The organism is Acetitomaculum ruminis DSM 5522 (assembly GCF_900112085.1).
GTDB classification, from domain to species: Bacteria; Bacillota; Clostridia; order Lachnospirales; family Lachnospiraceae; genus Acetitomaculum; species Acetitomaculum ruminis.
In genome coordinates, this window is the sequence record NZ_FOJY01000007.1 from 99,963 (window position 1) to 157,633 (window position 57,671).

Annotated in this window: 49 protein-coding genes and 1 tRNA gene (1 of these 50 only partly in view); 42 read left to right on the forward strand and 8 right to left on the reverse strand. The window is 33.5% G+C overall.

What is annotated here, in order from left to right; all coding sequences use genetic code 11:
* Positions 1-291: InlB B-repeat-containing protein (locus BM153_RS06100; RefSeq protein WP_177205596.1), on the forward strand; the 291-nt coding region annotated here is incomplete at its 5' end.
* Positions 292-350: 59 nt separating this feature from the next.
* Here the strand turns inward: BM153_RS06100 and BM153_RS06105 are convergent.
* A complete protein-coding gene (locus BM153_RS06105) occupies positions 351-1,634 on the reverse strand; it encodes a diaminopimelate decarboxylase (RefSeq protein ID WP_092871785.1) in 1,284 nt (427 codons plus the stop codon).
* A 42-nt stretch (positions 1,635-1,676) separates the two neighbouring features.
* Positions 1,677-2,375, reverse strand: coding sequence for a TrmB family transcriptional regulator (locus tag BM153_RS06110; protein WP_092871787.1), 699 nt, complete (start codon positions 2,373-2,375; stop codon positions 1,677-1,679).
* A 246-nt stretch (positions 2,376-2,621) separates the two neighbouring features.
* On the opposite strand from BM153_RS06110, the gene BM153_RS06115 reads away from it, so the two are divergent.
* The 6 genes from BM153_RS06115 to BM153_RS06140 all read left to right on the forward strand — a co-directional run bounded on the left by BM153_RS06115 (position 2,622) and on the right by BM153_RS06140 (position 11,575).
* Positions 2,622-3,182 carry a hypothetical protein gene (locus BM153_RS06115; RefSeq protein ID WP_092871789.1) on the forward strand — a complete coding sequence of 187 codons (561 nt, stop codon included), beginning with the start codon at positions 2,622-2,624 and terminating at the stop codon, positions 3,180-3,182.
* A gap of 109 nt (positions 3,183-3,291) precedes the next feature.
* A complete protein-coding gene (gene polA, locus BM153_RS06120; RefSeq protein ID WP_092871791.1) occupies positions 3,292-5,925 on the forward strand; it encodes a DNA polymerase I in 2,634 nt (877 codons plus the stop codon).
* A gap of 12 nt (positions 5,926-5,937) precedes the next feature.
* Positions 5,938-9,099: a dephospho-CoA kinase gene (gene coaE, locus BM153_RS06125; protein ID WP_092871793.1), complete on the forward strand. Its 3,162-nt coding sequence runs from the start codon at positions 5,938-5,940 to the stop codon at positions 9,097-9,099.
* 3 nt (positions 9,100-9,102) lie between these two features.
* Entirely contained in the window at positions 9,103-9,900 is a 798-nt protein-coding gene (locus tag BM153_RS06130) for an MBL fold metallo-hydrolase (RefSeq protein WP_092871795.1), read from the forward strand.
* 14 nt (positions 9,901-9,914) lie between these two features.
* Positions 9,915-10,187, forward strand: a complete 273-nt coding sequence (locus tag BM153_RS06135; protein ID WP_092871797.1) for an ACT domain-containing protein — start codon at positions 9,915-9,917, stop codon at positions 10,185-10,187.
* 23 nt (positions 10,188-10,210) lie between these two features.
* Positions 10,211-11,575 (forward strand): PFL family protein, encoded by a 1,365-nt coding sequence (locus BM153_RS06140; protein ID WP_092871799.1) that lies wholly within the window; start codon positions 10,211-10,213, stop codon positions 11,573-11,575.
* A gap of 51 nt (positions 11,576-11,626) precedes the next feature.
* Here the strand turns inward: BM153_RS06140 and BM153_RS06145 are convergent, their stop codons facing one another.
* Positions 11,627-12,859 carry a nucleotidyltransferase gene (locus BM153_RS06145; RefSeq protein ID WP_092871801.1) on the reverse strand — a complete coding sequence of 411 codons (1,233 nt, stop codon included), beginning with the start codon at positions 12,857-12,859 and terminating at the stop codon, positions 11,627-11,629.
* A 143-nt stretch (positions 12,860-13,002) separates the two neighbouring features.
* On the opposite strand from BM153_RS06145, the gene BM153_RS06150 reads away from it, so the two are divergent.
* From BM153_RS06150 to BM153_RS06160, 3 genes are all read left to right on the forward strand, one after another.
* A complete protein-coding gene (locus BM153_RS06150) occupies positions 13,003-13,194 on the forward strand; it encodes a ferredoxin (protein ID WP_092871803.1) in 192 nt (63 codons plus the stop codon).
* Positions 13,195-13,515: 321 nt separating this feature from the next.
* Entirely contained in the window at positions 13,516-14,604 is a 1,089-nt protein-coding gene (locus BM153_RS06155) for a uroporphyrinogen decarboxylase family protein (protein WP_092871805.1), read from the forward strand.
* Positions 14,605-14,909: 305 nt separating this feature from the next.
* Entirely contained in the window at positions 14,910-15,293 is a 384-nt protein-coding gene (locus BM153_RS06160; RefSeq protein ID WP_092871807.1) for a hypothetical protein, read from the forward strand.
* 125 nt (positions 15,294-15,418) lie between these two features.
* On the opposite strand, the gene BM153_RS06165 is transcribed toward BM153_RS06160, so the two are convergent.
* A tRNA-Glu gene (locus tag BM153_RS06165) sits at positions 15,419-15,490 on the reverse strand.
* Positions 15,491-15,722: 232 nt separating this feature from the next.
* On the opposite strand from BM153_RS06165, the gene galE reads away from it, so the two are divergent.
* The 22 genes from galE to BM153_RS06275 all read left to right on the forward strand — a co-directional run bounded on the left by galE (position 15,723) and on the right by BM153_RS06275 (position 39,847).
* Positions 15,723-16,736, forward strand: a complete 1,014-nt coding sequence (galE, locus tag BM153_RS06170; protein WP_092871810.1) for a UDP-glucose 4-epimerase GalE — start codon at positions 15,723-15,725, stop codon at positions 16,734-16,736.
* Between the two features lie 126 nt (positions 16,737-16,862).
* Complete coding sequence (gene rimP / locus BM153_RS06175; protein WP_092871812.1) at positions 16,863-17,330, forward strand: ribosome maturation factor RimP; 468 nt, start codon at positions 16,863-16,865, stop codon at positions 17,328-17,330.
* 16 nt (positions 17,331-17,346) lie between these two features.
* Positions 17,347-18,510 carry a transcription termination factor NusA gene (nusA, locus tag BM153_RS06180; protein WP_092871814.1) on the forward strand — a complete coding sequence of 388 codons (1,164 nt, stop codon included), beginning with the start codon at positions 17,347-17,349 and terminating at the stop codon, positions 18,508-18,510.
* A 1-nt stretch (position 18,511) separates the two neighbouring features.
* Positions 18,512-18,790: an RNase P modulator RnpM gene (gene rnpM / locus BM153_RS06185; RefSeq protein ID WP_092871816.1), complete on the forward strand. Its 279-nt coding sequence runs from the start codon at positions 18,512-18,514 to the stop codon at positions 18,788-18,790.
* A gap of 10 nt (positions 18,791-18,800) precedes the next feature.
* Positions 18,801-19,088, forward strand: a complete 288-nt coding sequence (locus tag BM153_RS06190; RefSeq protein ID WP_092871923.1) for a L7Ae/L30e/S12e/Gadd45 family ribosomal protein — start codon at positions 18,801-18,803, stop codon at positions 19,086-19,088.
* Positions 19,089-19,105: 17 nt separating this feature from the next.
* Entirely contained in the window at positions 19,106-21,523 is a 2,418-nt protein-coding gene (gene infB, locus BM153_RS06195; protein ID WP_092871818.1) for a translation initiation factor IF-2, read from the forward strand.
* 11 nt (positions 21,524-21,534) lie between these two features.
* The gene (gene rbfA / locus BM153_RS06200) at positions 21,535-21,921 is read left to right on the forward strand and encodes a 30S ribosome-binding factor RbfA (protein WP_092871820.1); all 387 of its coding nucleotides are present in this window, start codon (positions 21,535-21,537) and stop codon (positions 21,919-21,921) included.
* The gene (locus BM153_RS06205; RefSeq protein WP_092871822.1) at positions 21,921-22,874 is read left to right on the forward strand and encodes a DHH family phosphoesterase; all 954 of its coding nucleotides are present in this window, start codon (positions 21,921-21,923) and stop codon (positions 22,872-22,874) included. The genes rbfA and BM153_RS06205 overlap by 1 nt, the downstream gene beginning before the upstream one ends.
* Before the next feature lie 25 nt (positions 22,875-22,899).
* The gene (gene truB / locus BM153_RS06210; protein WP_092871824.1) at positions 22,900-23,793 is read left to right on the forward strand and encodes a tRNA pseudouridine(55) synthase TruB; all 894 of its coding nucleotides are present in this window, start codon (positions 22,900-22,902) and stop codon (positions 23,791-23,793) included.
* Positions 23,794-23,805: 12 nt separating this feature from the next.
* Complete coding sequence (locus BM153_RS06215; protein ID WP_092871826.1) at positions 23,806-24,750, forward strand: bifunctional riboflavin kinase/FAD synthetase; 945 nt, start codon at positions 23,806-23,808, stop codon at positions 24,748-24,750.
* A 259-nt stretch (positions 24,751-25,009) separates the two neighbouring features.
* Positions 25,010-26,041, forward strand: coding sequence for a C40 family peptidase (locus tag BM153_RS06220; protein ID WP_092871828.1), 1,032 nt, complete (start codon positions 25,010-25,012; stop codon positions 26,039-26,041).
* Positions 26,042-26,311: 270 nt separating this feature from the next.
* The gene (locus BM153_RS06225; protein WP_092871830.1) at positions 26,312-28,333 is read left to right on the forward strand and encodes a methyl-accepting chemotaxis protein; all 2,022 of its coding nucleotides are present in this window, start codon (positions 26,312-26,314) and stop codon (positions 28,331-28,333) included.
* Between the two features lie 259 nt (positions 28,334-28,592).
* Positions 28,593-29,954, forward strand: coding sequence for a Trk system potassium transporter TrkA (gene trkA / locus BM153_RS06230; protein WP_092871832.1), 1,362 nt, complete (start codon positions 28,593-28,595; stop codon positions 29,952-29,954).
* A 50-nt stretch (positions 29,955-30,004) separates the two neighbouring features.
* Positions 30,005-31,447, forward strand: coding sequence for a TrkH family potassium uptake protein (locus tag BM153_RS06235; RefSeq protein ID WP_092871834.1), 1,443 nt, complete (start codon positions 30,005-30,007; stop codon positions 31,445-31,447).
* Between the two features lie 135 nt (positions 31,448-31,582).
* The gene (locus BM153_RS06240; RefSeq protein ID WP_092871836.1) at positions 31,583-32,098 is read left to right on the forward strand and encodes a DUF4430 domain-containing protein; all 516 of its coding nucleotides are present in this window, start codon (positions 31,583-31,585) and stop codon (positions 32,096-32,098) included.
* Positions 32,099-32,113: 15 nt separating this feature from the next.
* Entirely contained in the window at positions 32,114-33,049 is a 936-nt protein-coding gene (locus tag BM153_RS06245; RefSeq protein WP_092871838.1) for an energy-coupling factor transporter transmembrane component T, read from the forward strand.
* On the forward strand, positions 33,040-34,782 hold the full coding sequence (locus BM153_RS06250) for an ABC transporter ATP-binding protein (protein ID WP_092871840.1): 1,743 nt from the start codon (positions 33,040-33,042) through the stop codon (positions 34,780-34,782). Before BM153_RS06245 ends, BM153_RS06250 begins: the two co-directional genes overlap by 10 nt.
* Entirely contained in the window at positions 34,761-35,657 is an 897-nt protein-coding gene (locus BM153_RS06255) for an ECF transporter S component (protein WP_242949086.1), read from the forward strand. Before BM153_RS06250 ends, BM153_RS06255 begins: the two co-directional genes overlap by 22 nt.
* Before the next feature lie 195 nt (positions 35,658-35,852).
* Entirely contained in the window at positions 35,853-36,290 is a 438-nt protein-coding gene (locus BM153_RS06260; RefSeq protein WP_092871842.1) for an RrF2 family transcriptional regulator, read from the forward strand.
* Between the two features lie 61 nt (positions 36,291-36,351).
* The gene (locus tag BM153_RS06265; RefSeq protein WP_092871844.1) at positions 36,352-37,059 is read left to right on the forward strand and encodes an adenine nucleotide alpha hydrolase family protein; all 708 of its coding nucleotides are present in this window, start codon (positions 36,352-36,354) and stop codon (positions 37,057-37,059) included.
* A 172-nt stretch (positions 37,060-37,231) separates the two neighbouring features.
* Positions 37,232-37,498, forward strand: a complete 267-nt coding sequence (gene rpsO / locus BM153_RS06270; protein WP_092871846.1) for a 30S ribosomal protein S15 — start codon at positions 37,232-37,234, stop codon at positions 37,496-37,498.
* Positions 37,499-37,747: 249 nt separating this feature from the next.
* Complete coding sequence (locus BM153_RS06275; RefSeq protein ID WP_092871848.1) at positions 37,748-39,847, forward strand: polyribonucleotide nucleotidyltransferase; 2,100 nt, start codon at positions 37,748-37,750, stop codon at positions 39,845-39,847.
* Positions 39,848-40,405: 558 nt separating this feature from the next.
* Here BM153_RS06275 and argS read toward each other — a convergent pair.
* Both argS and dapF read right to left on the reverse strand, forming a co-directional pair.
* Positions 40,406-42,172 carry an arginine--tRNA ligase gene (argS, locus tag BM153_RS06280; protein WP_092871849.1) on the reverse strand — a complete coding sequence of 589 codons (1,767 nt, stop codon included), beginning with the start codon at positions 42,170-42,172 and terminating at the stop codon, positions 40,406-40,408.
* Positions 42,173-42,334: 162 nt separating this feature from the next.
* Positions 42,335-43,186, reverse strand: coding sequence for a diaminopimelate epimerase (gene dapF, locus BM153_RS06285; protein ID WP_092871851.1), 852 nt, complete (start codon positions 43,184-43,186; stop codon positions 42,335-42,337).
* 229 nt (positions 43,187-43,415) lie between these two features.
* Between dapF and BM153_RS06290 the strand changes: the two genes are divergently transcribed.
* Positions 43,416-44,255: an AraC family transcriptional regulator gene (locus BM153_RS06290; protein ID WP_092871853.1), complete on the forward strand. Its 840-nt coding sequence runs from the start codon at positions 43,416-43,418 to the stop codon at positions 44,253-44,255.
* Positions 44,256-44,257: 2 nt separating this feature from the next.
* On the opposite strand, the gene BM153_RS06295 is transcribed toward BM153_RS06290, so the two are convergent.
* Positions 44,258-45,316 carry a DUF5050 domain-containing protein gene (locus tag BM153_RS06295; RefSeq protein ID WP_092871855.1) on the reverse strand — a complete coding sequence of 353 codons (1,059 nt, stop codon included), beginning with the start codon at positions 45,314-45,316 and terminating at the stop codon, positions 44,258-44,260.
* A gap of 165 nt (positions 45,317-45,481) precedes the next feature.
* Between BM153_RS06295 and pheA the strand changes: the two genes are divergently transcribed.
* The 8 genes from pheA (at position 45,482) to folK (ending at position 52,951) form a co-directional block, all read left to right on the forward strand.
* A complete protein-coding gene (pheA, locus tag BM153_RS06300; protein ID WP_092871857.1) occupies positions 45,482-46,636 on the forward strand; it encodes a prephenate dehydratase in 1,155 nt (384 codons plus the stop codon).
* A 2-nt stretch (positions 46,637-46,638) separates the two neighbouring features.
* Complete coding sequence (locus BM153_RS06305; protein WP_092871859.1) at positions 46,639-47,946, forward strand: ATP-binding protein; 1,308 nt, start codon at positions 46,639-46,641, stop codon at positions 47,944-47,946.
* Positions 47,939-48,760 carry a Cof-type HAD-IIB family hydrolase gene (locus BM153_RS06310; protein ID WP_177205597.1) on the forward strand — a complete coding sequence of 274 codons (822 nt, stop codon included), beginning with the start codon at positions 47,939-47,941 and terminating at the stop codon, positions 48,758-48,760. Before BM153_RS06305 ends, BM153_RS06310 begins: the two co-directional genes overlap by 8 nt.
* A 202-nt stretch (positions 48,761-48,962) precedes the next feature.
* The gene (locus BM153_RS06315; protein ID WP_092871863.1) at positions 48,963-50,267 is read left to right on the forward strand and encodes a bifunctional folylpolyglutamate synthase/dihydrofolate synthase; all 1,305 of its coding nucleotides are present in this window, start codon (positions 48,963-48,965) and stop codon (positions 50,265-50,267) included.
* A 2-nt stretch (positions 50,268-50,269) separates the two neighbouring features.
* Positions 50,270-50,824, forward strand: coding sequence for a GTP cyclohydrolase I FolE (gene folE, locus BM153_RS06320; RefSeq protein ID WP_092871865.1), 555 nt, complete (start codon positions 50,270-50,272; stop codon positions 50,822-50,824).
* Complete coding sequence (locus BM153_RS06325; RefSeq protein WP_092871867.1) at positions 50,825-51,304, forward strand: HD domain-containing protein; 480 nt, start codon at positions 50,825-50,827, stop codon at positions 51,302-51,304.
* A gap of 1 nt (position 51,305) precedes the next feature.
* Complete coding sequence (gene folP, locus BM153_RS06330) at positions 51,306-52,115, forward strand: dihydropteroate synthase (RefSeq protein WP_092871869.1); 810 nt, start codon at positions 51,306-51,308, stop codon at positions 52,113-52,115.
* A gap of 20 nt (positions 52,116-52,135) precedes the next feature.
* A complete protein-coding gene (gene folK / locus BM153_RS06335; RefSeq protein WP_092871926.1) occupies positions 52,136-52,951 on the forward strand; it encodes a 2-amino-4-hydroxy-6-hydroxymethyldihydropteridine diphosphokinase in 816 nt (271 codons plus the stop codon).
* On the opposite strand, the gene BM153_RS06340 is transcribed toward folK, so the two are convergent.
* Complete coding sequence (locus BM153_RS06340) at positions 52,937-54,031, reverse strand: pyridoxal phosphate-dependent aminotransferase (RefSeq protein ID WP_092871872.1); 1,095 nt, start codon at positions 54,029-54,031, stop codon at positions 52,937-52,939. The genes folK and BM153_RS06340 overlap by 15 nt on opposite strands.
* A 193-nt stretch (positions 54,032-54,224) precedes the next feature.
* On the opposite strand from BM153_RS06340, the gene BM153_RS06345 reads away from it, so the two are divergent.
* Positions 54,225-57,671, forward strand: partial view of a DUF5717 family protein gene (locus tag BM153_RS06345; RefSeq protein WP_092871874.1) — the 5' portion only. Its footprint extends 114 nt past the window's final position; the window shows 3,447 of its 3,561 coding nt (coding positions 1-3,447); the start codon lies at positions 54,225-54,227; the stop codon falls past the right edge of the window.

The window sequence follows — 57,671 nt, forward strand, 5'->3', positions numbered from 1 at the left end:
ATTACTTTATATGCACAGTGGACTCCTGTTAAATATAACTTAAAGTTTGACAGAAACGGAGGAAATCCTGATACAAGTAAATATTATATGTACTGGGTAAATAATTTGACCTATGATGTTACTTATAAGGTGGCAGCGTGTAATTATGTAAAATCGGGTTATATATTTACCGGCTGGAATACCAAGGCAAACGGAAAGGGAACAGCAGTATCAGATAAAGGAAGTTATAAAAATTTAACAGATATAAACGGTGCTACAGTTACCTTGTATGCTCAATGGAAAAAGAAATAAAAATATGCTAAAAAAAGAAGCTATCAAAAGGGATAGCTTCTTCTCTTATAAAAATAAATTTACTTTCCGGCGTTATAATCCACATCTTTTAATATATCGCTAAAGTCGAAGGTGGCAAAATAATCCTTTGGAGTTTCAGCCCTTCTTATCATTATTACTTCACCATTTTCTTTTAATAAAAGCTCAGCCGAGCGAAGCTTTCCATTATAGTTATATCCCATGGAAAATCCGTGGGCTCCGGTATCATGAATAAAAAGGTAATCTCCAATATCAATTTTTGGCAATATTCTGTCAACTGCGAATTTATCGTTGTTTTCACATAAAGAGCCGGTTACATCATAGGTATGATCGCAAATATCATTTTCTTTTCCTAAAACAGTAATGTGGTGATAAGCTCCGTACATGGCAGGTCTCATTAAGTTTACGGCACAGGCATCCACACCGATGTATTCTTTGTGGGTATGTTTTTCATGAATAGCCTGTGTAACCAGACCTCCATAAGGAGCCAGCATAAATCTTCCCATTTCAGTATAAATGGCAACATCTCCAAGTCCTGCCGGAACTAAAATTTCATCATATACTTCATGAACTGCAGAACCGATAGCTTTTATGTCATTAGGCTCTTGATCAGGTGTATAAGGAATTCCCACTCCACCTGAGAGATTTATGAATTTAATGTCACAGCCTGTAGCCTCTTTTAATTCCACAACTGTTTCAAAAAGAGTTTTTGCCAGGGTTGGATAGTATTCATTGGTAACGGTATTGCTGGCTAAAAATGCATGCACACCAAAATATTTAACTCCTTTTTTCTTAAGAATTCTAAAGCCTTCAAAAAGCTGATCCTTAGTAAAGCCGTATTTTGCATCTCCGGGATTATCCATAATGCTGTTTGAAATGGTAAAAAGCCCCCCCGGATTAAAACGGCAACTAATGGTTTCAGGTAATGAGGCAACATCCTCTAAAAATTTTATATGGGTAATATCATCCAGATTAATGGTTGCATTTATCTGTCTTGCATAAACATATTCCTCGGCAGGTGTATCATTTGAAGAAAACATTATGTCATTTCCACTAAATCCCAAAGCTTGTGCCATCATAAGTTCAGTAAGAGAAGAACAGTCACAACCACAGCCATATTCCTTTAAAATGTTTAAAATGTACGGGTTAGGAGTGGCCTTGACAGCAAAATATTCCTTAAAACCCTTATTCCAGGAAAATGCTTCTTTTACGGCTTTGGCATTTTCACGGATGCCTTTTTCATCATAGATATGAAAAGGGGTAGGATATTTTTTTACCATGTCTAAAACCTGTTCTTTAGTGACAAAAGGTATTTTTGTGTTCATATTATTTCCTCCTGTAGATATGTGATTTAAATGTAAAAAAGTCTAATAATCTTTTTTTACTAGTTTAATTTCATTTGCCATATAATCTTTAAACAAAGTGACAAAATTTTTGTGTTCGGAATAAAGTGCACTGCTTTCTTTTCCAAATCCATAGTCGCCTGTAATAACCCTTTTAGAATCAGTAATAACCCCAATTTGATTTTTTTTATCATTTGTAATGTAGGTTATTACACCTTCAATATCAAAATCTTTTTCGCTAAGAATACTTATTTTAATATTTCTTTTTACTGCTTTTATCAGGTCATCTCTAAAACAATCAAGAAGGTCTGAATTCATTGAAATATAAAGTCTAAGCTTTGTCTGTTCCATCATTGTATGAATTTTGTTTTTAATATTTTCATCTCCGTTTATGGTGACATAGCCTTCCTCAAAAGACCTTTTTTTGGGGAGATTATTTATTAGAAAATCTCTGTCTTCGTAGAGATTTCGGATTTTGTTATTGCAAAACTCATCTATGGGAACAATGGTATATTTTTTTGAATCCCCTTCTATAATAAAAGCAGCTCCCTTGTCTACAAGACTTTTTAAGCTGGAATAAGCATTGGAACGGGAGATTCCTGTTTGCTTTGCAACTTCATATCCTGTTAAACAGTCATTTTTACAAAGAGTTATATAAATAGCTGCCTCCTGCCTGGTAAGGGAAAAGGCAGTCAGTTTACTGATTAAGATTTCTGTATTCATCCATGCTCCTTTAAAATAGTAGTTCTATTTGAGAAAACTATATTACCTATATAACACTTTGTCAAGGTAAAATGATGAAATATTTTATCAATTATTCTTTTTAATATAATAAAAATTAAAAAATTACCGTTGAAAAGAAGAAAATTGTATAAAAATTGATGGAATTGTGTATAAAGCCGGGAAATAAGAAGCCGATAATATAGATGAGGGATTATTTTTGTTTTCATGAATGGAGATGATTGTAGTATGTCACTGATTTTAAATATAGGTAACCTTGTTAAAGATGAAAACTCAAAAGATAAAGATAATGTAAAAAACAAAAACATTTTGACTCTTGCGTCAAAGGAATCAGATTTAGATGATGAAAAAGTTCAAAGCAAACTTGCAAAAATCAAGGCAAAATTAATGTCAGGAAAAAGGCTTTCCAGAAAAGAAATGGAATTTTTAAGACAATATGATAACGAATTGTATATGCTTGCACTTAAAATGGAAAGACTTAGAAAAACAGTTGAAAATCAGCTTAAAAGCTGTAAATCAAAAGAAGAAGTATCTATTGTTATAACCCGTTTTTTATCCGGTTTAAACAAAAATGACCCGGAATTTCAAATTAAGGCCAATACAATAAATGAAGCGGCAAAGGAATTTATGAAAACGGACAGATATAATAATCTTCCGGAAACTACGCAGGAAGCAAAGAAGCAAAAAGACAATGACAAAGACACATTTACCCTAAGCAAGGACTTGAAAAAAGAAAATGAACCCTGGATTGAAATTAATGAATTTTCCTATCAGGAAATGTATGAATAAACCTATCTTTTCTTTGCATTGACTTTAATCAATGTTATAATTAATTCAGGACTGTTTAAAAAATAAAAATGACAGTCAAGTATGGAATTTATCGGAAATGGGAGGAACTTTGAAAGAAAAAATTGTTTTAATCGACGGACACAGCATACTAAACAGGGCCTTCTATGGAATACCTGCTCTTACTAATTCTAAGGGAATATACACAAATGGAGTTTATGGTTTCTTAAATATCATGTTCAAACTTATAGATGAGGAAAATCCACAATATCTTGCAGTGGCATTCGATACCTCAAAACCCACATTTAGACACGAGATGTTTAAAGAATACAAAGGAACCAGAAAGCCGACTCCTAAAGAGCTTTCTAGTCAGGTTCCTTTAATAAAAGAAGTTTTATCGGCAATGAATATCTTTATAATCTCAAAAGCCGGATTAGAGGCTGATGATCTTATAGGAACCATGGCTGAATATTCTAGAAATAAAGGGCTAGATGTAGTTATAATTTCCGGAGACAGAGATCTTCTCCAGTTAGTCAAAGATGATGTAAAACTTAGAATACCTAAAACCACAAGAAACGGTACTACGGTAGAAAACTATTACCCGGATGATGTAATAGAAAAATATCAGCTAAAACCGGCTCAGATTATTGATCTTAAATCCCTTATGGGAGATAGTGCTGACAATATACCGGGGATTCCGGGAGTTGGTGAGAAAACAGCCACAAAAATATTGTTAGAATACGAAACTTTGGAAAAAGCCTATGAAAATGTTGATAATCTTAAGCCTCCAAAGGCATCAAAATCCCTAAAAGAAAATTATGATTTGGCTGTCTTAAGTAAAAAATTAGCCACAATCAATACAAAAGCGGACATAGAATTTGATATTGAAAATGCTAAACTGGGAAGCATGTTTAATGAAAATTCAAAAGAAAAATTTGTGGAGCTGGAGTTTAAAAATCTTCTTTCCCGTTTCAGTTTTGAAGATGAAAAAGAAAAAATTGAAAGAAAATTTGAACATATAGTAACTTTAAAAGCCTTAGATGAATTTTTAAACGAAGCAAAAAAGGCAAAGGAAATCGGAACAGGTATGGCTTATGAAAAGAAATTATATGGATTTTCAATAGCTTTTGACGAAAGAAATGCCTTTATTGAAGTAAATGATGAAATAAAAGAAGATGAGCTTTGTGAAAAAATCAAAGAGTTGATTATTGCCTCAAAATCCGCCTCTTTTATGGATTTAAAGGGAATTTTAAAGGTCATAAATCTTGAAAAATTTGAAAATAAATATCTGGATCTTTCCATTGGAGCTTATCTTATAAACCCTATCGGAGGAAGTTATTCTTACGAAGATCTGGCAGGGATTTATTTAAATGAAAGTCTGGAAAGTCCTAAAGAATTATTATTAAAAAATTCTATCGAAAAAACCTTTAAAGAAGATAAAAAAAGGGTTCTTACCCTTACTTGCTATCAGGCCATGACGGCACTTTTGGCAAAGAATATTATCTTTGAAAAATTAAAGGAAATGGAAATGTCAGATTTGTATTTTAACATGGAAGGTCCTCTTATTTTCGTTTTGGATGCCATGGAAAAAGAAGGCATGTTAGTTAAAAGGGAGGCTTTAAAGGAATATGGAGACAGTCTGGTGGGACGAATTAACCAACTGGAAAAGTCCATTTACGAAAAAGCCGGAGAAGAATTTAATATTAATTCACCAAAGCAGTTGGGAGTTATATTGTTTGAAAAACTTCAAATGCCCAATGCGAAAAAAACAAAAACCGGATACTCCACCTCAGCAGATATTTTAGAAAAACTGGCAGGAGAATATCCGATTGTAAATGAAATATTAGAATACCGGACCCTTGCCAAATTAAAATCCACCTATGCAGACGGCCTTGCAAATTACATTGGTAAGGATGAGAGAATACATTCAAATTTCAATCAAACTATTACGGCTACCGGAAGAATAAGCTCTACAGAGCCTAATTTACAAAATATTCCAATAAAGCTGGAACTTGGAAGACTTATAAGAAAGGTATTCGTTCCAAAGGATGGTTTTATATTTTTAGATGCGGATTATTCTCAGATAGAATTAAGAGTACTGGCTCATATGTCAGGCGATGAAACCTTGATAGATGCCTACAGAAATTCTAAAGATATACATAAGGCGACGGCAGCGAGTGTATTTAATATTCCTATTGAAGAAGTAACGCCTCTTCAAAGAAGGAATGCCAAAGCTGTAAACTTCGGTATCATTTATGGTATGAGTGCTTTCGGTTTAGGTCAGGATTTAGGCATATCAAACAAAGAGGCAGCAGATTATATTGAAAAGTATTATAATGCATATCCGAAGATAAAAATGTTTTTAGATGGTTTAGTGGCATCTGCCAGAGAAAAGGGTTATTCCATTACCATGTTTAACAGGCGAAGACCTATGCCGGAACTTAAGGCTTCTAATTTTATGCAAAGAAGTTTTGGAGAAAGAACGGCAAAGAATTCACCTATTCAAGGTAGCGCAGCAGATATTATAAAAATAGCCATGATAGAAGTGTATGAGGAATTAAAAAAGAGAAATCTTAAGTCAAAACTTATATTATCGGTACATGATGAATTGCTGGTGGAAACAGCCCTTGAAGAAGTAGAAGAAGTTAAGAAAATTCTTACAGAAAAAATGATGGGTGCAGCTAAACTTCAGGTACCCCTTGAAATAGAACTTGAAACCGGAACAAATTGGTATGAAGCAAAATAGGAGTGTAGTATTATGAAAGTTATTGGTGTAACTGGCGGAGTTGGAGCAGGAAAGTCCAAAATTTTGGATTACATTAAGGAAAACTATAATGTAAAAGTTGTAAAAGCAGATGAGATTGGCTCAATGCTTATGGGGAAAGGACAGATATGTTACTTTAAAATTGTAGCAGAATTTGGAACTGAAATCCTGGATGAAGAGATGGATATTGACAAGGAAAAAATGGCAAATCTTATTTTCAATGATGAAAATTTAAGAGATAAAATTAATAATATTGTCCATCCGGAAGTGTTTAAATATGCCAAAAGTGACATAAAGAAAGAAACAAAAGCAGGAGAATATGATGCATATATCTTTGAAGCTGCTTTAATCTTAGGTAGTGGCTATGAGCCAATGTTTGATGATATCTGGTATATTTATTCTTCTGAAGAAATCAGAAAAATCAGATTAAAAGTTACAAGAAAATACGATGATGAAAAAATCGAGAGTATATTTAAAAGTCAGCTTTCCGATGAAGAATTCAGAGATAATACAACTGTTCAGATTGACAACGAAGGAAACTTTGACATAACAACTGCCCAGGTTGATGAAGCTTTAAGTGGTATTCCGAAAAAAGCAAGGCCAATAAAGGCAGTTGCACCTGTTAGAAATAATGTGGATGTTGACGGAAAAGAGTATGTATTCGGACTTGATATCGGAACCAGAAATGTTGTGGGAACCGTTGGATATATGGAAAATGAGAGTTTTCATATAGTGGCAATGAAGTCAAAACAGCATGAAACAAGGGCAATGATTGATGGTCAAATTCACGATATTACCAAGGTTGGAAAAACAGTTAGGAAAATAAAAGATGAACTTGAAAAAGAGCTTGATATGAAGCTTACCCAGGCTTGTATTGCAGCAGCAGGTAGAGTTTTAAGGACAGTAACTACCACCATTGATATAGAATTTGAGCAGGAAACTTTAGTTACCGGTGAGCATATTCATACTTTGGATTTGCTGGGAATTGAAAAGGCACAAAAAGAGCTTAATGAAAACAATGATACTAAATTTAAGTTTTACTGTGTGGGATATACCGTAATAAAATATTATTTAAACGGAGACATTATTTCGAATCTTGAAAGCCATAAAGCAGAAAAAATCTCCGAAGAGATTATAGTTACCTTCCTTCCTGAGGATGTTGTAGACGGTCTTTATGCAGCAGTTAAACATGCTGATATGGAAGTGGCAAATCTTACTTTGGAGCCTATTGCAGCTATTAATATTGCCATTCCACAGGCATATCGTATGTTAAATATAGCCCTGGTGGATGTGGGAGCAGGTACTTCGGATATTTCCATTACAAGAGATGGAAGTATCATTGCCTATGGAATGATTCCTCATGCCGGAGATGAAATTACCGAAATACTTGTTCAGCATTATCTTGTTGATTTTAAAACAGCAGAATATATAAAAATAGAATCCGGAAGAAGCGATACGGTAACCTACAAAGATATTATGGCAATTTCTCATGAAATAGAATCCAAAGAAGTATGGGAACTTACAAAGGATGTTACGACAGAGATTGCAAAAGAAGTATCAGATAAAATAATGGAATTAAACGGTGGAGAACCGGTAAGTGCAGTATTCGTAGTAGGTGGCGGTGGAAAGGTTCATGGCTTCGTAAATGAAATTGCAAAAGAATTAGAGCTTATGGAGGAGAGAGTTGCCTTAAGAGGAGAAGAAGTTCTAGATGATATTGATTTTATTGATCAGACCATTGAAAAAGATCCTCTTATCGTTACTCCTATAGGTATCTGCTTAAATTATTATGAGCAAAGAAACAGCTTTATTTTCGTTCATTTCAATAATGAGAGAATTAAAATATACAATAATAACAAGCTTACAGTTGTTGATGCGGCTATGGAGGCAGGATTCCCGAATGATTATCTTTTCCCAAGACGCGGAGCAGAATTAAACTTTACTATTAATGGAAAACAACGTATAATAATGGGCGAATTAGGCGAGTCTTCTGTGGTTTGCGTAAACGGAAGAGAAGTAAGCTTAAGTACACCTATTGAGAATAATGATGAAATAGTCATAAAAGAATCCACAAAAGGCGCTGATGCCCACCATACAATCTCACAGCTTCCTGAACATCAGTCTACATTAAAATTCATAGTAAATGATGTTACAGTGGTTTGCCCGTGCTTTGCCCAGGTAAACGGAGAGCTTGAGTCAGAATATTATGAGATTATGGATGGCGATGACATTGTAATGAGAAATTATTACACTGTTGAGCAGCTCTTTGAATTTATGGATATTGCAGTAGATTATTCAACAATTATTTATGTAAATAACAAGGTTGCTGATTTAGAAGACAAAGTCTATGAAAACTTCTCTGTTGAGTGCTCTTTGATTCCAGATGAGCGTTTAGATGAAGTTGTGGCATCAGAAGTATTTGACTTTGCAGGACTTGACGAATTGGCTGAGGCAGTTGAAGAGGCTGTGGAAGATGCCAAGGAAGTAAGAGAGTCTTTAGAAGACTCAGATGCTAAAGAAGAAGAAACCAAAGAAGAACTTAAAGAAGAACTTAAAGAAGAACTTGTAGAAGAAAATACAAGCGAAACAACTTCACAAAGCTTAGAAGAAGTTCCTAAAGCAGAGGAAACAACTGATGTATTATTAGAAGAATCCAAAGAAGAAGTTGAAAAAACAGCTGAAGCTGATACTGAAAAAGAAACAGTTTCCCAGGAGGAAATTGAAGAAAATACAGAAAATCAAACAGCAGAAAGCATAGAAGAGACTGAAGTAGAGGCTGACTTTGATGAAGAAAAAGAAGTTTCAGATTCTAAGATAGAGGATACAGCCTCAAATGATATTCAGGCTGAAACTTTGGAGGAAACAAAAGAAGAAGTTACAAATGAACAGGCACCACTAGAAAGTCCGAGTAAACCTAAAAGCGTGATATTAGACGATGGAAACGGATTTTTAGTATTGGTAAATGGCGAAGCTGTAGATTTAAAAGAAAAGAAACATCCTATTTTTATAGATGTATTTGACTATATTGATTTTGATCTCAGTCAGTCTAACGGCAGAGCAATTATTACCAAGATAAACGGTTTGGATTGTGGCTCCTACAGTGAACCTTTAAAGAAAGGCGATAAGATAGATATATACTGGAAGGAAAGAATCTAAAAAATGAGAATGTTAAGCATTGCCAGTGGAAGCAGCGGTAATTGCATATATCTGGGAGATGACAATACCCATATTATTGTAGATGCAGGGCTTTCCGGCAAAAAGATAGAAGCAGGACTTAATACCATAGGTCTTACAACTAAAGATTTAAACGGCATATTAATCACTCATGAACACTCAGATCACATTGGTGGTCTGGGTGTTATTTCGAGAAAATATAATATTCCTATTTATCTTACAAAAAAGACGGCCCAGGCTATTTCAAATATAAAAAGTGTCGGGAAAATTGATGAAAATTTATACAATTATGTTGAAAAAGATAAATCTTTTTATATAGATTCACTAAAAATCAATCCCGTAAAAATATCCCATGATGCCGCTGATCCCGTGGCATATACAGTGGAAAGCAAGGATAAAAAAGCAGGTGTAATGACAGACCTTGGATATTTTGATGAATATATTGTGGACAAAATCAGTGGATTAGATGTATTATTATTAGAAGCTAATCACGACCTGAATATGTTAATGGTTGGTTCGTACCCTTATTATCTGAAAAAAAGAATATCAGGTGATAAAGGACATTTATCAAATGAAAACTCAGGCAGACTGTTATCAAAGGTTCTTCATGACAATATGAAAAAAATACTTTTGGGGCATCTGAGCAAAGAGAATAATTATGCACAACTCGCTTATGAAACCGTAAGACTGGAAATTAAAATGGGTGATAATCCTTATTCTGACAAGGATTTCCCTATAGAAATTGCTGATAGAACCAGGCCTTCTGCGGTTATCAATTTTTAACACTGGAGGATAAGATGAAGAAGAGCATTATTACAGTAATAGGACAGGACAAAGTAGGAATTATCGCCAAGGTATGTGTGTATCTTGCAAACAACAATATCAACATTCTTGATATTTCCCAGACTATTGTAAGTGGTTATTTTAACATGATGATGATTGTGGATATGAATAATTCCGCAAAACCTTTTGATGATTGTTCAAAAGAACTTGGACAAATCGGAGAAGAACTTGGGGTTAAAATCACCTGCCAGCACGAAGATATTTTCAATATGATGCACCGAATTTAATCAATTGACGGGAGGATATTTTAATGATTAATATGCTTGAGGTCAACGAGACCAATAAAATGATAGAGCAGGACAACCTTGATGTTCGTACTATTACTATAGGAATCAGCCTGTTCGATTGCATTGATTCAAACCTTGAAAAATTAAAATCCAATATTTACAACAAAATCACAACCGTTGCAAAAGACTTGGTTTCGGTGGGTAAAGAAATTGAAACCATGTACAATATTCCCATTGTAAATAAAAGGATTTCAATTACTCCTATATCAATGATTGGAAGTGCAGCCTGTAAGACACCGGAGGATTATGTAGAACTGGCTAAAACTTTAGATGAAGCGGCTGCAAAAGTAAATGTAAATTTCTTAGGGGGATATTCTGCCATTGTTTCAAAAGGAATGACAAAGCAGGATGAAATATTCATTCGTTCCATTCCTCAGGCTTTAAAAGTAACAAATAATGTTTGTTCTTCGGTAAATGTCGGCTCTACAAAAACAGGAATCAATATGGATGCCGTAAGACTTATGGGAGATATTATTAAAGAAACAGCTCTTGTTACAAAGGATGAAGGTTCCATAGGATGTGCAAAACTGGTGGTTCTTTGTAATGCTCCTGATGATAATCCATTTATGGCAGGTGCCTTTCATGGTGTAAGTGAAGCAGATGCCATTATAAATGTAGGTGTAAGCGGACCGGGCGTAGTGAAAAAAGCCCTTGAACAGGTTCGTGGAGAAAATTTTGAAGTATTATGTGAGACCATTAAAAAGACAGCCTTTAAGATTACAAGAGTCGGACAGCTTGTAGCAAAAGAAGCTTCAAAAAGATTAAATATTCCATTTGGAATTATCGACCTTTCTCTTGCTCCTACACCGGCTATAGGTGATTCCGTTGCAGATATTCTTTGTGAAATCGGACTTGAATATGCAGGTGCACCGGGCACAACAGCTGCCCTTGCTCTTCTTAATGACCAGGTAAAAAAAGGTGGAGTAATGGCTTCATCGTATGTAGGGGGACTTAGCGGTGCCTTTATACCGGTTAGCGAAGATCAGGGAATGATTAATTCAGTAGAACAGGGTGCTTTAACTATTGAAAAATTAGAAGCAATGACTTGCGTTTGTTCCGTAGGACTTGATATGATTGCTATTCCAGGAGATACAAAAGAAACCACAATTTCCGGAATTATAGCAGATGAAATGGCTATCGGAATGATAAATCAAAAAACTACAGCCGTAAGAATTATTCCTGTAATTGGCAAAGGTGTAGGAGACAAGGTTGAATTTGGAGGATTATTGGGATATGCCCCTATAATGCCTGTAAATCAATATTCCTGTGATGCTTTTGTAAACAGAGGAGGAAGAATACCGGCTCCAATTCACAGCTTTAAAAATTAAAAAGAAAGACTATAACAAATTTATTAAATAAAAATTTGTTATAGTCTTATTTTAATTATAAATAAAGGGGGTTATTGTATATTCATTATAATCTTTGTCATTAATAATATGATAGATTTCAGAAGCTTCAATATCTTTTAGAAATACCTTAATCCCGTTTTTACCTAGCATTTTTTTTGCATTTGCATATTTATTGATAACAGGAATAATACTTTTTTTGTTAATTTCCTTTAAAAGCGAGGTAGAGGTTTTGTTAAATGCAAGAATTTTGCAATAATAGGACTTACAGTCTTTATCAAACTCCTCTTTATAAATATTAAGTAAAATATGGCAAAGGCATCTGCTTATTCTTGAATAGGTAAAATTTTTGCTTTTTAAATCCATACAAAAATCTTCAAAAAAGGTCATATAATCGCATATCTTCAAAATAGAATTGGAAATTTCCACTGATACATCATTATACTTTTCAAAACCGTATTTTTTTTCCAATATTAATTTATATTTTAATAATCTTGAAAAATCATTGGAAAAAACCACATTTTTATTTTTAACAGAGTCTTCAAAAAAAACAAAGGATTCATCAGGAATATTACTTTTAAGTAAATCTTCAATTTTTTCATAATTTTCCTGATTATAAACCAGATTTCTTATGGCTTTTGCAGAAGAAAGGTGGTTATTAATTTTATCATCATTATAATCTGAGCCCAGTCTTTTTACGGGAAGGGGCTTAATAGTGGTTGATTTTAAAGCAATGATATATTCCAAAGCCAAAACGTTATTTGGAGACATAAGAATATTACTAATATCATCATAATCAGCATCATTTTTATCAATACAGGCCAAAACAGCCTGACTTCTGGCTTTGGCAAAGGAACTGCCCTTTGAAAGTTCGGTTTTTAAGACAGTTTTATATTCAAAAGACTCTTTTGAAAGAATATTGCTGATTTTATAAAAAGCATCAAGATTGTCACATTCTACCCCAAAACATAGAAAGTCAACTATATTTAAATCCGATAAAATATTAATGGAAGCCTTGGCAAAATAGCCGGCAGAGGCAGTTGCGTAAAAGACCGGCAGTTCAATAACCATGTCAGCACCGGCACAGACAGCCATTTTAGCTCTTGTAAATTTGTCAATAATGGCAGGTGTTCCTCTTTGGGTGAAGTCTCCGCTCATAATAACAATAATATTATCAGCTTTGGTTATTTCTCTGGCTTTATCTATTAGATATTTGTGTCCGTTATGAAAGGGATTAAATTCAGCTATAATTGCAGCGGTTTTCATTTATTTCTCCTAAATTAAAAATTTTGCCGGCTTTTTACAAATAATGTAAAATACTATTAATCTTTCCTTTATAATTTTACATAAAGAAGGTTATTCTTGCAAACACGATAATCAGGAAAAGAAAAATATCAGAAAGGATTTCAATGGAATTTGATATAAAAAAAGAATTGTGTTTAGGTTGCGGTTTATGTGTTTCAATCTGTCCGGAAGTTTTTGATATGGACGAGGAAAGTAAAGCACATACTATATCAAAAGTAAATCGTTTTACCTATGAAGAAGCCGATGAAGCTATGGATAGATGTCCGGGAAAGGCGATTTATATTAAGTCAAAATAGGTGAATTACAGGTTTTTTTGAACGCAGTGTAAGCAATCCCCCGCTTCAAAAGCGTAAGCTTTAAGCGGAGGATTGCTTACACTGCGTTCATGAGGAAGTAGCGAAGCGGATTCCGAATGTCCGCTTTACTAAAATAATTGTAAAATCATTAGGTGTAAATTGCACGAAAATATTAGAAAAGTCTAAAAAAAAATTAGAATTGTGTACGAAGAAATTTACGAAAATAAATAATATACTTCTTTCCATAAGGGAAATAATTCTAATGAGCGCATTGTCTATAGGGGTATAGGATAATGCGAAATATGGGAGGGGAATATACAAATGAGCAAAATTGTATTTGACGAGAAGGAACTTGAACTTGTAGGCAGAATGCCTGCATTTGGGGATCCGGAAGCATTGGGGGCACCAATTTACAAATTTCCGATTTCTCCAAAGGAGGAAGTTAAAAAGCTTTATAACAAAGAGTCAGACTGGATGTTTACCGGAACGGAATGGGGGCTTTTTTCACCCAAGGTAATACCAGATGACGTTGCCAGGGGCTTTGTTTTTGAAGCAGAGATGATTCCTATGGAGGAGTTTGGTGGTCCTGACATGTTTGGAGTCGAATGGGAGTACGTACCTGTGGTTGGGGGATCAATGGTGCGTCCCGGAAAACCATTATTTACAGATGTAAATGAATGGAAAGAAAAACTATTACCTGTATGGCCAAATCCAGATGAATGGGATTGGGAAGGTAGTGCCAAAGCCAATAAAGAATTTTTAAATAACGGACAGGCAACACTTTTATGGCTTTTAAATGGTGCATGGTTTGAAAGATTGATATCATTTATGGAATTTGAAGATGCGGCAGTTGCATTAATTGACGAGGATCAGGAGGATGCTTTAAAAGAGCTGCTGCAAAAACTGACAGATTTATATTGTCATATAGTTGATAAGTGCGTGGAAGCCTATGGTGACGGAATAGTGGGATTTACGGTTCATGATGACTGGGGTTCACAAAGAGCACCGTTTTTCTCAAAAGAGGCTGCAAGGAATTTAATAGTACCATATATGAAACAATTTACGGACCATGTTAAATCTAAAGGCATGATAGCTGATTTCCATAGCTGTGGTCATATTGAAGATCAGATTGAAAATATCATAGCTGCAGGATGGCAGTCCTGGACACCTATGGCAATGAATGATACCAAAAAGCTTTATGAAGAGTATGGTGACCAGATAATTATTTCAATTTGTGATAATGATATTGCACCTGGCACACCGGTTGAGGAGCAGGTTAAACAGGCAAAAGAGTTTGCTTCAAAATACTATAGCCCTGATAAACCATCTGTGTTTAGTTATATGTATGCAGCAGGTGCATTGACAGATGATTACAGAGCTGCTTTGTATGAAGCTACAAGAAAGATGTAAAAGCATTCTTACTTTAAAAATCTAAAAAAACCCCGGCAAAATCGTGTATTATTTGTATAAAGGCTTTTAATTATACAAAAAGACTTAATAAGTGTTCAAAAGTAGTTGGAAGAGAGTGTTGGCCAGCAAATGGTGCAACACCCTTTTCCTTTATTAAATATTATTGTTTTTGTTGAAAAATCATATATTTTGTTGACAATTTTGCGAAAATGTTATACGTTTTATGAAAAAATTGACGAATTTTATATAATAAGGGGACTTTAATCCATTAAGATTATATATAATCAAAGAAAGGAGACGAAAAAATGAGTCTGGGAAATTTGATTAAAAAAACATTATATGTAGGGGTAGGAGCAGCTGTAACGGCAGTAGATTTAGTTGGTGAAGCTGTGGAGGAAATGACTAAAAAGGGTGAAGAGTTTTTAGATTCTGATGAACTTAAAGACGGTGTGGAGGAAGTAAAGATAAAAACTCAAAAAACCATTGAAAAAGTTGTCAATCTTCAGCCTGACAATGTAAAAGATGCCATGGAAGCAGTAGAAAAAATGACCCATGAAGAATGGCTTAAATTCAAAGATAAGGTTAATTCCATGGAATTTATGAAAAAAGACGAGGAAAAGAATGAGAAGTCTGAAGAAGATAAAAAAGACATTATCGAAGAAGAATCAGATTATGTGGAAGAAGATTAATAAATAATATATTTGATTTTACAGGCCTTTCTTTTTGGAAAGGTCTTTTATTGTGGAAATAAAAAAACTGCCATATGTTAATGACAGTTTCTTTACGGGTTGGGCTATTCATAATAAATAGTCAGCAGTTCGTACGGGAATCGAACCCGTGATTCTGCCGTGAGAGGGCAGCGTCTTAACCTCTTGACCAACGAACCGTGCAACATAATATCATGTTTAAAAACTTATTGCAAGCAATTTCTTTAAGATTTCTTTAATTTTTTTTGAAATAAATCCCACCGGATAAATAAACATCTTCTCTAAACCTTTAAAATCAAGGATTTTGAGAATCATTAAAGAAAATTTTTCAAAACTTTACTGTAAAAGGAAAAAAGATTATAATAAAAAAATCCTGAAATGAAGATATGGGATAAGAAAGTGAGGAACAATATGCAGGTTTTAGTCACCGGAGGAGCCGGATATATTGGAAGCCATACTTGTGTGGAATTATTAAATTCCGGCTATGAAGTGGTAATAATTGATAATTTTGTAAACTCCAATAAATTGGTAGTTGATAGAATAAAGCAAATCACAGGCAAAAATCTTAAACTCTACGAAGGGGATGTATGCGATAAGAAAGCGGTTTTTGAAATATTTGAGAAGGAAAATATAAATGCAGTTATTCATTTTGCCGCTTTAAAGGCAGTTGGTGAATCTGTTGAAAAACCAATCGAATATTATTCAAACAATCTCAATGGAATATTTACAATAGTTGATGCATGTAGAAAATACAATGTAAAAAATATAGTATTTTCTTCCTCAGCAACTGTTTACGGAGATCCAGCCACAGTGCCTATTAAGGAGGATTTTCCACTATCTGTTACAAATCCATACGGAAGAACAAAGCTTGTTACGGAAGAATTTTTAAAAGATGTTTATAAGGCAGATAATTCCTTTAATATAATGCTTCTTAGATATTTTAATCCTATCGGAGCTCATGAAAGCGGACTTATAGGCGAAGATCCAAAAGGAATTCCTAATAATCTTATTCCTTATATTTCCCAGGTTGCCATTGGAAGACTTGAATGTCTTGGAGTATTTGGGGATGATTATGATACCCCGGATGGAACAGGTGTAAGAGACTATGTACATGTAGTAGACTTGGCAAAAGGTCATGTGAAAGCCATGGAAAAAATGGCTGATATGAAGGGTGAACTTGAGGTTTATAACCTTGGTACAGGAAGAGGCTACAGTGTACTTGAGGTGGTAAAGGCCTTTGAAAAAGCCTGTGGCAAAGCCATAAAATACCAAATAAAGGATAGAAGGGCCGGTGATATTGCACAGTGTTATGCAGATTCATCAAAAGCCGAAGAAAATCTTCATTGGAAAGCTGAAAAAGACATTGAAGATATGTGTAAAGATACCTGGAACTGGCAGACGAAAAACCCTAATGGGTATGAATAAAATACTTGCTAACTGCTTGTTTTAGTGCTATAATGTAGTAGGTAATTTAAGATATAGTTGTTTATTTAAGAGTGGGTGCGAATCCACTCTTATTGTTTGTATATTTTTTAGAAAGAAGGTGCCGGGATGTCAAAAAGAACGGATATAGAAGAAAAAACATCTTGTCTGGTAAATCCTCTTTGCGATGCTAACAACATTGAGTTAGTAGATGTTGAATATGTTAAGGAAGCTGATAATTTTTATCTGAGGATATTTATTGACAAGGAAGGTGGAGTAAATATCGATGATTGTGAACTTATCAGCAGAAGCTTGGAAGAAATCCTTGACAGGGAAGACTTCATTGACGAGTCCTACATACTGGAGGTTAGTTCTCCGGGCCTTGACAGACCTTTAAAGAAAGAAAAAGACTATGTGAGAAATCTTGGGAAAATGATTGAAATTCACACTTATAAGGCTATTGATAAAATCAAGATTTTTCAGGGGCTTTTAAAAGAATTTGATAAAGATAGTGTAACTATTGAATATGAAGATAATACAACTCAAACATTTGAAAAAAAGAATATATCGCTTATAAGGCAGTATTTTGATTTTTAAGGAGGAATAACAAAAAATGAATAAAGAACTACTCGAAGCGCTTGAAATCCTTGAAAAAGAAAAGGATATAAGCAAGGAAACATTACTGGATGCTATCGAGAATTCATTGCTTACAGCTTATAAAAATAATTATGACAAATGTGATAATGTAAAAGTTGTAATTGACAGAGATACCTGTGAATACAAGATTTATTCTGAAAAAGAAGTTGTAGAAGAGGTAAAAGATCCTGTTTTACAGATATCTATTGAAGATGCTTACCAATATGGTTCAAATTTTCAGGTGGGAGATATTGTAAATGTTCCTGTGGATGCCAAGAATTTTGGTAGAATTGCTACTCAGAATGCAAAAAATGTAATTTTGCAAAAAATCAGGGAAGAAGAAAGAAAATCTCTTTACAGCCAGTTCTACGAAAAAGAAAAGGATATCGTTACAGGAATTGTTCAAAGAGTTCAGGGAAAGAATTTATCTATTAATCTTGGAAAAGTAGATGCAATTCTTACAGAAAAAGAACAGGTTAAGACAGAAAGATTTGAACCAAATGAAAGAATAAAACTTTATATTCTTGAAGTTAAGGATGGTCAAAGAGGACCAAGAATTATTCTTTCAAGAACTCATCCGGATCTGGTAAAAAGACTTTTTGAAGCTGAAGTAATTGAAGTACATGACGGAACCGTGGAAATTAAGAGTATTGCCAGAGAAGCCGGCTCAAGAACAAAGATTGCAGTATGGTCAAACAATCCAAATGTTGATGCAGTGGGTGCCTGTGTAGGTCAGAATGGTATCAGGGTAAATGCCATTGTAGAAGAACTTCGTGGTGAAAAGATAGATATAATCAACTGGTCAGAAAGTCCGGCTGTACTTATTGAAAATGCATTAAGCCCGGCTAAAGTAGTTTCAGTAATTGCAGATAATGATGAAAAGACAGCAGAAGTTGTTGTTCCTGATTATCAATTATCTTTGGCAATTGGAAAAGAAGGTCAAAATGCTCGTCTTGCAGCCCGTCTTACAGGATTTAAGATTGATATTAAATCAGAGACTCAGGCTAAAGAGGAGGAAGCATTGTTAGATGATGAAGAATACGATGTTTCTTATGAAGAAAAAGATGAAGACAATAGCGCATATGCTTTTGATGACACAGAATCATTCGAAGAAATTGATGATTACGGAGTAGAGGACTAAGATGCCTGGAAAGAAAAAAACACCTATGCGTATGTGTGTAGGATGTGGAGAAATGAAAAATAAAAAGGAAATGATTCGTATTATACGAAACACCGAGAACGAAATAGAAATAGATGCCAGTGGGAAGAAAAACGGCAGAGGAGCATACATTTGTAATAACATAGAATGTCTCCGGACTGCCTTTAAGAGAAAGAGTCTTGAAAGATCTCTAAAGGTAAGTATTCCTTTGGAATTATATGAAAAGCTGGAAAAGGAGCTTAAGCTAAGTATTGAACGATAAAGTTTTAAATATGATCGGAATGGCTACGAGAGCCAAAAAAACAATTAGTGGAGAGTTTTCAGTTGAAAAAGCAGTAAAAACAGGGAAAGCAAAATTAGTTATCGTGGCAACAGATGCTTCAGATAATACTAAAAAATTATTTACAAATAAATGTAGCTATTACAAAATCCCGTGTTTATATTACTCGACAAAGGAAAGTCTGGGACATGCCATAGGGAAAGATTACAGAGCCTCTGTTGCAATTTTAGATAAAAACTTCGCCAATAGTATCGAAGAAAAAATTAAAATTGACAATTGAATAATGGAGGATATAGAATGGCAAAAATCAGAGTTTATGGTCTTGCGAAAGAATTAAATATAAAAAGTAAAGAAATAATAGATTTTTTTAAAAAAGAGGATGGGCAGGAATTAAAAGCCCAAAGTGGACTTGATGATAATCAGGTTAGTAAATTTAAGAAATTTATAGATAAAATAAATGCCAATGTGCACAGACAGGATAAAGATAAGGCTGTAAAAAAGGAGGGTCCTGTTACGGAAAATAAGGATAATAACTTGAACAATAACGAAAACAAAGGGAAAAAAGGCAAAAAACCAAATATCAGTCAGGTTTTCCATCCGCAAAATAGTCAAAAGAATTCAAACAATAATGGCGGAAACAACAAAAATAATAACAAAAACAAAAATATCAGTCAAAACAATAACCAGAACAATGCAGATTCTTCCAATGATTCACATCGTCAAAACAACAATGGTGGAGAAAACAGGAAGGATAATGTAAGAGACAACAACAAAAATAATAACAACAACAAGAATTTTAATAATAAAAATTCCAATAATAAAAACAAGAACAAAAACAGAAACAATAATCAAAACGACAATAACAACAATCGCTTTGAAAAGAAGAATAAAAAAGGTCATAACAAGAACCAGAATCAAGCTCAGCAGCATCCGGTTGAGGCAAAGGAGCCGGAAGTTGAGACAATCAAGACAATTGTATTAGAAGATACAATGACCTTGAAAGAACTGGCTGACAAGTTAAAAATTCAGGCTTCAGTGCTTGTTAAAAAGCTTTTCCTTCAGGGAAAAATGGTTACAGTAAATCAGCAGATTGATTTTGATACTGCTGAAAATATTGCATTGGAATATAATGTTTTATGTGAACATGCAGTAAAGGTTGATCCTATTGAAGAATTATTAAAAGAAGAAGAGGAAGATACCTCAAAAATGGTAAAAAGAGCTCCTGTTGTCTGTGTAATGGGACATGTTGACCATGGTAAAACTTCTCTTCTTGATGCTATCAGAAATACAAATGTTACTGATAGAGAAGCCGGTGGTATTACTCAAAAAATCGGTGCTTATGTTGTTACCTGTAATGGAGAAAAGCTTACATTCCTTGATACTCCGGGACATGAAGCTTTTACAGCAATGCGTATGCGTGGAGCAAAATCTACAGATATAGCTATTTTAGTTGTAGCTGCTGATGATGGTGTTATGCCACAAACCATAGAAGCTATTAATCACGCTAAGGCAGCCGGAATTGAAATAATTGTAGCTGTAAATAAAATTGATAAACCGACAGCTAATATTGAAAGAGTAAAACAGGAATTATCAGAATATGAGCTTGTTCCGGAAGACTGGGGTGGAAGCACAATATTTGTACCTGTTTCAGCACATACCCATGAAGGTATAAGTGAACTTTTAGAGATGGTTTTACTTACAGCTGAAGTATTAGAATTAAAAGCAAATCCAAAAAGAAGAGCAAGAGGTCTTATTTTAGAGGCAGAGCTTGATAAAGGAAAAGGACCTGTTGCCAATATACTTGTTCAAAAGGGAACATTACGCATAGGTGATCCTATTGCAGTTGGTTCATGTCATGGAAAAATCAGAGGAATGACTGATGATAAAGGTCGTAAAGTAAAAGAGGCAGGTCCATCAACTCCTGTCGCTATTACAGGACTTAGTGATGTTCCAAATGCCGGTGAAACATTTGTTATTACAAAAAATGAAAAAGAGGCCAGAAGCTTTGCGGAAACCTTTATAGCTGAAAGAAAAGAAAAACTCATAGAGGAAACAAAATCAAAAATGAGTCTTGATGACCTTTTCTCACAAATCCAGGCAGGAACCTTAAAAGAGCTTGATATTATCGTTAAAGCTGATGTTCAAGGTTCTGTAGAAGCTATAAAGTCAAGCCTTTTAAAACTTTCAAATGAAGAAGTTGTAGTTAAGGTAATTCATGGAGGCGTTGGTGCCATTAATGAATCTGATGTTATTTTAGCATCTGCTTCCAAGGCTATTATCATTGGATTTAATGTACGCCCTGATGCTCAGGCTAAAGAAACAGCCGATAGAGAAGGCGTAGATTTAAGACTTTATAAAGTAATTTACAATGCTATAGAAGATATCGAAGCTGCCATGAAGGGAATGCTTGATCCTATATATGAAGAAAAAGTTATAGGTCATGTTCAGATTCGTCAGGTATTTAAAGCTTCAGGTATTGGAAATATTGCAGGTTCCTATGTTCTTGACGGTTCAGTTCAAAGAGGATGTAAAGTTAGAATAAATCGTGGTGAAGAGCAGATATTTGAAGGTGATCTTGAGTCATTAAAGAGATTTAAGGATGACGTTAAGGAAGTTAAGGCAGGCTATGAATGTGGTCTTGTATTTAGCGGATTTAATGACATCAGAGTTGATGATGAAGTAGAAGCCTATATCATGGTTGAAGTACCGCGTTAAGAGGATCTGATATGAGAAAAAACAGTATAAAAAATACAAGGATAAATACTGAAGTTATGCATGAACTGGGAAAAATCATTATGAATGATATTAAAGACCCAAGAGTTCATCCAATGACTTCTGTGGTAAAAGTGGAAGTGGCACCGGATCTTAAGACCTGTAAAGCTTATATCAGTGTGCTTGGCAGCGAAAAGGAAAAAAACGATACCCTTGCAGGCTTAAAAAAGGCAGAAGGCTTTATAAAAAGAAGTTTGGCATCTGCCATTAACCTTAGAAATACACCATCAATAGTATTTGTCCTGGACAATTCCATTGAATATGGAGTTAATATGTCAAAGAAAATCGAAGAGGTAATGAAACAATCTGAAATTCACAGTGAAAATAAAGAGGAAGAGTAATGAGTAAGTTAGATAATGAACTTATAAATATGAAAAACATTGCCATTTCGGGCCATATAAACCCCGACGGAGACTGCGTCGGGGCTTGTCTTGGCCTTTATAATTATATTTTAAAAAACTTTGAAGGCGTTAATGTTGATGTTTATTTGGAACCCATTCCTGCCATATTTGATTTTTTAAAGGGAAGTAGCGATATTAAAAACCAATATAATGAAAATAATACCTATGACCTTTATATAGCTCTTGATTGTAGTGATATTAAAAGGCTGGGAATATTTGGCGATTATTATAAAAAAGCAAAACACACTCTTTGTATAGATCATCATATTACAAATGATGAATCTTTCGCAGATGTCTGCTACATTCAACCCCACAGAAGTTCAGCCTGTGAACTGCTTTATACCTTAATGGACAGTGAAAAAATCAATAAAGATATAGCAGAATGTATTTACACAGGAATGGTAACAGATTCCGGAGTTTTTCAATATGGCTCTACCACAAGTGAAACTATGAATATAGCTGGAAAAATGATGGATATGGGCATTGATTTTCCAACAATCGTAAACAGAGTATTCTTTCAAAAAACCTTTACCCAGAATAAAATGCTTGCCAGGGCGATTAATAACGCAAAAGTGGCAGCTGACGGAAAAATTTTATATTCTATAGTTACCAAAAAAGAGATGGATGAATGTAATGCCAAACCAAAGGACTTAGAAGGTTGCGTAAGTCATCTTCGTTCAACCAAAGGGGTAGTGGCATCAGTTTTAATGTATCAAAATCCTGAGGGTACTTTTAAGGTAAGTTTGCGTTCAGAAAAAGAAACAGATGTAGCTTCAATAGCTGCAAAATTCGGTGGTGGTGGTCATAAAAATGCTGCCGGATGCACTATTTTAGAAAATCCTGAAGAGAAAATGAAGGAAATTGTTTCTATGATAGAAAAAGAGCTTAATTAGAAAGTTTCTAGGGTTTGGTAAGAGTATGGATGGAATAATAAATGTATATAAAGAAAAAGGCTATACTTCTTTTGATGTTGTGGCCTGTCTTAGAAAAATATTAAAAATTAAAAAAATAGGTCATACCGGAACCCTTGACCCAGATGCGGAAGGGGTTTTGCCTGTTTGCATTGGAAAGGCAACGAAGCTTTGTGAAAAACTCACAGACCATGATAAAACCTATATTGCAGGATTAAGGCTTGGCATTACAACAGATACCCAGGATATGACAGGAAAAGTCCTGACACAAAATCAGGTAAATGTTACTAAAGAAGAGCTTGAAAGCATTATAAAAAGTTTTGTTGGAGATTATAATCAAATTCCTCCCATGTATTCTGCATTAAAGGTAAATGGTAAGAAACTTTATGAACTTGCCAGAGCTGGAATAGAAGTTGAGAGAAAATCAAGACTTGTTAAAATAATAGATATAAATATAATAGATATAGACATTCCTTTTGCCAAAATTGAAGTATCATGCACTAAAGGAACCTATATCAGAACCCTTATATCAGATATTGGTGAAAAATGTAACTGTGGTGCAGTTATGGAAACTCTTAAAAGGACAAAAGTCGACAGATTTGATCTGGAAAAATCTCATAAATTATCAGAAATAGAAGAATATGTAAAAAATGACAGACTTAATGAAATACTGCTTCCAATAGCCGATGTTTTTAGCGATTTAAAACAGTTTAAAATGACAAAAAATTCAGACAGATTTTTAATTAATGGAAACAGATTAAAAGCTGAAAATTTTGCAAAATATGAAAATGTCCAAAGTGACGGGGAGGAAATTGCTGTTTACAACAGTGACGGTCAGTTTAGGGCAGTTTATAAATATTGCAAAAAAAGCGATGATTTCAAAGTTTGTAAGATGTTTTAGGAACGAGGAAAAATGCACTACATTAGAAACAACGCAGATTATGAAATAAAAGAAAAAACAGCCATATGCCTTGGCAAATTTGACGGTCTGCACAAAGGTCACAGAAGATTAATAAGAAATATATCAGACAGAAAAAAATACGGATTAAAAACAGTAGTTTATACCTTTGATACCAATCCGGCATTTTTGATAAATCATGAAAAAGAACAGCTTATTACAACAAATTATGAAAGAAAAGTCTTAATAGAAGAAATGGGCATTGATTATCTTTATGAACTTCCCTTTACAAAAGAAATAATGAATCTGGAACCGGAGTATTTTATAGAAAAAATAGTCAAAGAACTTTCTATTAAATACATGACAGTGGGGAATGATTTCAGGTTTGGAAAAGGAGGAAGAGGAGATTACGCCCTTTTGGCAAAGCTGGCTAAGGATTTATCCTTTGAACTGGATATTATAGATAAGGAACGATATGAAGACAGAGATATAAGCTCAACTTATGTCAGAGAGTGTATTATAGCCGGCGATATGGAAAAAAGCAAGGAATTACTGGGTTATCCCTATACCATAGTGGGAGAAGTGGTACATGGCAATCAATTAGGCAGAACCATAGATATTCCTACTGCTAATGTAGTGGCAGATGACAATAAAATTTTCCCACCTAATGGGGTATATGTATCAAGAGTTTGTATCGGTGATTTGGTGTATGGATCTGTTACAAATATTGGAATCAAGCCTACGGTTACAGACAAACATATTAAAGGAGCAGAGTCTTTTATATTCGATTTTTCAAATGATATCTATGGAAAAGAAATAAAAATAGAGCTTTTAAAGTATGTCAGACCGGAAATGAAATTCAAAAATATTGAAGAATTAAAGGGTAGAATGCAGGCAGATGCCGATTATTCAAAAAAATATCTGCTGGATAATCAGTTGATAAATATTAAGCAAATGTAACAGTAATTATTAAATAAAAACATAATAAAGACCGAATTTTCAAAAAAAGCAGGCAAATGTGTTTTGGAGCCTGCTTTTATTTTACGCAAATAGCATAAAAATCGACGTAATTAGTATTAAAGGACTATAAATATTTCATAAATGTTACAAATATATGTTGACACCCGTAACAAATGTTGCTATACTCGTCTCTAGAAAATATGAAGAAATTATTAAGAAAAGGTTATAAAAACAACATCTAAAACTACAGGAGGAAAAAATGTTAAATATTAAGAGAATTATTGGAATCAGTACGATGGCATGTACTATGGCACTTACTTTTACCATTGGAGCAAATGCAACTACCGCAATACCACATGCCCTTGATCATAATGATGCACAATTTTTACAGACTCTTATAGATAACGCAAAAGAAGAGAAGATAGAAAACGAAGAAACAGAAGAAACACAGGAGAGCGAAACAGATGCTTATGGATATAAGAATCTTGGAATCGCTATTGTAGATGACACATTAAATGTCAGAGAAGCAGCAGATGAAAATTCAAATATTTTAGGAACAATGTCAAACGGAAATGCCTGCGAGATTTTTTCAATAGATGAAAACGGATGGGCAAATGTTACCTCCGGAAGCATTACAGGTTATGTAAAAGCAGAATATTTAGTAACCGGTGAAGAAGCAGAAGAATATGCAAACGGTTTTGCAAAAAAATATGTTTTAGTTAAAACAGACGGACTTAAATTAAGAACAGAAGCTTCCTTAGACGCAGAAGTAAAAACTGTTTTAGCTGAAAATTCAGCCCTTCTTTATGTATCAGAAGAAGGTGAATGGACAAAGGTTCAATATGATGGTGCTGAGTATTATCTTGCATCAGAGTATGTTGAAGAATTTTTAAGTCTTGATACAGCAGTTTCAAAAGCAGAAGAAACTACAAGTGTCAGAACAGAACTAGTTAATTTTGCCTGCCAGTATATAGGAAATCCTTATGTATGGGGTGGAGTTAGTCTTACAAACGGTGCTGACTGTTCAGGATTTGTATTAAGTGTATTTGCTCAATATGGAATTTCACTTCCACATCATGCAGCAAGCCAGGCAAATTGCGGTAGAGAAATCTCTGCAAATGAAGCTCAGGCAGGAGATTTATTCTTCTACAGCAGCGGCGGAAGAATTGACCATGTAGCTATATATATTGGTGGTGGAATGGTGGTTCAGGCACACTCAGAAGAAAGAGGAATATGTATAACCAGTGCTTACTACAGAACACCTACTAAGGTGATTAGTTTATTAGGATAATTGTTTTAATTATATATTGACATATATCAAAATATTTTTGGATATTTTTAAAGGACATGTTGTCAAAAGATATTTGGCACATGTCTTTTTATTTTTTTAAAAATTGAAATTAAATAACATATAGCCTAAATCTTTATTTTAGCTAGACGATATAAAATTTGAGTAGGTTTGAATATAAAAAGGTTTTGATTATTAAACTAAAGATTGAGGGAAAAATATATTTAGGATGTTGATAAAGTTTTTATATTTTAGACTACGGGGGTAAAATACATGTCAAAAAAACAAAAGAAAAATGAAACAAATATAAGATGCAAAGACAGAGTTCAAACAAGACTTATTGCAATAATGGGGGTTCTGGTTTCACTTCCATTACTTGTAGCAGTTATTATCAGCTATATAACATCTACGGAAAAGGCAAAAAATGATGCTTTGGATTTGTTGAAAGTTCAAGCTAATTTCGTTGAATCACTGTTTGCTGATGTTATTAATCAAAATGTTGTAGCATTAAAAACCATGGCAAATTCATCCAATTGTATCTCTTATATGGAAGGCGATAAAACAGTTTCTGAAGATGTGCTTAAATCAGAACTTACAAAAATAAATGAAACTATTAATGATGGCAATACAAGTGTAATTCTTTGTGCAAAAAATGGGGATCAAATTCTTCGTGGTGATGATAAACCTCTTACAAATGTAGCAGATAGAGATTATTTTAAGGATGCGATGTCATCAGGTAAAACTGTGGTATCAAATATTATTACAAGTCAAACTACCGGAAATAGGGTTACGCAGATTGTAGTTCCAATATACGACAAGTCTGCTTCAAATGTTATCGGAGTAATCGTACGAAGTTATAATCTTAATAATTTACATAATTTTCTTGCAGAAAACGTTAGTGATGGTTTTATAACAGACAAAGCAGGTATTGTTGCAGCACATGCCCAGTTTGAAATATCTGCAGAAGATGAGCCTCTTGACCAAAGTGACAGCGATTTTATGACATCTAATGAAACAAATGGATTGTTAGAGTTAGATTTTAGTGGAAATAATACATATATTTCTTGGGTAAAAGAGCCAATTTCCGGTTATACTGTTTGTGTGGCAAAACAGGAAGCTGAGGTTATGGCTCCGGCACAAAAATCTGCAATGATTGTTGTTATAATAGGTATTATTTTATTGGTAGTAGCAATAGTTGTTTCAATTGTTACGGCAAGAAATTTTACTGACCCAATAAAGGCAGTTAACGATTCTCTTAAAGCACTTTCAGACGGAAGATTTTTTAAAGTTGAAAAATTTGATTCAAGAAAAGATGAATTTGGTGCCATATCTATAGCAACAAACTCAGTTATTTCTAAACTGGAAAATATTGTATCTGATATTAAAAATTCTGCAGAAAATGTAACAAATTCCTCAGATGAGTTATCAGATATGGCAAACCAGATTTCCAGAACAACTGCAGATGTGTCAAATGCAGTGCAAGAAATATCTTCAGGTGCCACTCATCAGGCCGAAGAGATTCAAGAAGCAACTGTAAATGTAGGCATGATTGGTGATGCAGTTAAGAGTGTTCAAGATTCTTCAGATAATCTTTCCAATCTGGCAGATCAAATGAAGAAGGCATCAGAAATTTCAGGAAAATCCCTTGCTGATCTTCAAGCTTTTTCAAATAAGATGACAGGACGAATTGATGAAATATCAAAAACGATTCAAGCTACGCAAGAAGCGGTTAATCATATAAATGAGAAGGTGGAAGGTATTACAAATATTGCGACTCAAACAAATCTTCTTTCATTAAATGCCAGTATCGAAGCTGCAAGAGCTGGTGAAGCTGGTAGGGGATTTGCTGTAGTTGCAGAAGAGATTGGAAAATTGGCCGAAAATTCTAAAGAAATGGCTGATGATATAAAGATAGAGATGGATATTTTGCTTAATCAGACTCGTGATACCGTGGGGGCTGCACAAGAAGTTAGAAATGGAAATAATGATCAGCAAGAAGCTTTGGGTGATACTCTCGAATCTGTAAATGGTATGCTTGACAATATTAGGAGTACTGTTGATGGAGTAAAACTTATATCTGAAGGTGCAAATACTTGTGAAACATCAAAAGATTCTGTAGTAGATATTATGAGTACTCTTTCAGCAATTTCACAAGAAAATGCAGCTTCTTCGGAAGAAACAGGAGCATCTATGGAAGAACTTACAGATACTGTTACGATTCTTGCAGATTCTGCTAATAAACTTAAAGAAATTTCCCAAAGATTACAAGATAATATAAGCTTTTTTAAATTATAAAAAAGTAAACTAGTACCTGAAAGCTTTGGCTTTCAGGTTATTTTTGGAAAAAATATTTTATAAGTATTTCACAAAAATTTAAAATGTTTTTCTGATATTTTACATATTTACTAAAAATATTAATCAGCTATAATAATATATTGGGTTTTTAACCTCTTTATTGTTGGATTAAAAATCTGTTAAAAAAAAATAAGGTGTTTATGAAAAAGCAAAGCAGATTAAAAAATATCCGCTTTTAATGAAGTAATTGGAGGATAATATGCGTATAGTAATAGCAGGCTGTGGCAAAATCGGATCAGTTCTGGTTGAACAGCTTAGTAAAGAAGATCATGATGTGTCGATTATCGACACTAATAAGGAAGTAGTAGACAAACTTTCGAATCAATATGATGTTATGGGTGTTATCGGAAATGCGGCAGTTATGAAGACACAAAAAGATGCAGGCATTGAAGATGCAGACCTTTTAATTGCCATGACAGGAAGTGATGAATTAAACCTTATTTGTTGTCTGATTGCAAAGAAGGTTGGAAATTGTAATACAATTGCCAGAATACAAAATACGGATTATGCAGAAGGTCTTGATGCCATAAAAAAAGAACTTGGTCTTTCTATGACCATTAATCCTGAAAAGGCAGCGGCAGAAGAAATCGTACGAGTAATCAGATTCCCGTCAGCTATGCAGGTGGAAACTTTTGCAAAAACAAAAGTAGAAATTGTCAAAGTAAGACTTGAAGAAGGACATAAGTTGATAGGTTTAAAACTTGTTGATCTTCCTTCTAAAATAAATGTTGAAGCCCTGGTATGCGCCGTAGAGCGTGGCGAAGAAGCAATAATTCCAAAAGGGGATTTTGTATTCCAACAAGATGATGTTGTATCAATCGTAGCCAGTCCGAAAAAGGCAAGAGTCCTTTTTAAAAAACTTGGAATATTAAAGGGAAGAATCAGGAATGTAATGATAGTTGGTGGAGGCGGAATTTCTTTTTATGTGGCAAAGGCATTGAATATTATGGGAATCGCCAATACCATTATTGAAAAAAATCCTGAAAGATGTAGGAAACTTTGCGAAGAATTACCGGGAAGTAATATCATTGAAGGTGATGCTGTAGACCAGAGTGTGCTTTATGAAGAGGGCGTTGATAAGGTAGGAGCCTTTGTTGCCATGACAAATATTGATGAGGGAAATATTCTCATGTCTTTGTATGTTAAAAAGCACAGTCATGCAAAATTAATCACTAAAATTCATCGTATCAGATACAATGAAATACTTAACAATATGGATTTGGGAACTATTGTTTGCCCTAAAAATATTGTTTCTGATAATATTTTAAGCTATGTAAGAGCCAGACAGAATTCTTTTGGAAGTAATGTGGAAACATTATATAAAATTCTTGATGGAAAAGCAGAAGCCTTGGAATTTATAGTAAGAAGCGGTTCAAAAGTAGTTGGAATACCATTGCAGAAATTAAATATTAGAAAAGATATGATTGTAGCATGTATTCAAAGAGGAAGAAAAGTTATTATTCCAAGAGGTCAGGATGTTATAAATGAAGGTGACAGTATTATCATTGTTACAACTAAATCCGGAATAAACGAATTAGATAATATTTTGGATACAGAATAATTAAAACGGAATCTATATAAAAAAGAGTTTAAGATTCCCGGGAGGATATTATGAATATATATGCTATTTTATATATTATCGGATTAGTGCTTAATTTTGAGGGTGCTTTTTTACTTTTGCCTTGTATAACAGCAGCAGTATTTAGAGAAACACAAGGTTTTGCCTATCTTGTAACTATGGCTATATGTTTTGTCATTGGTTTGCCTATGATGATTCTGGCAGATAAAAAGAAAAAAGAATTTTATTCAAAGGAAGGTTTTTCAGCAGTAGCCATATGCTGGTTCATAATAGGAATTTTTGGAGCATTGCCATTTTGGTTTACCCATGAAATACCAAATTATGTAGATGCACTTTTTGAGACTTTTTCAGGACTTACTACCACAGGAGCCAGTATATTAAATGATGTGGAGGCCTTATCAAAATGTTCTCTTTTATGGAGAAGTTTTACCCACTGGATAGGGGGTATGGGTGTATTTGTATTTGTGTTGGCAGTTTTTCCAAAGACAGCAGGCAATAACATTCATCTCATGAGGGCAGAAAGCCCTGGACCCCAGGTAAATAAACTTGTTCCCCATTTAAGGGATACAGCTTTGATATTGTATATGATTTATACATTTCTTACTATTTTTGAAATAATATTATTAATAATATTTGGAATGCCTATTTATGACTCTATTTGTACATCCTTTGGTACAGCAGGTACAGGAGGATTTGGTATAAAAAATGACAGTTTAGGCGGCTATTCAGTCCAGCTTCAGGCTATTGTTACCGTTTTTATGGTTCTTTTTGGAGTCAATTTCAGCTTTTATTATTTGATAGTAGCAAAAAAGCTAAGAGACGCATTAAGGATGGAAGAAGTAAGGATTTATCTGGCAATAATTATTGTCAGCGTAGCTGCCATAAGTATAAATATTGCCCACATGTTTTCAAATATATTTGAGGCAATACATCATTCATTTTTCCAGGTGGCATCCATTATAACCACAACAGGTTTTTCCACCTGTGACTTTGATACTTGGCCCATTTTTTCAAAAACAATATTGGTACTGTTAATGTTTGTAGGAGCCTGTGCCGGAAGTACAGGTGGTGGTATAAAGGTATCTCGTATTGTGGTAGGCATAAAGGTTAGCATAAAGGCGGTAAAAAGTTATGTCCATCCTAGAAGTGTCACAAGTGTGCGTTTAGATGGTAGGGTAATTAATGATGACACCGAAAGAATGATATCGGTGTACACTGTTATTTATGCATTGATATTTATGGTGTCAATGATACTTATTTCATTTTTTGATAATTTTGATTTTACAACAAATTTTACAGCCATAGCGGCGACCTTTAATAATATTGGTCCCGGATTGGAAAAAGTCGGCCCAACCTGTAATTTTTCAATTTTTACGGACTTTTCCAAGGTGGTAATGATGTTTGATATGCTTTTTGGAAGACTTGAAATTTTCCCTATTCTGGTAATGCTTTCACCAAGAACATGGAGATGTTAATATAGTCTTGAATAATGAATAAAAAAAGAATAAAATGTTAATGAAGAAAACCTCCGATAAGAATAGAGAATTTTTTTGTCGGAGGTTGTCTTGTTACATGGAGTTTTTAGAAAATATTTTAAAAAGAGGAGAGAAATGAAGAGATATTTTAATGTTCTAATAATAGCTTTAATGCTATTTCTTTTGTGTTCCTGCGGTAAAAGCACAGATGAACTTATAAGTTCAAAAATGACCAATGAGCCCGGAGGAAGCTGCACAATTTCAATTAAGTGTGACACCCTTTTAGATAATATGGACAGATTGAAGGAATCTAAAAGGGACTTTGTGCCTGAAAAGGGAATAATTTTAGACACGACCAAAGTTGATTTTTTTAAAGGGGCTTCAGTCTATGATATTCTTAAACAGGTTTGCGAAGAAAACAATATCCACATGGAAGCGTCCTATTCAATTACCTTCAAATCCAGCTATATAGAAGGAATCAATCAGCTTTATGAATATGATGCCGGTGAAAAATCCGGTTGGATGTTTTCTGTAAATTCAAAATTTCCAAACTACGGAGCCAGCTCATACCAGGTTTCAGATGGGGATAATATCGAATTTGTCTATACCTGTGACCTTGGAAAAGATGTAGGCGATAACTCAATGAAATAAGGGGTGACAGACATAATGGAAGATAATTTTTCAAGCTATCACCCTGTGATAAGCTTTTTCTTTTTTTTATTTGTAATATGTGTAAGTATGTTTCTTATGCATCCGGTATTTTTGGCAATCAGTTTTTTTAGTGCTTTTTCCTACAACCTGATTCTTTATGGTATAAAAAAGACATTAAAAAATAATTTGTTATTTATATTACCAATGATGATAATAATAGCTCTTGCAAATCCAATGTTTAATCACTATGGTGTTACGGTTATTACCTATCTTCCCACAGGAAATCCCGTGACTCTTGAAACAATAATATACGGTATTGCCATGGCTACAATGTTTTGCGAAGTGTTATTGTGGTTTGCCTGCTATAATGAGGTAATGACATCAGATAAGTTTATTTATCTTTTTGGTAAAATTATGCCATCAATTTCTTTGATGATTTCTATGACTTTGAGATTTGTACCAATGCTTAGAAACCATATGAGAGTTATAGCAAATGGACAAAAATGTATTGGAAGAGATACATCAAATGGAAAAACCACGGATAAAATTAAAAACGGTGTAAAAAAAGTATCGATTCTTACAACCTGGGCTTTGGAAAATGCCATTGACAGGGCAGATTCCATGCGTTCAAGAGGCTATGGGTTAAAGGGAAGAACAGCTTTTTCCATATATCGTTTTGATAAAAGAGACAGAGCGATTTTAATAGTGATGATTTTACTGGCTATTACATTTTTTGTGGGAAATTCTACGGGAAACTGTTATGTTTCTTATGATCCTATAGTAAAGGTAAAGGGAATCCCCTTAGACTTATACAGCTGTATTACATTTTTAAGCTATTTAACATTTTGCATGCTTCCTGTAATTGTTGATCTTTATGACAAATACAAATGGAAAGCTTTAAGGAATAATATTAATAAAAAGGAGAACAGGGGGTATCGTTTATGGACCTGATAAAGATAGAAAATTTTAGCTTTTCTTACCCTGAAGCTAAAAAAAGTGCTTTAAGTGACATTAATATAAATTTTGAAGAGGGAAGTTTTAATATAATCTGTGGAACCTCAGGTTGTGGAAAAAGTACCTTGTTAAGACAGTTAAAAACAGTTCTTACGCCCAACGGGAATAAAAAGGGTGAAATATATTTTAAGGGAAAACCCTTAAGTCAAATAGATGAAAGAAATCAAAGTTCAAAAATAGGATATGTTATGCAAAATCCAGATAATCAGATTGTAACAGATAAGGTATGGCATGAATTGGCATTTGGGCTGGAAAGTCTTGGTTTTTCCACTTCCAGTATAAGGCTAAGAGTGGCCGAAATGGCATCTTATTTTGGTATTCAGCAATGGTTTTACAGAAATGTAACAGAACTTTCAGGAGGACAAAAACAGCTTTTGAATCTGGCATCAATAATGGCTATGCATCCGGATGTGCTTATTTTAGACGAACCTACATCCCAGCTTGATCCTATTGCGGCATCAGATTTTCTTGAAACCATTAAAAAGATAAACAGGGATCTGGGAACTACTGTTATCATGACTGAACATCGTTTGGAAGACATATTTCCTTATGCTACTAAAATTATTGTTATTGATAATGGAAAAAAATTAATAGAAGGAAATCCCAGGGAGGCTGGTGAAGAATTAAGACGACTGAAACATAAAATGTTTTTGGCTCTGCCAGCACCTATGCAAATAGCTTCTTATGTGGAATCAGATGAAAAAAGTCCTTTAACAGTAAGAGATGGAAGAAACTATATCAGTGATATAGTCACAAGAAAGAACTATTCAGTTAAAGAAGACATGATAAGGGAATATCTTGATAAAAAGGGAGATTCCGGATTAAAAATATTTGATGAAAATTCTGAAACTTCAAAAGAAAAGCCGGTTTTGGAAATGAAAGAAGTGTGGTTTAGATATGGAAGGGAATATCCTGATGTAGTAAAGGGCTTGAATCTTTCTATTAATAGAGGTGAAATATATTGCCTTTTAGGTGGTAACGGAACTGGAAAAAGCACAACTCTTTCTTTATTATCCAGAATTAATGTCCCATACAGGGGAAAGATATTTATTAACGGTAAAGATATCAGAAAATACAGGGATAAAGAGCTTTTTACATCATTTTTAGGAGTAGTACCACAAAATCCCCAGAGCTTATTCGTTAAAAAAACAGTTGAACTGGAGCTGTTTGAAATGCTTGGAGGTCCCAAGGAAAGATTAAATGATGATTATAATCTAAGTCTTGATAAGAAAGAAATAATAGAAAATATCGCAAAAGTAACCAGGATAGAGGGACTTTTATCACAGCATCCCTATGATTTAAGCGGTGGTGAACAGCAAAGGCTGGCACTGGCAAAAATATTGTTATTAAGACCTAAGATACTTCTTATGGACGAACCAACAAAGGGATTAGACAGCTTTTTTAAAGATGAGTTTGCAGGAATATTACAAACATTAAAAAAGCACGGTGTGACAATATTTATGATTTCTCACGACATAGAATTTTGTGCCAGATATGCTGACAGATGCGGTATGTTTTTTGATGGAAATCTTGTTACCCAGAACAATCCTACAGATTTTTTCTCAGGAAACAGTTTTTACACTACAACAGCCAATAGAATGGCAAGGAGCTTTTTCCCAAAAGCAGTTACAGTAAAGGATGTGATAAAATGTCTGAAAAAAGAAATGTAGATGAATTTCTGGATTTATGGTTTGATGATAAAAAAATAGAACAATACAAGATGCCAATACCTGAAAATCCCATGGTATCAAAGTTGTCAAAGCTTTTTAGGGTTTTAAAAACAGATGCACAGGATGAAATATTTGTTTCCATAGAGGATTATTATTCAAGACAGGAGACCAGCAAGAAATTAACCAAAAGGACAATTGTTACATTAATTATCCTGCTTTTGATGAGCCCCCTTACAATAGCATTTGGCATACTGTTTATGGGAGACAGGAAATATACCTTTATAGGAATAATGCTTATGTTTTATGCAATAATTCCGTTTTTCATGGGATTTGAATCAAGAAAGCCCCAGACAAGGGAACTTATTGTAATAGCGGTGCTTTCCGCCATAGCAGTGCTTGGAAGAACAGCCTTTATTATGGTGCCCATGTTTAAGCCTATACTGGCAATTATTATTATTTCAGGAGTAACCTTCGGACCGGAAGCGGGATTTTTAGTGGGAGCAGTGTCAATGTTTATCTCCAATTTCTTCTTTGGCCAAGGTCCCTGGACACCCTGGCAAATGTTTTCAGCAGGGATTATCGGATTTGTGGCAGGGGTATTGTTTAGAAAAGGTTTACTTAAAAGAACGAGAGTTTCCCTGTGTCTGTTTGGTTTTCTGGCGGCGATTTTTATATATGGAGGCATAATGAATCCGGCGGCACTTATTATGTACACCAGTCACATAACCATTGAAGGAATTATAGGAATTTATATAAGTGGTATTCCGGTAGATTTGGCTCATGCAACCTCTGTAGTGATATTTTTATGGTTGATATCCAAGGGCATGATAGAAAAACTTGAAAGAATAAAGAAAAAATACGGGCTTTTGGTCTGATTTATCACCTAAAAAAAGCCTACTCCTTTACAAAAATTTGTAATATGGTAAAATAAAGATATTAATCCCTTGTATTCCGATAGACAAAGAGAAAAAAGTAGGATATAAAGAATTAAGTGATAAAAAATTTGAAATAAAGAATTGAGTTGTAAAGAAAAATTGTATCAAAGAACCTAATTACAAGGAGGAGTAAACTTGAAGATTTCTACAAAAGGAAGATATGCATTAAGAATGATGTTGGATATGACTATGCATTCTAATGGATCGCCGGTTAGAATTAAAGATATTGCGGCCAGACAGGGAATATCAGAAAAATATCTTGAACAGATAGTATCTATTTTAAATAAATCCGGTTATGTAAGAAGTGTCAGAGGACCCCAGGGGGGATATTTATTGACAAAAAAACCGGAGGAATATACTACAGGTATGATTTTGAGGTTGACTGAAGGTAGTCTGGCACCGGTTATGTGCCTTGAATTTGATGATAGTAATTGTTGCGATAAGGAAGATGATTGTGTTACAATCATGCTCTGGAAAAAATTAAATGATGCCATAAATGACGTGGTTGACAATGTAACCCTGGCAGATTTAGTGGAATGGGAAATGGCCAAAAACGGAAATTATAATATTTAAACAACATTAATTTCTATAGGGTCATGTTGCAAAATTAAAAACATAATTACAGGATTCAAAAATGGATTATAAAGAGATTGAAAGAAGTATAAATAAAACCTACAGAAAAAAGATATGGAGCAAATTCATAAAAGGGATTAAGAATTATTCTCTTATAGATGAAAATGACAGGATTTTATCCATTGTTTCGGGAGATTTAAAGTCAGATTTAACAGCCTTTTTATTAAACCAGTTAAAAAAATATGGAGAAAAGAGCTTTGAATTGAAATTTCTTCAAATAGATAAAGATTTGAATATTACACTTTTTGATGAATATGAAAAAGTTTCTTTATTTTCAGGGGAGAGAGGATTTAATAAAGAATTTAACGGAGAAATCAAAAAAAAGATTATTTCAAAGGCTAAAGAGTCAGGATTTAATAAAATAGCCATTGGATTAAACTTTGATGATTGCGTAAAAAAGACTCTGAAGTCCATGTTATTTGAAGGAAAAATTGATACCTACCTGCCTGATGAAAAAGAGGAAAGTCTTAGAATAATAAGTCCTCTTTATCTGATAAAAGATGAAAATATTTATGCTTTTACCGAATTTAACGGGCTTTCTTATAAGAAAAAAGAAAAAGATTATCTTGATAAATTAATTGACAAATTTAGAATTGAAAGTCCATTTATAGACTCAAATATTTTTAAAAGTGTTGAAAATGTCAATTTGAGCACTGTAATTTCCTATATTGAAGATGGAAAAAAGGTAAGTTTTTTAGATAATTATTGATTTTTATTATTACTGATGAAACTTCTCGGTAGAAGTATTTTTATAACTTTACATTTAAATTTAGCTATGTTAAAATGGTCAGGTATGATTAATTAGCTAATACTCAGATGCAGGAATCTCCAACCTTTATCTTAGTATTTGGTATATTATTTTTATTCTAGGAGGATTAGACATGATCGCAAAAGAAAAGAAAGAAGCAATTATTAAAGAGTACGCTCGTACAGAAGGCGACACAGGATCACCTGAGGTTCAGGTAGCTATCCTTACAGCCAGAATCAAAGAATTAACAGAGCACTTAAAAGTACACAAAAAAGATCATCATTCAAGAAGAGGTCTTCTCAAGATGGTTGGTCAAAGAAGACGTTTACTCGCATATTTAAAGAAAATTGATATTGAAAGATATCGTAGCTTAATCGAACGTCTTGGTATTAGAAAATAATTTTTTTCAGGGACGGATTTATTTCCGTCCCGTTTTACATGTTAGTAGTGCTAAATTTTTAATATTAATCCGAGACCACTGAAATTTACATTTATAATTTGAACGCGGTGGAGTTGCATTCATGAGAAATAAAAAAACGGATTTAAGAAATTCCTTTTAATATTCTCATAAAAGGGTATAAGTGTTTTTTTCAGTAGTTTCGGTAAGGAAAATTTAGTACTAAAAATTTTTTTATAAGGAGACTAAAGAATGTACAAAAGTTTTTCTATGGAATTAGCAGGAAGAACACTTACTGTAGATGTTGACAGAGTGGCAAAACAGGCTAATGGTGCTGCTCTTATGCACTACGGAGACACAACAGTGTTATCTACAGCTACAGCTTCAGAAAAGCCAAGAGAAGGAATTGATTTCTTCCCTCTTAGCGTTGAATACGAAGAAAAGATGTATGCTGTGGGAAAAATACCGGGAGGATTTAATAAAAGAGAGGGAAAAGCATCAGAGAATGCAGTACTTACCTGCCGTGTTATCGATCGTCCAATGAGACCACTTTTTCCTAAGGATTACAGAAATGATGTAACCCTTGATAATCTTGTATTATCAGTTGATCCGGATTGTTCACCTGAGCTTACAGCTATGCTTGGATCTGCTATTGCAACAGCTATTTCAGATATTCCTTTTGATGGACCTACAGCTGCCACACAGGTTGGACTTATAGACGGTGAATTAATATTTAATCCTACAAGTCAGCAAAAACTGGTTTCTGAACTTGCACTTACAGTTGCATCTACCAGAACAAAGGTTATTATGATTGAAGCAGGTGCTAATGAAGTACCTGAGGATAAAATGCTTGAGGCGATTTTTGAAGCGCACAAACTAAATCAGGAAATTATTCAGTTTATTGATAAAATCGTTGAAGAATGCGGAAAAGAAAAAAGCGAATATGAAAGTTTCTCAGTTCCAGAGGAGATAGTTAAAGCTTTAGTTGATTTCATACCTGTACAAGAGATGGAAGAAGCAGTATTTACTGATGATAAGCAGGTTAGGGATGCAAACATCAGTGCTATGAAGGACAGAGTAGTAGAGCATTTCACAGAGATTAACGAAGAATGGATTCCATGGGTTGATGATGCGGTATATCAATATCAGAAAAAGACTGTTAGAAAGATGATTCTTAAGGATCACAAGAGACCTGATGGAAGAGCTATAGATGAAATCAGACCTTTGGCAGCAGAGATTGATCTCATTCCTAGAGTTCATGGCTCAGGTATGTTTACAAGAGGACAAACACAGATTTGTAACATCTGTACTCTTGCACCGTTATCAGAAGCTCAAAAGATAGATGGGCTTGATGAAACAAAGGATTCCAAGAGATATATGCATCATTACAATTTCCCATCTTATTCAGTAGGAGAAACAAGACCTTCAAGAGGTCCTGGACGTAGAGAAATTGGTCATGGTGCTTTGGCAGAGAGAGCTTTGGTTCCTGTACTTCCTTCAGAAGCAGAATTCCCATATGCTATTAGAACTGTATCAGAAACATTTGAGTCAAACGGTTCTACATCTCAGGCCAGTGTTTGTGCATCATCACTTTCTTTAATGGCAGCAGGTGTTCCTATAAAAAGACCGGTAGCAGGTATATCTTGCGGTCTTGTTACAGGTGAGACAGATGATGATTATCTTGTACTTACAGATATTCAGGGTCTGGAAGACTTCTTTGGTGATATGGACTTTAAAGTGGCAGGAACCGAAAAAGGTATCACAGCTATTCAGATGGACATTAAAATCCACGGTCTTACAAATGACATAATCAAGGAAGCAATAGCCAGAACAAAACAGGCAAGAATGTACATCCTTGACAATGTTATGAATCCGGTTATAGATAAACCAAGAGATCATGTTGGAGAATATGCTCCTAAGATTATTCAGCTTCAGATTGATCCTGCCAAGATTGGTGATGTTGTTGGACAGCGTGGAAAGACTATTAATACCATTATTGAAAGAACAGATGTTAAAATTGATATTACAGATGACGGATTTGTTTCAATCTGTGGTCTTGATGCTGAAAACATGGAAAAAGCAGCTGAGATGATTAGAATTATCAATCTTGATTTTGAAGAGGGACAGATTTTCAAAGGAGAGGTAGTTGGAATTAAAGAATTCGGTGCCTTCGTTGAATTTGCTCCAGGAAAAGAGGGAATGGTTCATATTTCACAGATTTCTAACCATAGAATCAAAAGAGTTGAAGATGAGCTTACTCTTGGAGACAAAGTTACAGTTGTATGCCTTGGAAAAGACAAGATGGGAAGAATCAGCTTTAGCATGAAAGATGTAGCTAAATATCAGAAATAAAAAATAATTATATGAACAATCAGGCGGAAACAGAAATACGCAAAGAGCGTAAAAATCTGTTTTCGCCTTTTTTACCAAATTGACTCTTTAAAACAAATATTGTATTATAATGATAGCTAAAATTTAGTAATTTTTATAGATAATTATTGTACTAATAGTTGAATGTGAAAAAATCTTTGTGCATATAACATAAAACTAAATAAAACATTATATTTCTTTATTAATTATTAAAAAATTCAAATGAAACTCAACAAAAAATGACAAAAAATAATAAACTATGTTGACAAAGCTATGAAAAGTATGTAATATAGTAGATGTAAAAAGTCTTTTTAATTAAATACTGAGATAGGTATATATGTCAGCGCTTATCTCCTTAAAAAACAGCAAAAACGGGTATTTGCTATTTTTTTTTTTAGATATTTTACAGATGCAATAAATAGTAATTGATTGGAAGATATTGACTATTAGTTAAAAAAATAACTTAAAATATTATTATTTTAATACAAAAATATACCCCTGTCTAAAACAGGGGTAGTTTAATCTAAAGTTTTTTAATTTTTACATTTTTTCCGGTGCATCAAAACCAAGGATGTAAATACAGGTCTCCAAAACGGATTTTGTAAGATTTAATAGGCAAATCCAGCCGTTTTTCTTTTCTTCATCTTCCTGGGTCAGAATCTTTGTTTCGTGATAGAAATGATTAAATTCATTGGCTATTTCGTAAATAAAGGCACATATTTTATGTGGTGCCAACTCATTGAAGCTGTTTTCTATAACGCTGTTAAATCTTGTAAGTAATAACAATAAATTCTTTTCTACGCTATTGGAAGCAGGATTAATTTTAGCATCCTCAGGCAGGGTAGAAGTAGCATTGTATTTTTCAAGAATAGATTTGATGCGTACAATGGTGTAAAGAATATATGGACCGGTATTTCCCTCAAAGGAGGTAAACTTATCAATGTCAAAAATATAATCTTTTGTAGCCTGATTAGAAAGGTCTCCGTATTTAATGGCAGCTAAAGCGACTTTTTTAGAAGTATCTCTGGCTTCGGCTTCGGACATGCTTTCATTTTCATTGATTTTTTTATACATTCCTTCATCAATTTCATTTAATAAGGATTCTAATCGCATAACTCCACCGGCTCTGGTTTTAAAAGGCTTTCCGTCTTTTCCGTTCATGGTACCAAAACCTACGAAATCAAGTTGTGTATCATCAGTAACCATTTTAGTCTTTCTGGCACATCTGAATATTTGCTCAAAATACAAAGACTGTCTTTTATCTACAACATAAATAATCTGATTTGGGTTATATAATCTTACTCTTTCAGTAATGGTAGCCAGGTCAGTTGTATTATAAAGAGAAGCACCGTCAGATTTTAAAATCATGCATGGAGGAATTTCTTTTGTATCATCTTCTCTTGCAACATCCACAACAAGGGCTCCTTCACTTTCATGGGCATATCCTTCATCTTTAAGGCGTTTTACCATTGGAGGAATTACTTCCTGAACTGTAGATTCTCCATTCCATAAATCAAAGTCTACTTTTAATTTTTCATAATTTTTCTTTAAATCACTTACGGAAACATTTAAAATGTGCTGCCATAAAGCCCTATAGCCAGGTTTTCCCTGCTGAAGATTTAGGGTGGCAGTCATGGCTCTTTCTTTGTAATCATCATCTTCTTTAGATTTTTTGCTGGCAGTAGGGTAAATTTCTTCTAATTCCGATATGGTAAATGGTGGTTCTTTTGGATAATCACCTTTATATTCATCATCAAAATAAACTAAAGATGGCTGTCTTTCCTGTAATTCTGTAATAATAAGTCCCATTTGAAGACCCCAGTCACCAAGGTGTATATCACCGATGATATCGTGACCTAAGAAACGGGCATTTCTTTTAATGCTTTCACCTATAATTGCAGAACGGAGATGTCCAACATGCAATGGCTTTGCAACATTTGGGCCGCCATAATCAATAACGATTTTTTTAGGTTCTTTAACCAAAGCAAGACCTAATTTCTCTGATGAAGCCATTTCATTTGCATAATCAGCAAGAAATGTATTGGAAATTCTGATATTTAAAAATCCAGGATTTACAGCTTCAACACTTTCAAAGTCAGGATCATCTTTAATTTTTTCAAGTACATCAGTTGCAATCATCATAGGAGCTTTTTTGTATTTTTTGGCAGCTGCCAAAGCTCCGTTGCATTGGAAATCGCAAAGGTCAGGTCTGTTAGAGATGGTGACTTTTCCATAACTTTCATCATATTCACAGGCGATAAAACCTTTAGTTATTTTTGCTGTGATAATATCAAGTATTTTATCCATTTTTTCCTCCATAAGTATGTTTTATATAATAATAGTCTAATTATAAATAATAAAAATAAGGCTGTTGCTTAATCAGTCGCGTGAGAATAAGGTAGAGTAAAGTTACGACTAATTTGTTTTTGCAACAACCTATTATATCATAAGTATTTAATTTTTGTAGCCTTAAGCGAAAAAGTTTTCGGCAAGAGTGAAGTTTGCAACGTAGGTAACGCTTCCTGTCATAAAGATTTTTTTATCTTTTGATATTTCTATTAACAAATCTCCACCAGGCATTTCAACTGTAACTTCATTATCAATAAGGCCTAATCTGTGGGCAGCAGCTGCGGCTGCACAGGCACTGCTTCCGGAAGCGAGTGTGTATCCGGCGCCTCTTTCGTAAATTTCAATCTGGAGTGTTTTTTTGTCTATTACTTTTAATAAAAGCATATTGACTCTTTTTGGAAAATATTCTGAATTTTCAACATAAGGACCTAACTCTTTTGCCAGGGCACCTGAAACATCCTCTAACATAATTACACAATGAGGATTTCCAAGGGAAAGACAGGTGCAGTTGTAAAGATTTCCATTAAAGGTTAATGGCTCATTAATTACTTCGTCCTTATCTATATTCACAGGAATATCAGCTGTAGAAAAGTTTACTGTTCCCATATCAACTTTCATTTTTTCTCCGGTTTCGTCTAAAAATTCCACATCAATGTCACCTGCAATAGTAGAAATAGTAACAGACTTTTCATTGATGTAATTTTCATCTAAAAGATATTTGGCAAAAATTCTAATGCCGTTTCCACTTTTTTCTGCTTCGTATCCGTCAGGATTAAAGATTTTTAAACCAAATTTTCCATCTTCTGTTTTTAAAGGACCATAAAGGATACCGTCAGCACCCACACCAAAATTTCTCTGGCATAATAATTGTATATTTCTTTCTAAAAGTTTAACTTCATTTTTATTTGGATCTAATACGAGATAATCATTTCCTAAACCGTGATATTTTTTTAATGTAATTGTTTTATTCATAACTTTTCCTCTTTCATAAATAAGAATATTTATATTAATCAGTTTATTTCCTTTGTCTGTTTTATTATAATAGATAAAAAATGCGAAATAAATGCCATTAAATGTTGTAAAACTTGCAAAAAGTGCTTTTGAACGCTTTACTAATAAGATATAATTAATAGGACAAAAATTTTTACAAACAATAAAAGTAGTAGAGGATAATATAATCATTAATCAAAGGGAGATAAAGATGGAAGAAAAAAAGGGATATCTAGAGGCTGATTTTAAACTTTTTCATATATGTGACAGGCAAAAAAAAGAATATAATTTTCATTATCATGAATTTAAAAAAATAATAGTATTTCTTTCCGGGGAAGTAACATATATTATTGAAGGAAAGGCATATCACCTAAAACCCTGGGATATTTTGCTGGTGGATGCTTTTAACATTCATAAGCCGGTTATAGATGCAGGAATTACCTATGATAGGCTTATAATATATGTTAATTCTGATTTTTTACAAAGAGAAAGCAGCAGGGATTGCAACTTAAACGCTTGTTTTGTTAAAGCATTGGAAAAAAGCTACAATCTCATCAGAACAGATGAAAAAATTCAGGAAAAAATGAAAAGAGTCATAGAACTTTTAATAGAGGAAAGGGAATCAGCAGCCGGTAATGACGCTTATGGAAAAGATATACTAAAAAAATCCTTGTTTTTAGAATTTCTGGTATATCTTAACAGGATTTTTGTGGTGGATAATTATGATACAGGTAATTATTCTTATGCCTTTGACTCAAAAATTACAGAAATATTAGACTATATAAATGAAAATCTGGACCAGGAATTGTCCGTAAAATCCATTTCCGAGAAATTTTTTCTCAGTAAATATTATCTGATGCACAAATTTAAAGATGAAACAGGTTATACACTTCACAATTATGTTACTGTCAAAAGATGTAAAAAAGCAGCAGCCTATATTGCCACTGGTATGCCGGTTATGATGGCGGCAAAAAAAGGAGGCTTTAATGACTATACCTCCTTTTTGCGTTCATATAAGAAAATATATAAGAAAAATCCCGGTGAAAAATAGCCTTATTCCGGTCCCCCCGGTGAAAATACAGATACTTCCTGGGGTCTTTTCACCGAAGCATGATAAATCGTACCAATAGAACTTCTTTTGCTGAAATCACTGAAATAAATGTATTGGCTTGTGACATTTATATGTTGATAATAGCCTTTTGCTATTTCTATTTCATTTTTACCATCCAGGTCACATCTGCATAACACCTCTGGATCATTTTTTTGATAATAAATATAATTGTTAGTGAGATTGAAATTTTCAATTCTGTCTGTAACTATTTTTGTAACTTTGTTAGTGGTTAAATCAAGCTTTGAAATACCGTATCCGTTATCACAATCCATGTAGTAGATTTCAGTACCATTATTGCTGCTGCAATAATATACATCACCGTCAAATATTTCTTTTATGCTGTTTTGAGTGGTGTCCCACAAAAGCATTTTTTGATAGGTACCTTCTGTATTTGTATATAAAATATGCTTAAATGCTCCGGCTGTGTTAATAGGTTCATTGTTAAGTTTTTCCTGTTCTTCTCCGTCTATTTTTACCTTATAAAGGTTTGAATAAGTGGATGATTCATAGTGGATATAATAAATATAATTTCCGATAAGTGCCGCCTTCATAGACGGTTCATCATCAAGGACAAGTCTGTTTTTACCGTCTTTTATATCAACTCGGGTTAAGTAATTGGCAGCTTTTGGAGATACGCCTAAAAAGCTGTTGGTAGAGTCTTTAGTAGCATTTTCATCGTCAGGATTTGATGCCAGACCTATTGTATAAAAAACATAATTTCCATAGGCATTAATACTTGTGGCATAATCATTGGACATTTTTTGGGGTTCACTTTCATCAGGATTCATACAGTAAAGTCTTCCCTTATCATCAGGATTTGAAAAATAAACTTTTCCTTCGTATTCACAAAAAAGTCCAAGATTGTTCAGATTCCCGGAAGTATTTCCATTGGCATCATCATCATTAAAAACAGTCAGGGAACTTTGATATGATTGATAACCAATAAGCACAAGTGCAATTACTAATAGAACTGATATAATTATAGCTAAAGTTTTTTTCATGAAATTCCACCTCCAAAGAAGATAAGGATAATTGCTAAAAATATCCCTCTTTAATATATCGAAAAATTTTTTATATTATTTTAACACTTTTTTATGAATATAGTTTCTTGTAGTGTAAAAAGAAATCGTATATACTGATGAGAAAAAGTGCTAAAGGAGAAGGATATGAAAGATTTATTGGAAATCAGACAGGAAATAGACAAAGTTGACAGTGAGATAGCGAAACTGTATGAAAAAAGAATGGAAATTGCAGGAGAAGTTGCTGAATATAAAATTGCTAATGGTAAAAAAGTTTTTGACAGGGAAAGGGAAAAGGCAAAACTGGAAAAAATAAAAGCCTATGCCCACAACGACTTTAACCGGAAGGGACTGACAGAACTTTTTGAGCAGATCATGTCTATGAGCCGTAAATTTCAATACAAAAAAATGAATGAAAACAATCCTTCGGGAAAGCTTTCTTTTTTTCCAATAGATGCTTTAGATAGTGAAAATATAAAAGTTGTTTACCAGGGGGTAGAAGGTGCTTACAGCCAGATTGCAACCAGAAGTTTATTTGGAAAAAATTCAACAATTTCAAATGTTGCAACCTTTAGAGATGCCATGGAGGCCATAGAAGAAGGAGTTTGTGATTATGCCGTTTTGCCTATAGAAAATTCTACGGCAGGTATGGTTACTGATATTTACGATCTTTTGGTGGAGTTTGAAAATTATATAGTAGGAGAGAAGATTTTAAAAATTGAGCATGCTTTGTTAGGGGTTCCCGGGGCTTGTCTTTCAGATATAAAAAGAGTATATTCACATCCTCAGGGGCTTATGCAATGTCAGAAGTTTTTATCTGAGCATAGACAGATAGAACAAATAAGCATGGCCAATACGGCAATGGCGGCACAAAAGATTTTAAAAGATAATGATGCAACACAGGCAGCTATTGCCAGCACATATGCAGGAGAATTATACGGACTTGAGGTTTTAAAAGAAAAGATAAACTTTGAAAGTAATAATTCCACCAGATTTATAGTTGTAACAAATCAAAAGGTATTTTTAAAAGATGCAGATAAAATCAGCATTTGTTTTGAGATAGATAATACAAGCGGTTCTCTTTATCATATTCTTTCACATTTTATATACAACGATTTGAATATGATAAAAATCGAGTCAAGACCTTTGGAAGGTCGTCCATGGGAATACAAATTTTTTATTGACTTTGAGGGAAATATTAAGGACTCTTCCGTAAGAAATGCTCTTTGCGGTTTAAGAGGAGAGGCTAGAAACATGAAAGTACTTGGAAATTATAAAAGCCTTGATGAAAAGGAGAATTAACCATGTTGGATAATAAGTTAAATATACAAAGCCTGATATTGTATAAAAACTTAAAATACGGGGATATTATTAATAATATTTTAAATATCTCATATCGGGAAATAAATGAAGAAAACAAATGTCTTCTTTACAACTGCTTGGGAAATCTTGTACAAATAGCCTGTGAGCATGGTTTGAAGGGAAATCTTTGGCATCTTTTAATAACTGCTTCATTAGTTGAAAATGAGAATTCTTTTTCCTTAGAGGCAGAGCACAGAGAATCTGTAAATGGTAGTATAGTAGTTATTGCAAAATATGATTTTGAGTTACTATACCAGGTTTTTAATACAAAAGTTGAAGAGCTGTTTAGAAAATACGGCATAAAAAAAGACCTGATAACAGATTTTGAAAATACCAATACAGACAGGATTTCCTATAATGATAAGATAAGCAAAGAAATAAATAAGTTAGCTAAAAAACTTTCCGATGCAGAAAATTCCCGGGATTTCATGAAGGAAGTAATGGAATTTTACAGAAAATATGGTGTTGGAAGGTTTGGGCTTCATAAGGCTTTTAGAGTTGTTAATAAGGATGAGAAAGTGTCCATTGTTGCAATTAATAATGTAAAAAAAGTTGAGCTTAGTGACCTTATTGGTTATGAAAGTGCAAAGAAAAAGCTTATTGATAATACTGAAGCTTTTATAAAAGGCAAAAATGCTAATAACTGTCTTTTATTCGGAGCGGCAGGTACTGGAAAATCCTCTAGTATCAAGGCGATTTTGAATAAATATTTTGAAGACGGTTTAAGGATAATAGAAATTTATAAATATCAGTTTAAAGACCTTTTAGAGATAATATCTCAAATAAAAAACAGAAATTACAGATTTATAATCTACATGGATGATTTAAGTTTTGAAGAATTTGAGACAGAATATAAATATCTCAAGGCTGTTATTGAAGGAGGTCTGGAAAAAAAGCCGGAAAATGTTATTATTTATGCTACTTCCAACAGAAGACATCTGATAAGGGAAAAGTTTTCTGATAAGAGTGAAAAAGATGATGACCTGCATTCAAATGATACCATAGCAGAAAAGTTATCTTTGGCATCAAGATTTGGAGTAAGTATTTATTTCGATAAACCGGATAAAACAGAATTTAATAACATAGTTATAGAACTGGCAAAGAAAAGTAATATAAAAATTGATGAAAATGAGCTTATATTAAAAGCAAATAAGTGGGAATTATCCCACGGAGGGATGTCAGGAAGATGTGCCAGACAGTTTATTGATTATTTGAGTTATGAGTTGGAGATGGATTCAAAAAATGAGTAATAAAAAATTGTTATTTTTAGACCTTGACGGAACATTATTAGATGAAGAAAAAAAGATTCCTTTAGAAAATAAGAAAGCCATAGAAGAAATGGTTGAAAAAGGACATGACATTATTATAAGCACAGGCAGACATCCTGTGTCAGCAATGCCTATATTAGAAGAATTAAATATGTTTTCCAGAGGAGGTTATGCTGTATTTTATAATGGTGCAGTTATTTATGACTGTAAAAACAAAGTAAAGATACTTGATATGACCATCCCTTTTGATCAGGTCAGAAAGATGTTTGATTATGCCAAAGAAGCAGGTATTCATATTCAAACCTACACAGATGAAAAAATAGTGTGTGAATCGGATATGCCGGGCCTTCATTTTTATTCAAAACGCTCAAAAATAGGCTATGAAATCGTTGAAGATGTTACAAAATCCTTGACAAAAGAGCCAAATAAGCTTATTTTGGTAGACCTTGATAGCAAGGAAAATTTATTGGCTTTTCAAAAAGCCCATGCAGACTATGAAAAAGGAAAATTTAACAGCGTTTTTTCTGAAGATTTCTATCTGGAATATTGTCCGTTAAAAGCTACAAAAGGTGAAGCAGTTTTATATCTGGCGGATTATTTGGGAATTCCTTTATCTGATACTTATGCCGTTGGAGATGGGGAAAATGACATATCAATGATTGAAAAAGCCGGCACCGGTATTGCTATGCGAAACGCAAAAAGGCCAGTGTGTTTTGCCAGCGATTACATTACTGAAAATGATAATAATCACTGCGGAGTGGCTGAAGTAATAAGGAAAATGATTTTGTGCAGATAGTATTGTAGAATTAAAGAAAAATCGTTGTTTTTAACAAATTGTGTTAAATTCACTAATTTGCTATTGTTTTTTAGACACAAATAAGCTATATTTTAGCAAAGATAGGTATCCCGTATAAGGGGAAGGAAAAAAATCAAATATATGCGGTAGATGATCAAATTTATCACGTATTACAATCTATCTAAGGAGAGTAAGGAACACTATGAATTTTGATGAAGCAAATGAGTACCTGCAAAATGCCTCGTTAAGGGGTCGGGTTTACGGGCTTGAGAGAGTCAAGAGGCTGATGAAGGCACTTTCAAATCCGGAGGATGAGCTAAAGATAGTTCACGTTGCGGGAACCAATGGAAAAGGATCTACGGTTGCATTTATTTCTAAAATCTTAGAGAAAGCAGGTTACAAAGTGGGAGTTTATACATCCCCTACTATTGTAACCTACTGGGAACGAATCCAGATTAATGGAGAGATAATTTCGGAAGATGCGGTCGCATCACTTATCAGTAAGTTGGCAGACATTATTAATAATGAATTTGGTGAAGAAGACGATAAACCCACAGTTTTTGAAATAGAAACTGCTATGGCATTTTTGTATTTCAAAGAGCAAAATTGTGACATTGTTATAATTGAAACCGGACTTGGCGGATTAACTGATGCTACCAATTTTATTAATAACACACTTTTAAGTGCAATTTCTTCAATCAGCTTAGATCATATGGATGTTTTAGGAGACAGCATTGCAGAAATTGCAAAAAATAAGGCCGGAATAATGAAAAAAGGTGCAATGGCGGTTTGTTTGCAGCAAGAGCCTCAGGCTATGAAAGTTTTGAAAGAAAAAGCTGATGAACTGGATATTAAGTTAAGAGTTGCTAAAAAATGTAATATATATGATATAAAACATGGTTTTTTAACCCAGCATTTTTCTTACAAAAACAACAAAGAGACAATAGAAGATGTTGAAACAGGACTGCTGGGAACATATCAGCTTGAAAATGCCTCATTGGCAATCGAAGCGGCTTTGGCATTAAAAGAAGCCGGATTTGACATTACTTTAAGCAATATTAAAGAAGGAATAAAGGATACGCAGTTAGTCGGAAGATTTACAAAACTGTCTGAAAAACCTTTATTTATAGTCGATGGTGCACATAATGCAGATGCAGCCGTAAAACTTAAAAAGACTGTTGAGACCTATTTGAAGGGAATGAATATTACCTTTATCATAGGTGTCCTGGCAGATAAGGAGTACAAAAAAATCATTGATACAATGATGGATATCCCACAAAAGATTTATACTATAACTCCACCAAATCCCAGAGCATTGGATGCTAAAGAACTGGCAGAAGATATTTCAAAAGTCAATAAAAATGTGACAGCTTGTGAAAGCATCTATGAAGCGATAAAATTAAGCATGGAAAATACAAAGGAAGATGAAGCAATACTTGCTTTTGGGTCACTTTATTATCTTGGAGACGTAGTAAGAAGTTTAAAGGAGTACAAGGGGGAAAAATAATTATGGTAAACGAAGAAAAAATCAAGCAGGGTGTAAAGCTTATTTTGGAAGGAATCGGTGAAGACATTAATCGTGAAGGTCTTAGGGAGACTCCAGACAGAATTGCCAGAATGTATGGCGAGATAATGGGCGGAATGGAAATGGATCCTGCAAAGCCTCTTTCTAAGGTTTTTGAAGCAGAAAACAATGAAATGGTAGTGGAAAAGGATATTACCTTTTATTCTATGTGCGAACATCATATGCTTCCGTTTTTTGGAAAAGCCCACATTGCCTACATCCCAAACGGAAAAGTTGTAGGACTTAGTAAACTGGCAAGGACAGTAGATATTTACGCAAAAAGACTTCAGTTACAGGAACAGATGACAGCACAGATAGCTGACGCCTTAGAAAAATATCTTCAGCCAAAGGGTGTAATGGTAATGGTTGAAGGTGAGCATCTTTGCATGACTATGAGGGGAATTAAAAAACCGGGAAGTCAGACTGTAAGTACAGTATGCAGAGGTGAATTTGTAAATAATACAGATCTTAAAAACCAGTTTTTTATGATGGTAAAGTAAATGAAAAGATTTAACAGATTGATATCTTCAAAAAAATACAAAGCTACCATGGACATTATTAGTAAAAAAGAAAAAGACAGAATTTATTGTTGTCATGGTTATGAACATCTTTTTTCGGTGGCGAGGATATCAAGTTTAATTGTATGTGAAAAAAGATTAAATGTTGATAAAGAGTTGATTTACGTGACATCTTTTTTGCATGACATAGGAAGAGCTTTTGAGCCTGAACTTCCCCATGATTTGGCTGGGGCTGATTTCGCTAGAGAAATTATGCCTGAATACGGTTTTTCAAATGAAGAGATAAAACTTGTAACAGATACCATTTTAAATCACAGGGGAAGAGCAGATTTGGAAAAACCTACAAATCTGATGTCAGTTATAAAACTTGCGGATAAGCTCTCAAGAAACTGTTTTTTATGTGCTGCAAAGGATTCTTGTAAATGGACAAATGAAGAAAAAAATTACGAGGTATTTTATTAGTATGTTAATAGGAAATAAAGAATTTGATGTATGGAATAATACATATATTATGGGGATTTTAAATGTTACTCCGGATTCATTTTCAGACGGTGGAGATTTTAATAATATTGAAGCAGCTATAAATCATACTGAAAAGATGATAGAAGAAGGTGCAAGCATAATAGATGTGGGAGGAGAATCTACAAGACCAGGATATACACTTATCAGCGACGAAGAAGAGATAAGCAGAGTGGTTCCTGTTATAAAAGCAATAAAAGAAAGATTTGATACGGTGGTTTCAATAGATACATACAAAAGCGGTGTTGCAAAGGCAGCTATAGAAGCGGGAGCAGACATGGTAAATGATATCTGGGGATTAAAATATGATCCAAAGATGGCAAAAGTGGTTGCAAAAGAAGATGTTTGTGTATGTATAATGCATAACCGTGATAATACGGATTATGGCGATTTTATGCCAGATGTACTTGCAGATCTTAAAGAAAGTATAGATATAGCAAAAAAAGCCGGAATTAAAGATGAAAGAATAATCGTTGATCCGGGTGTAGGATTTGGAAAAACCTATGAAAACAATCTTGAAGTAATAAATAAAGTAGAGCAGTTAAAACAATTTGGATATCCGGTTCTTTTAGCAACCTCCAGAAAATCCGTAATTGCAAAAACCTATGAAACAAAGACTCCAAAAGACAGAGTAGAGGGAACATTGGTTACTACGGTAATGGGAGTGGAAAAAGGATGCTCATTTGTAAGAGTTCATGATGTATTTGCCAATAACAGAGCAATTATTATGACAAAAGCAGTTCTTAATTCTTAATGCTTATAAGTGGTGAAAAAATGGATTATGTGAATATAAATAATCTGGAAATCTTTGCCAATCATGGCGTTTTTCCGGAAGAAAACTTTTTAGGACAGAAGTTTTTAGTATCAGCCAAAATGGGGGTTGATATCAGAAAAGCAGGTCTTAGTGATGATCTTAATAATACTCTTAATTATGGTGAAATCTGTCAGTATATTACTGATTTCATGAAAAATAATACTTTTAAGCTTATTGAAACCGTAGTGGAAAGACTGGCTGAAAAGATGTTGTTGAATTTTGAATTATTAAAGAGTATAGAACTGACCATAAAAAAACCTTGGGCTCCAATAGGGCTTCCTTTGGAAACTGCATCTATTACCATAAAAAGATCTTGGCATAGAGCTTTTATAGCTTTAGGTTCTAATATGGGAGATTCCAAGGCATATTTGGATAATGGTTTAAAATCCTTAAACTGTGACAAGATAAAAGTATTAAAAACTTCTGAATATATGGTGACAAAGGCATATGGTTATACAGATCAGCCGGATTTTTTAAATGCCTGTACCATGGTTGATACCTTACTTACTCCCCATGAACTTCTTGACAGACTTCATGAAATCGAAAAAGAAGCTCACAGGGAAAGAATCATAAGATGGGGTCCAAGAACATTGGACTTAGATATTATATTTTATGATAAACTGATTTTTGAAGATGATGAACTGGTAATTCCTCATATAGATATGGAAAACAGAGATTTTGTTCTTTTTCCAATGAAGGAAATAGCACCAAATTTCAGACATCCCATACTAAACAAAACAATGACTCAGTTATCTGAGCAGTTATCTGACAGATAAAAGACATTCTACAAGTTTATCATTGTCATTTTTATTTAATATACAAAAGCGGATATAGGAATCATTTAAGAAAGGAAATGTTTGGCAATCCCTTATCATCATCTTTTCTTTAATTGCTTTTTCAAAGATATATCCGCTTTTTATGTTGTCATCAAGTATCTTTAAAAGAATGAAATTTGCTTCGGCCCTGTAAGGTTTATAGAGACTGCTTTTTGAAAATATTTCGTAAAGTCTTTTTCTTTCCTGTGAAATTAAATTTTTTGTTTTTTCAATGTACTCATTATCGGAAAACATTAATTTTCCGGCTTCTTCTGCTAAAGTATTAATATTCCATGGCTCTTTTTTATTTTCTATCTGAGCTTTTAAACTATCACTTGAATTAATTCCATATCCAAGGCGTAATCCCGGAGCAGCAAAAAATTTGGAAACACCTCTTAGTACCAAAAGATTATCGTAATCCTGTGTAAGTTTAACACTGCTTATTTTATCCACCTGTGAGCAAAACTCAACATAGGTTTCATCGATAATAAGGAAAGTATTATATTCTTTACATAAATCAAGTATTTTTTTGATGGTAATATTGTCAATGGCAGAAGATGTAGGATTATTCGGGTTGCATATAACCAAGAGGTCATAACAGTTAGATAGTTCTTTTGCAAAAGCATCAAAATCTAACTTAAAATCATCACTTTCTTTTAATTCAAAATACTTAGCCTCGCCATTGCAAAGTTTAACCTCTCTTTCATATTCTGAGTAGGTAGGACCAAGAATTAAAGCTTTGGATGGATTAATCAGTCTTATGAATTTTGAAATTAAATCAGAAGTTCCATTTCCTAAAAAAATATTATCCGGATTAATCTGACAGTAATTTCCCATAGCCTGTCTTAATTCAACATATTCTCTGTCAGGATAATTAGAAAGACAGTCAAGCTTTAAAGAAAGTTCTTTCTTTAATTTATCAGAAATTCCAAGAGGGTTTACATTAGAGCTAAAACTAATTATCTCTTCCTTCTTGATTTTATAAATTTTTTCAATTTTTTCTAAATCACTTCCGTGAAAAGGGGTATTTTTTTCAGACATTTTTGCCCTCCTACATTTTTAAAAATTCAATCATTTTTTAGATAAATTCTATTATAATCATGCAGAATTAAAAAGACAATACATCTTGCTTTATAAAAGTGTTTAATTTATAATTAAAGTTATTGAACTGTATGAATTTACAGAAAATTAATTTATTTTATAAAATTATTATAACTATAAGTGGGTGAAGAGTTTGTATAAGAGAATTGAAGAACTATCTAACGGAGAATTCAGGTTTGAACAGCCAAAGGTTAATTTTACCTATGATGACCTGGAGTTTGAAGTTGCGGAAGATGATATATATCACGGAAGATTTGTTATTAGCAGTACAGGAAAATTTAAGTTGGAAGGAACGGTATATTCATCTACTTTTAGGTTCAGATTAGGTTCAATAGTATCCGATGGAGACAAATTAAATATTGAATATGATTTTACCGCTACGGCATTAAAAGCAGGGGAAAAGCTTAATGAAAATGTATATATAATTACCGATTGCGGTGAGTTTATATTGCCTTTAAGAGTCACCATAGTGGATAAAAAAGAGTGTATAGATGAAAACATAAAAGATATGAAGGATTTTTGTCAGCTGGTGAAAAAGGATTTTAAAGCAGGCTTTGAGCTGTTTAAAAGCGAAAAGTTTTTAAATGCCCTGGAAAATGACCAGTTAAGGCTTTTATACAAAGCATTTGGACAAAATAACCCTTTGTATCAGGATCTGGAGGAATTTTTAGTTGCGGCAAGTCTTAAAGATAAGGTTGGCTTTAGACTTTCTACCAGCTCCACCACAATAAAATTTTCAGATTTAAAAGAATATGAATTTGATTTCTCGGTTATAAAAGATAACTGGGGTTATTGTGATATAAGAATTGAAACAGATAATTATAATATTCTTTCCGTTAAAAAAAATACTCAAGAGGAAGAAGATAATGAGCTTGTTTTAAATTATAAAGCTTTTGTGGATCTTTCAAAAATTAAATGCAAAAATTATCAGTTAGAAATTAAAGTATCTTCAGCATATGAATCAAAAACTCTTAAAGTAAATATAGAAAAGGAAATTCCTGTAGGAGAATCTAGCGAAATTTCCCATACAAGACAAGTTGCAAAGGTTGAACTTTTAACTCTTTATAAGGAGTTTAGACTTAACAACCTCTCCCTTTCCATGTGGCTTGAAAGGTCAATGGAGCATATTTTGGATCTTGCCCAGTTAGAGCCTGATAATTGGCTTTACACCCTTATGAGAGCTCAGTTTTTGCTTATGGGGGATGTTGAAAAGAATTCCCAGGAGGCTATTCTTTTAGCAGACAGATTTTTTAAAGAGTATGATGGTGACGAGGATGTTCTTAGAGCCTATGGTTTATATATCAGATGTTTAACGGCGGATGACGGGGAAGCTATAAGACAGTACAAGGAAGAAATAAGAAGTATAAACCAAAAAATTCCTAATAATTACCAGATTTTGTGGTTCTTATTATACATAGATGATGAATATGAGGACAATTACAAAAAATTTAATGCAATTTATGAATTTATTGAAAAAGGTAACTGCGCACCCCTTATACTAATAGAAGCGATAAATCTTATAAATGAAGATCCACTTGTAGTGGTAAATCTTGACAGAACCATCGTTTATATTTTCTACAGAATGATGAAGGAAGACTCCTTAGAGTTTGAAGCTGCCAACAGATTTATGAGTATGATTTCCGGTTATAAGGTTTATAATCCAAGGGTGCTTGATATCGCCATGTATTGTGCGAAAAAATATGAAAATGATACCTTTACCAGCATTATGTGCAGGTATTTGATTAAATGTGACAGAAAAGACAGCAGCAGTCTTGTCTGGTATGAAAAAGCAGTAGAAAAAGACATGAGAATCACGGGAATTTATGAATATTATATCAATTCCATTGATTTAAATGAAAAAAGGGAACTGCCAAAGGTTGTATTTATGTATTTTAGATACAATTCCAATATTGACAATAAAAGAAAAGCATACCTGTATGCAAATCTTATTAAAGTCAAAGATAAATATCCTGATATGTATAAGGCATATACAAAGTCTATTGATAAATTTGTCAGAGATCAGTTAGAAAAGAGAAATATCAATGCCAATCTGGCAAAGCTGTATAACCATGTGGTTTACAGCCAGATGATTACTGAAGAAACAGTGGAAGATATTATTCATATGGCATCTTATTATAAACTTGTTATCGGCAATAAGGACATTATCACCGTTAATGTTGTTTATTCAAAATTCAACAGGGTTTATACTTATGATGTTGTAAACGGTATTTCCTATATCAGACTTCTTTCAAAAGATTATGTTCTGGTATTTATCGATAAAAATGGAGTTAGAACCTGTACAAAAACCACCTTCTTTTTGACAAAAATGATTAATTTTGATGAACTGTTGAAAAGAAGTTTAAGAATGGCACCATATAATGCCGAGGTTTTGGTTATGGCGCTGGAAGAAGGAAAAAAACTCGGTATTTCAGGCTTTGAAAGACTTATTTACGAAAGTAATGCTTTGGGCTTAGAGGAAATAAGCAGTTCTTATAAAGATGTAATTGCAAATGATGTAACAAAATATTACATGGAAAGTGACACTCTTGAATACTTTAAAAATTTTGTTGAGGCATTTAAAAAAATTAAGCTTAATCCTTCCACAAAGAACTCTCTTGCTAAAGTGTATTATAAAAAGGGTTTTTATGAGGAAGCTTATGAAATTATCTCGAATAACGGATGTAATGACTGGGATAATGAAAAACTCTCAGATCTGGCTATGAGAATAGTTCATATAAAGGATTACGAATATGACTATTTCCTTACCTGGCTTTGCTACCATGTTTTTTCCGAAGGTTCAAGAGATGAAACTGTTATAAGGTATCTTGTGGAAAATTATAATGGTTTCATAAATAACATGATTATGATTTACAATGCAGCCATGGATAAAGAAATAGCTGCTGAAAATCTAGCTCAAAAAATAGTGGAAAAAACCCTTATTACCGGAGAAAGCATAGCTGAAATTGAGAATATATTTATTGATTATTATAAATATGCCGGAAGGAATACCACAACCAAGGCTTATTTTGCCTCATATTCATATAATTACATACTAAAAGATATTGATTTAAAAGAAGACTTCTTCGAGGCAGTGGAGGAAGAATTGAAAAAAGATGAAACAAATAATGAGCATTTTATACTTAACATTTGTAAACTTGCATATCTTAAATATCTTTCAGTTAAAAAAGAACTTCATAAAGAAGAAGAAATTACCAAGTACCTTGACTTTTTTGCAAGTAAGAATATATTCTTAAACTTCTTTAAGGATTTTGATTATGAGCTGATAAAGGGATATATGTTTAACAGTTTAAACTTTATTGAGTACAAATCTGATCCTGACAATCAGATATACATAAATTATCATTACATGAACGGAGAAGATGGAGAAGATTTATACATAAAAGAAAAAATGGAATGTGTTATTCCGGGAATTTTTTCCAAGGCTTTTTCAATTTTTTACAAGGATATATTACAGTATTACATTACTGAAAAAAATGAAGAAGGGGAAAAAATTGTGGAAAGTGGCTCCATAAGAAAGACCAATAACGACCTTCAGGATGTTGAAAATGTATTTGATTAC

Excerpts from the sequence above, each read along its gene's own strand:
- BM153_RS06340 (WP_092871872.1), bottom strand. The coding sequence starts at position 54,031 with ATGTCTGAAAAAAATACCCCTTTTCACGGAAGTGATTTAGAAAAAATT.
- rimP (WP_092871812.1), top strand. The coding sequence starts at position 16,863 with ATGTCAAAAAGAACGGATATAGAAGAAAAAACATCTTGTCTGGTAAAT.
- coaE (WP_092871793.1), top strand. The coding sequence starts at position 5,938 with ATGAAAGTTATTGGTGTAACTGGCGGAGTTGGAGCAGGAAAGTCCAAA.
- folP (WP_092871869.1), top strand. The coding sequence starts at position 51,306 with ATGTTAATAGGAAATAAAGAATTTGATGTATGGAATAATACATATATT.
- dapF (WP_092871851.1), bottom strand. The coding sequence starts at position 43,186 with ATGAATAAAACAATTACATTAAAAAAATATCACGGTTTAGGAAATGAT.
- BM153_RS06295 (WP_092871855.1), bottom strand. The coding sequence starts at position 45,316 with ATGAAAAAAACTTTAGCTATAATTATATCAGTTCTATTAGTAATTGCA.
- BM153_RS06250 (WP_092871840.1), top strand. The coding sequence starts at position 33,040 with ATGGACCTGATAAAGATAGAAAATTTTAGCTTTTCTTACCCTGAAGCT.
- BM153_RS06275 (WP_092871848.1), top strand. The coding sequence starts at position 37,748 with ATGTACAAAAGTTTTTCTATGGAATTAGCAGGAAGAACACTTACTGTA.
- BM153_RS06310 (WP_177205597.1), top strand. The coding sequence starts at position 47,939 with ATGAGTAATAAAAAATTGTTATTTTTAGACCTTGACGGAACATTATTA.
- BM153_RS06220 (WP_092871828.1), top strand. The coding sequence starts at position 25,010 with ATGTTAAATATTAAGAGAATTATTGGAATCAGTACGATGGCATGTACT.
- BM153_RS06305 (WP_092871859.1), top strand. The coding sequence starts at position 46,639 with ATGTTGGATAATAAGTTAAATATACAAAGCCTGATATTGTATAAAAAC.
- BM153_RS06135 (WP_092871797.1), top strand. The coding sequence starts at position 9,915 with ATGAAGAAGAGCATTATTACAGTAATAGGACAGGACAAAGTAGGAATT.
- pheA (WP_092871857.1), top strand. The coding sequence starts at position 45,482 with ATGAAAGATTTATTGGAAATCAGACAGGAAATAGACAAAGTTGACAGT.
- BM153_RS06325 (WP_092871867.1), top strand. The coding sequence starts at position 50,825 with ATGAAAAGATTTAACAGATTGATATCTTCAAAAAAATACAAAGCTACC.
- BM153_RS06315 (WP_092871863.1), top strand. The coding sequence starts at position 48,963 with ATGAATTTTGATGAAGCAAATGAGTACCTGCAAAATGCCTCGTTAAGG.
- BM153_RS06160 (WP_092871807.1), top strand. The coding sequence starts at position 14,910 with ATGAGTCTGGGAAATTTGATTAAAAAAACATTATATGTAGGGGTAGGA.
- BM153_RS06105 (WP_092871785.1), bottom strand. The coding sequence starts at position 1,634 with ATGAACACAAAAATACCTTTTGTCACTAAAGAACAGGTTTTAGACATG.
- argS (WP_092871849.1), bottom strand. The coding sequence starts at position 42,172 with ATGGATAAAATACTTGATATTATCACAGCAAAAATAACTAAAGGTTTT.
- BM153_RS06225 (WP_092871830.1), top strand. The coding sequence starts at position 26,312 with ATGTCAAAAAAACAAAAGAAAAATGAAACAAATATAAGATGCAAAGAC.
- folE (WP_092871865.1), top strand. The coding sequence starts at position 50,270 with ATGGTAAACGAAGAAAAAATCAAGCAGGGTGTAAAGCTTATTTTGGAA.
- rpsO (WP_092871846.1), top strand. The coding sequence starts at position 37,232 with ATGATCGCAAAAGAAAAGAAAGAAGCAATTATTAAAGAGTACGCTCGT.
- BM153_RS06140 (WP_092871799.1), top strand. The coding sequence starts at position 10,211 with ATGATTAATATGCTTGAGGTCAACGAGACCAATAAAATGATAGAGCAG.
- BM153_RS06145 (WP_092871801.1), bottom strand. The coding sequence starts at position 12,859 with ATGAAAACCGCTGCAATTATAGCTGAATTTAATCCCTTTCATAACGGA.
- folK (WP_092871926.1), top strand. The coding sequence starts at position 52,136 with ATGGATTATGTGAATATAAATAATCTGGAAATCTTTGCCAATCATGGC.
- rnpM (WP_092871816.1), top strand. The coding sequence starts at position 18,512 with ATGCCTGGAAAGAAAAAAACACCTATGCGTATGTGTGTAGGATGTGGA.
- trkA (WP_092871832.1), top strand. The coding sequence starts at position 28,593 with ATGCGTATAGTAATAGCAGGCTGTGGCAAAATCGGATCAGTTCTGGTT.
- BM153_RS06130 (WP_092871795.1), top strand. The coding sequence starts at position 9,103 with ATGAGAATGTTAAGCATTGCCAGTGGAAGCAGCGGTAATTGCATATAT.
- BM153_RS06115 (WP_092871789.1), top strand. The coding sequence starts at position 2,622 with ATGTCACTGATTTTAAATATAGGTAACCTTGTTAAAGATGAAAACTCA.
- BM153_RS06190 (WP_092871923.1), top strand. The coding sequence starts at position 18,801 with ATGATCGGAATGGCTACGAGAGCCAAAAAAACAATTAGTGGAGAGTTT.
- BM153_RS06205 (WP_092871822.1), top strand. The coding sequence starts at position 21,921 with ATGAGTAAGTTAGATAATGAACTTATAAATATGAAAAACATTGCCATT.
- BM153_RS06265 (WP_092871844.1), top strand. The coding sequence starts at position 36,352 with ATGGATTATAAAGAGATTGAAAGAAGTATAAATAAAACCTACAGAAAA.
- BM153_RS06150 (WP_092871803.1), top strand. The coding sequence starts at position 13,003 with ATGGAATTTGATATAAAAAAAGAATTGTGTTTAGGTTGCGGTTTATGT.
- BM153_RS06290 (WP_092871853.1), top strand. The coding sequence starts at position 43,416 with ATGGAAGAAAAAAAGGGATATCTAGAGGCTGATTTTAAACTTTTTCAT.
- BM153_RS06240 (WP_092871836.1), top strand. The coding sequence starts at position 31,583 with ATGAAGAGATATTTTAATGTTCTAATAATAGCTTTAATGCTATTTCTT.
- BM153_RS06155 (WP_092871805.1), top strand. The coding sequence starts at position 13,516 with ATGAGCAAAATTGTATTTGACGAGAAGGAACTTGAACTTGTAGGCAGA.
- BM153_RS06235 (WP_092871834.1), top strand. The coding sequence starts at position 30,005 with ATGAATATATATGCTATTTTATATATTATCGGATTAGTGCTTAATTTT.
- nusA (WP_092871814.1), top strand. The coding sequence starts at position 17,347 with ATGAATAAAGAACTACTCGAAGCGCTTGAAATCCTTGAAAAAGAAAAG.
- rbfA (WP_092871820.1), top strand. The coding sequence starts at position 21,535 with ATGAGAAAAAACAGTATAAAAAATACAAGGATAAATACTGAAGTTATG.
- galE (WP_092871810.1), top strand. The coding sequence starts at position 15,723 with ATGCAGGTTTTAGTCACCGGAGGAGCCGGATATATTGGAAGCCATACT.
- BM153_RS06255 (WP_242949086.1), top strand. The coding sequence starts at position 34,761 with ATGTCTGAAAAAAGAAATGTAGATGAATTTCTGGATTTATGGTTTGAT.
- BM153_RS06215 (WP_092871826.1), top strand. The coding sequence starts at position 23,806 with ATGCACTACATTAGAAACAACGCAGATTATGAAATAAAAGAAAAAACA.
- BM153_RS06110 (WP_092871787.1), bottom strand. The coding sequence starts at position 2,375 with ATGAATACAGAAATCTTAATCAGTAAACTGACTGCCTTTTCCCTTACC.
- BM153_RS06245 (WP_092871838.1), top strand. The coding sequence starts at position 32,114 with ATGGAAGATAATTTTTCAAGCTATCACCCTGTGATAAGCTTTTTCTTT.
- truB (WP_092871824.1), top strand. The coding sequence starts at position 22,900 with ATGGATGGAATAATAAATGTATATAAAGAAAAAGGCTATACTTCTTTT.
- infB (WP_092871818.1), top strand. The coding sequence starts at position 19,106 with ATGGCAAAAATCAGAGTTTATGGTCTTGCGAAAGAATTAAATATAAAA.